The organism is Gluconobacter sp. Dm-74 (genome assembly GCF_018256135.1).
GTDB classification, from domain to species: domain Bacteria; phylum Pseudomonadota; class Alphaproteobacteria; order Acetobacterales; family Acetobacteraceae; genus Gluconobacter; species Gluconobacter cadivus.
This window is the reverse complement of record NZ_JAERLX010000008.1, coordinates 57,672-115,342: the sequence shown is the minus strand read 5'-3', so window position 1 is coordinate 115,342 and position 57,671 is coordinate 57,672. Positions and strand designations below refer to the sequence as shown.

Here is a 57,671-nt window from a genome sequence, read left to right as displayed (position 1 = left end):
GTTTCGCGATGCATTGGAGGGGTTAAGGGCGTCCGGATCTGAAGTCACGGAGGCTGCGGTCATCGGCGGCGGGTCGCGCAGTGCATTGTGGGTAGCGATCTTGGCCTCAGTGCTGGGAATTCCGCTGCATCGTTTGGCCAATGGCGAAACAGGCGGAGCATTTGGAGCCGCGCGACTGGCACGTCTGGCGGTCACAGGCGAGGACGTGGAAACCGTATGTCTGTCGCCTGAGCGCGCGGAGACGACTACCCCCAATGAAGCGCTGCGTCATGCGTATGAGGCTGCCTATGCGGGCTATCGCACGCTCTATCCGGGCCTTGCGACCGTGAGAACAGTGCTCGCGAAAAAAGAGAATGCGTGAAAAATCGTTGTATTCTTGTCTAGTGACCAAGAATAACAACGAAGGCAGTTAGAAAAAAACGCCTGATTACCAATGTTTCTGAACGAATAGAAATCGCAGGGACCATATTCCGGTTCCTGCGAACTCGCACCAATTCTGAACGCGCTCGAGAAGCACTTGCATACTGTGCAAAGACATCTCTCGTAATCAAAAAATCGCCTGTCTCGGCGCCAGGTACTGACGACCTGGTGGTCGCAGGCGTTCGGCTTCGTCCCGATTTGAAAAGATATATTTTGGTATAATTTGTAATAAATGCGTTTCTTTTCATTTCAAAATCACGCTGCTATCGATGTGCAAATGATAATGATTATCATATGAATTTCCGATTGGGACCTGCTGACGTGAACCTGCGCCCTGTAACGCGTTACGCCATAACCAGCCTTCTGGCCTCCACATTCCTGGCTACCGTGGCTCCTGCCGCGGTACAGGCCGAAGACATGCAAGAGAAACCCGCTGCTCTCGAAAAACGTGTCGATTCCAAAAAGAAAAAAGCGCCATTGAAGACGCATTCAGGAAAAGATCGGGATGTGGGGCCACCGGCAGCGCGTGACAAAACTGCTCCCACAGCTGAAAATATCATCGTCCGTTCCCAGAGATGGGATCGTGGAAGCTATACCGCCCCTTCCACCAGCGCATCCACGGGACTTCCTCTCAGTCTTCGCGAAACGCCCCAGACCGTAACGGTCATGACACGACAGGTCATGGACGATCAGCAGATCAACAGCCTGGATGACGTCCTGAACACCACACCTGGTGTCACATCCTACGCCAACGATAATGCCGGTCGTACGACTTATCGTGCACGTGGTTTCAACATCACCAACTACAAGATCGATGGCATGCAGATTGATGCCACTACAAGCTTCGGTGGTGTTGGGTCCTCCATGAATATGGACCTGTATGAGAATGTCCAGATCGTCCGTGGGGCCAATGGTCTTCTGGGCGGGACAGGTGATCCGTCCGCAACCATTTATCTGCAGCGCAAAACGCCAACCAAAGAGTTCTCAGCGAATGGCCTGCTTCGACTGGGCAACTGGAATGAGCATCGTGTCATGGCGGATATCAACACTCCGCTGAATCATTCCGGCACGATCCGCAGCCGATATGTCTTCACATGGGATGACACGGATACATTCCGTGTCCGGGAGCACGTCAATCGTTTGGGCGCGCTTGCCAATTTCGCTGCGGACCTCTCCGTGCGGGATACACTGAGTTTTGGCTTCCAGTATGAACGAACCCGTAATGACGGCGCCTCATGGGGAACCAACGTTCCGATCTGGTATGCTGACGGTACACGCACGCACCTGCCCCGCAGCACCAACCCGGCCGCGGACTGGAGCCAGGCTACCCGCGACCAGTACACGGCTTTCATCAACTACGATCATGATTTTTCAGCCGGCTGGCACCTCAAGGTCGGCTATATGCGGACGCAAGGCAGTTCCTACAGCAATCTTGGCGTTGCCAAAATCAACAATGCCGCCAAAAATGTCGGGGGCTATGCCGGTTTCTGGAATCAGGATGGCACAGGTGGCTACCTCAACGCGCTTCACGCAGAATATGCCGATGCGCGTGATAATGCAGATGTTCATATCTCGGGCCCGATCCATTTTCTTGGACACGAGCATCAGATCGTTTTCGGTTTCAACGGGTACAATGACGAACTGACACAATACACATTCAGCAAAGCGCTCGGAAATTGCAGCATCGCGGGCGTTACGCCCTATTCGGGCTGCCAGTATCGTGCGGCAGGATTGCCCATTGCCAACTGGCAGACCTGGGATGGTTCATATCCGGATTTTATGACGCATCGAACAAAAGCACGCGAAGTCGATGTGACGCGCAATTACGGGGCCTACACATCAGGCCGCTTCATTCTTGCCAAAGGCCTTTCGCTGATCCTTGGCGGCCGGGTAAGTACTTACGAAGCCTATAGCGGTACATATAATGTGCAGAATCAGTATTCAGGCGCGACAGGAACAGGACGCCAGAATGCCGTTCTGACGCCTTATGCAGGCATGGTGTATGATTTTACAAAGACGATGTCCGTTTATGGCAGTTACACCAATATCTTCACCCCCCAATCCAATCTGAGAGATGCCAACAATCAGCCTCTCAGCCCTGTGATGGGGAAAAGTTATGAAACGGGTTTGAAGGGGTCGTTCTTCAAACAACGCCTGAATACTTCTCTTGCTTTTTATCTGAACAGACAGAGCAATGTGGCGGAAGCGACGGGTGCCACCAACACAACGACGGGCGAGTCCATTTACCGATCCGTCAATGGCGTCAAAACCGAAGGCATTGATCTTGACGCTTCAGGCGAGCTTCTGCCGGGCTGGAATGTCTTCTTCGGTTATAGCTATCTTTACGAAAAAGGTCTGAGCTATCGGCAGGACCCACATCATCTCGTGCGCCTGACCACAAGCTATACATTTCCCGGTGTGCTGCATCGTCTGACCATAGGCGGCGGCATTTCCAGCCAGACGAGCACAGAATGGACCACCAATCCTGGCCGTCCGCTCGGCAACGGGAAATATGACAGTTCCAACCTGCGTGTGAGCGGGTACACCCTCATCAATCTTATGGCACGCTACCGTTTGGCCAAGTGGATCGACGTTGCTGGCAACATCACCAATCTGACGGACAAGACCTATGTCAGACAGGCCGGATTTTATGACGGGATGATCTTCGGAGAGCCCAGAACCTTCAGTTTCACAATCCGCGGTCATTATTGAAAATAGAACAGGATCTGTTTGTAAAACCACAAATCTACATTTTTGCTGATGGGACTGGCCTTCAAGAAGAGAAGGCCCAGCCTACCTTCTCACTCCAGATCAGAGGACGGGTAAAACCTGCGGGCAACCCGTTCCATGGTCAGTCCCTGCACGATAATGGTAAATACGACGACCCCATAACAGACTGGCAGCAGCAGATCGCGCAAGTTTCCGGGCGGGAGCCCAAGCGCCAGCGAAACCGAAATGCCGCCACGCAGACCGCCCCAGGTCAGGATCCCAAGAACACGGCCCCGCTCCCATTGCCTGAGGTGAACCGGAAGCGTTGAAAGCAGCACACTCAAAGCCCGTACGGCAATAGACAGCGGGATTATGGCAAGTGTCGCCAGTATCGCAAAGACATTCGGTGTAATTTCGAGAATTTCGAAACCGATGAGCATGAACAGAAGGACGTTCAGAACCTCGTCAATGAGTGTCCATGCGACGTCGAGTTCCTTTCGGGATGCCTCATCGAAAACGGAATGGCTATAGCTTGTTCCAAAGCACAGCCCCGCCACCACGACGGCAATCGCCCCCGACATGCCAAGCTGGTTGGCGATACTGAAGGTTCCAGTCGCCAAAGCCAATGACGTCAACAGGTCAATGTGCGGGTCGCGCTGTCCTTTAAGCACACGGAGTGCAACCCATCCGGTCAGCGCGCCCAGTAGGCCGCCACCAATCGCCTCGCGGCAAAAACTCAGAGCGATCTGGGAGGCAGTCACGCCCAGACTGTCCCCAGTCGCCAGTCCGATCGTGACGCCGAAAATCACCACGCCTACGCCGTCATTGAACAGGCTCTCCCCTGCGAAAACGGCCTGAATCGGCCCCGGCAATCCGAGACGTTTCAGCATGCCGACGACCGAAACCGGATCGGTTGGCGCGAGAATGGCCCCAAGGACGATGCACCACGCAAAAGGAATGGCATGACCCAACAGAGGGAAGACGTACCATACCGCGATCGCCAGAAAGGCAACCGCCAGAACGGTGCCGAGAACAGAGAGGGCAGCCACGGAGGCAAGCTTTGCGCGGAGATGCCCGACATTTACCTGCATGGCCCCGGCAAACAGAAGGAGAGACAATGCGCCATTCAGAAGAGCCGTCGGCAGATTGATGGCACCCAACACGGATCGTGGAAGAGCCTGAAGGTCATAAGCCGGAAGCAACGGATTCAGGATCATGATCAGCAGAGACGCCAGCAATGAAAAGACTAGCACGCCAATCGTCACAGGAACACGAAGCGTGTGATGATTGAGAATACTGAACGCTGCCGAGAGAGTCAGAAGCAGGGCGAGGAGGCTGATGGTGTCCATATCCTCATCGCTGGCTTCTCCCGCTTCCTGCGTCAAGAAAAACCGGAAGGGTCTGCTTTGCGAAACCGGTCATGGCTATTTTGACAATCAGGGAGAGCAGGACAGCAGACAGGTGACAATCGCATTCTTAGCCCCCATGCCCGAGGCGGTGGCCAAGTGGAAATCCGTGGAACCGGGCTTGCCAGACGATCAGGAACCCAGCGACTGCAAGCCCCATTACAGCCCAGGGAAACGATACAACTCCCCAGGTCTCAAGCAACACACCGCCCAGAATTCCACCTCCCGCGATGGCGCTATTCCAGGCGACGACATTCATCGACAATGCAACGTCCGCCCCTTCGCCAGCCGCATCGGCCAGTGCTGTCTGAAGTAACGTTGCAGCACCGCCGAATGTCAGGCCCCATATCGCGACCCCCATTATGATCACTACTGGCGACGCTGATCCGACTGCAAAAATAACCGCAACAACGGCGAATATTGCCAGACTGACCAGAACGGAAAGCCGCAGGGCGTGATCGACCGTGCGACTGGTCAGCCAGATGCCAGCCAACGCAGCAATACCAAAGAGCAGAAGAATACCATCTGCGTGCGGCGCCAACCCGGCAGGTGTGATGAACGGCACGATATAGGTGTAGAGCACATTATGCGCGAGCATCCAGGTTATCACAACGCCCAGCACAGACCGTACGCCCGGAGTTCGCAGAACATACCCGAACGGCTGACGTTCGTGGTGCGCAAGCCCCGGAAAATCAGGAACGCTCGTCAGAACCCAGAGGATCAGCAGCAGAGTTGATCCTGACATGATCGCGAAGGCCAGTCTCCAGCCCACAGCAACGCCCAGCCATGTTCCAGCCGGAACACCCAGAGAAAGCGCGATCGGTGTGCCTACCATGGCAATGGCCAGAGCGCGCCCCTGCTGAGAGCGCGTCACCATCTTGCGCGCATAACCCGCCAGCAGGGCCCAGGCGAGCCCTGCTGCTGCACCCGCGCCATAACGGGCAACAAGGGTCACTCCATAATGCTTTGAAAATGCCGTGACGGAATTAAAGACTACAAAACCAATGATCGCCAGCAGAAGAACCCGTCTTCGCCGCCATCGCTGGGTAGCAAGTGTCAGCGGGATCGCAGCACTCAGGGAACCCAAAGCATAGGCCGTCACCATCTGTCCTGCCAGCGCCGGGGCAATATGCAGGTCAGCTCCAATCTGGGGCAACAGGCCCGCCGGGAGAGTTTCGGTCATGATGCAGATAAAGCCTGTCATCGCCAGTGCGAGCAAACCAGCTACAGGCAGTCCGCCATCGAGTTCCTTGCGGGAATCTGTCGTATCGAGGGTCATATGGCTCTCATATATGGATCGTTCGATCTATATATGAGAGGTGCAAAATCTTGGCAATTATTTCTGGATCATTTAATATAAAAGTCTTTCAGAAGGAGTGGCAGCATGGCGCGGACCGGGCGTCCTCGTGAGTTTGACAGGGACAAGGCGATTGATGCGGCCACCACACTTTTCTGGGTACAAGGATATGAACCAACGTCCCTGACGCAGCTCAAGACCTGCATGGGCAATATTTCGCCAGCAAGCTTCTACGCTGCGTTCGGCTCAAAGGAAGCCCTCTTCCACGAAGTCGTGCAGCATTATCTGGCGACCTACGGACAGGTCATGGCGCCTTTATGGGACGAGAGTCTGTCACCACGCGATGCGATCGAGCGAACGTTACGCTGTTCAGCGCATATGCAGGCGGCTCGGACGCATCCTTGCGGATGCCTGATCGTTTCAGGTGCCAGTAATTGCTCGCCCGAGAACCAGTCTGTTCAGGCTCTTCTTAGTGAACAGCGGCAGCAGACGCGGGCTGGCCTCCGTGCGTGTGTAAAGCGCGCCGTTGCCAACGGCGAACTGCGGGATTGTCCCGTAACTAAGGCGCTGCCCAATATTCTCGTGACATTTTTCCATGGCATGACATGTGAAGCCCGGGATGGAGCAACATCAGAAGATCTGGATGCAGCAATCACCTCTCTCCTAATGTTGTGGGACGCCAATGCAGTGTCATCCGAAACAGAAATACGCTGACTACCGGCATTCACGCTGGGCAGGCAGGCTCTGCATCCTTGCCATGAAAGGCGGCCTGATCCGGTAGGGTCTGAGTATCTGAAAACCGGCCGGATGACAGGAATATCCTCGTCAAAAGTCTTTGAAGTTGCGACTATCTGGACGCCACCCCGCTTCCGGAAAAGAAAGGTCACAGCACTCCGTCGGTCAACATCTCACCATCGGCGCCAATACGAAAATCTGCGCTACCCTCCGTCACCAGCAGCCGGCTGTACTCACAGACACCTTCTCCGAGGCACGTCGTTACGCGCTTGATACGCATCAAAGCAGACTGCTCGGAAACACTGAGCCACTGAGCGACATCAGCCGAAGCTTTGGACAGGCCGATGGAAATATCTGCATGGGCAACCTGAAACTTGAAAATATCCCGAAGGATCGCTGTTGATGTCATGGAAGCAGCAAGGTCAGGTGACACAAGAGGGGCAAGCCGGGCGGGATAAAAAACTTCCGTCACTCCCAAAGGTCCTTCTTCGGACCGATAACCACGACGAATGAACAATGTCTCGTCATTTGATGATAAGGCCAGAGCAACTTCTTCAGGAGGACGGCGCATCTGGTAATCCAGCAACGCCATTTCTGGACTCAGACCTTTTCCGGCCAGAATTTCAAAAAACGAATGAATCGTTTTCTGCCGCCCTGGCCGATGCAGGGCCCCTACAAATGTCCCACGTCCATGTTGCCGGACGACGACATCCCGTTCAGCGAGATAGGACAACGCCTGACGGATGGTAATGCGACTAACACCATACATCAGACACAGCTCAGCCTCGGATGGGAGCCGCTCCATGAAACGGCTGTCCTTGCCAATCAACCCGGAAATATGATGCCCAACCTGAAGGTAAAGCGGCGTCGGGCCATTCGTATCGAGCGCTGACGAGAACATGGAGTTAGGCATAAAGAAAAAATTCCAGAAAACGTTTCACTTTTGGATTGAAGAGCACACCGAAACCCGGTACCAAGACGTCCTATAACAACCTAATACGTCTTTGCCGATTCAGTCACTGTTTTGTGCCAGCGTCGGGAGAGATTCGGGCCTTTCTGGCGTCTCCGCAGTGTTTGAGAGCTTCTTCCATGCGTGCTTCAACCTTCCTGAGTACCGCCGTTATCGGCAACATGTTCTGTATGGCAGCCTACGCTGCTCCTGTTGCGGATACAAAGCACGTCGGGGAGAAGCGCCACTCTTCCGCCACCGGCAAGAGCGTGAAGCCCTCCCCTTCCCGGCCAGAAGTCATCCGGGTGTCCGCAGAATCCGTGGCAGGCGGCCGCATGGCTCCCCAGAATGGCACGAAATCACGCAGCGAGATTACTCAGGCCTATATCGCCAAGCAGGCACCGACACCTAACGTCTTCAAGCTGCTCGGCAACCTTCCCGGCGCCAATGTCGCCAGTGCTGACCCCTTCGGGATGGTGAGCGGCAACATGACGATCCGTGGCATGAACAGCGATCAGATCGGCTTCACCGTCGAGGGTGCGCCTCTGAACGATATCGGTTCCTACATGGCTTTTCCAACCGAATGGGTAGATTCCGAGAACCTGCGTGAAGTGACGATGCAGCAGGGGTCCGCTAATCTGGACTCTCCCGTCATTGGGGCTTCAGGCGGAATTGTGTCGATGAACCTGCTTGATCCGTCTCACAAAATGGGCGCCACGATTGCAGGGTCTTTCGGGTCTTACAACACACACCGCGAATATGTTCGCCTTCAAAGCGGCGACATCGGTAACACCGGAATGCGGGCTTTCGTCGCATGGTCACATCTGGAAGAGCCGCATTTCCGTGGCGCTGGAGACGATCACAAGCAGCATATTGACGCAAAAATGGTCAAAGACTGGATGAACGGAAGCCGAAGCACCGTTGCACTGACCTTTGATGATTCCATGAAGGTAGCTTACCTGAACCCCTCCCTGTCTGCCTGGCAGGAATATGGTCGAGGCGCCAATTATAGTAGAGATTTTTCGCCGACAGACACCAAATACTGGAAACTGCACCAGAGTCCTTATCGCGTTCTGATCCTGAGCGCGCCGCAGAATATCGTCGTCAATGACAAACTCGGGTTTGATTTCACGCCGTATTTTTACTGGAATTCTGGCACGATCGCCTCGGCGTCTCTTCTGTCTGAAAACGCCATCTATTCCGGGACACAAAAATACAGCATCGACCTGAACGGTAATGGCACGACCACCGATAAGGTGATGATGTATACGCCGTTCGGTACACCTTACGTTTATCGCCCCGGTCTTGTCTCAAAGGTTCATTATACTATTGGCAAGCATACGCTGGTGTTTGGATATTGGTTCGACTGGTCCAGGCAGCGCATGGTCAATCCGTACAGCGCGATTGGAGAAAATGGCGGACCGGCAAATGTCTGGGGGTATCTGGGAAATGTAAAACTGGCTGATGGCACACGCCTTGCAAGTTATGACAACCTGACCATCACGCGCGTCAATACTCTGTTCTTCGGTGACACGTTCAACGCACTGCATAACCGTTTGCGAGTGGAAGCAGGAATCAAGGAGTCTATGGTAACCCGCATCGGTTACAACTACCTGCCTGGCGCACAATACCGCACCACCATGAATGCGGCCGTTGCGACGCCTAATCTGGGTGCACGTTATCGTATTGACAGTCATAGCCAGATCTTTGCAGACGTTGCGACCAATTTCCGCACACCAACGCTGAATGCGCTCTACAACACCTACAGCGCATCAACCGGAAAGGTGGCGACGCAGGCCAATACTGCCCAGAAAACTGAGTATTCGATCTCTGAAGAACTTGGTTACCGCTATCAGGGCGACATCCTGGACGGCTCCATCACATTCTTCAACTATAACTTCACGAACCGTCAGGTTTCTACACAGGTTACGATCAACAACGCGCAGATTACCCAGAACATCAATGCAGGCGGCCAGACGTCGCGCGGCGTAGACATCGAGATTGGTCTGCGCCCGTGGCATCATCTGCGCCCCTACATCTCGGCAGAATATCTGCACGCAACGATCGATAACAACTACAAGGTTGGAGCAGACTATCTTCCAACGGCTGGTAAAACTGCTGTGCGCAGCCCGAATGTGCAGGCATCCGTGGGGCTCGACTATGATGATGGAACATATTTCGCAGGATTTTCCGTCAAGTATGTCGGACGGCAGTTCTCAACTTTCATGAATGACCAGGCCATGCCAGGATATGTCAACGCGGATATGAACTTCGGTTATCGTGCACCCAAGATCTTCCACACACATCCCGAAATCAGGCTGAATCTTATGAATGTCGGCGATAACAAGTATCTCTCCGGTGTGGCTGGTGTCGCAGCGTCCTCACGCGCAGCACGCGGGATCTATGGCAGCACCATCGCATCCCAAGGGTCGCCGACATACTATGTTGCCGGAAGTTTCGCGGCTCTTGTTACAGCCAAAATTGACCTTTGATCGGATGTTTTACGCCCGTCTTGATCGTTTTTTCAACCTCACGGCCAGCGGAACAACCGCTGGCCGTGAGGTTATTGCTGGCCTGACAACCTTCGCCGCAATGGTCTACTGCGTTGCAGTCAATCCCATGATCATGGCGGAAGCCGGCATGGACCGCGCAAGCGTCCTGAGCGCCACATGCATGATTGCAATTTTCAGCACAACCCTGATGGGGCTTCTGGCAAACCTTCCCCTTGGCGTCGCGCCGGCCATGGGATCGAATGTGGTCTTTGCGATCATTCTGGTCAAACAGATGGGCGTTCCCTGGCAGGCAGCTCTTGCATTGGTCTGCCTGACGGGGCTGATTTTCATGCTCATGAGCCTGACACGCATTCGCGAGCGCATTGCCCAGGAGATCCCTGATACACTCCGGATCGGTATTCAGGTTGCGGTCGGTCTGGTCATCATGTTCATCGGAATGCGCAATTCCGGCTTTGTTGTCCCCAGTCCCTCTACCTTTGTGTCCATGGGGCCCATTACCAATTCCAGAGTGCTCATGACACTGGCTGGCTTTATCCTCACACCAGTTCTTGTCGCCAGACGGGTCCCAGGTGCCCTGATCATTTCCATTATTGCTCTAACCTTTGTCGGGCTTTTTCTTCCCGACGGCAAAGGTGGAAGCATCACGCCCTGGCCCACACATATCTTTGCGCTTCCCCGCATGCCCCATGAAACGGCTTTCCAGCTCGAACCACTCTATCTCGTGCATCACATCTTCTACGTCCTGCCGATGTTGTTCTTTTTCCTCTGCACTGAACTGTTCGGCACGCTCGCAAACCTGCTGGGCGTTGTAACCGCGACAGGAATGGTGTCGGAAAATGGTCGCATTCCTAGAGCCCGAGAAGCCTTCATAACAGATGCTGCCGGAAGTATTCTGGCCCCAGTATTGGGAACCTCGATTGTAACGGTCTATTCTGAATCCATCACAGGGGTTCATGCTGGCGGTCGAACCGGCCTGACGGCTCTGGTCATAGCAGGAGGGTTCGTTACAGCACTTTTCCTGTGGCCTTTGTTCATGATCATTCCACCTCAGGCAACAGCGCCTTCTCTCCTCATGGTGGGAATGATGATGTTTCAGGGAGTCCGCCATCTGGATCTGTCCGACCTCAAGGAAAGTGCTCCTGCCGCACTGACATTCATTATCGCTCTTCTGACCGGCAATCTCATCAACGGCATGGCCATCGGAACATTCTCATACGCAACCATGGCTCTCGCAACCGGCCGCGGGCGGGCAGTATCGCCAGTCGTGTGGGGTCTATGCGTGATTTTCATTATGTTTTTTGCTGTTTCAGCCCAGATGCATGGCCGTCACGGCTGAGGGGATTTTTCCATGTTTTCCAGACTTCGCCTTTCAGTTCTTCTGCTCGGCTTTTCTTCTCTGACTTTCGCTCAGGCCCAGACAACGCCGACACGCAATTATGTCATCATCGACAACGATTTCGCGGGTCCGGGCGGAACGAACATCCAATCCGTCATTCCCTTGCTGGGGCAACCAGACAAAGCAACCCTCCTTGGCTTTACAGTCGTGGTTGGAGATGGCTGGGAAAACGAAGCGGTTGCCCACCTGTCACGCTTTCTGGAAATAGCCTCTGCGCCGGCGAAATTGCCTGTCGTGCCAGGTGCAACGCAGCCATTGGTCAACTCACGCCCACGTCTTCTAGCCTGGGAAAAATCCAATGGTAAGATGCCATGGAAGGGCGCATGGCGTGGAGATGCTCCTGACCTTCAGCCTCAGATCAAAACACTCAAAGAAGGAATGCCAAACCGCCCTGTCTCTCCGGAGAAGGCCGCATTGTTTCTTATCCGCCAGGTCCATGAACATCCTCATGAGGTCACTCTTCTCGCAGCCGGCCCCATGACGAACGTCGCTCTTGCCATCAAGCTGGATCCAGAATTCGCCTCACTCTGTCGCAGGCTCGTTTTTATGGGGGCTATCGTTGATGGCAACCTTTCCCAAGTTACGGATAGTGCGGATTATTATACCGATTTCAACTTCATGTTTGACCCGGAAGCCGCTGCCATTGCGTTGGAAGCGCCATTTCCAGAAGTGATTTCGATCGGGGCAGTCGCCAATCCCATTCGCATGACACCTGAAATCCGCGACCAAGCCACACTCCATCCTGGGCCTGTGTCAGATTATCTGAAGCGCTATTTCCGCCCACAACCCATGTGGGATGAACTGGCCGCGGCTATCGCCCTAGATCCGACTTTGATGACACATAGCGTAACGGCATACATGACAGTCGACCTGACGCATGGTCCGAATTACGGATACGCTCATGTATGGCCTGATAGCACCCGCCCCCACATTGGTGAGCGCCCCGTCCGAATTGTCACAGCAGTCGATACGCCTCGTTTCATCCAGACGTTTGTAGACGCAGCCAATCGGATCAGTACGCATGATTGATGTCAGCTCTTCTCTGACCTCGCCTGAACTGCGCACACGCGCCGTGGATGCAGCAACCGGGCGGGCGCCTTTCGATATTCTGCTTGTGAATGGAAAGATTGCTGACGTTGCGACGGGAGAACTGCGTAACGCTGATGTCGGGTTGATTGGGCCGCTGATTGCCAGCACACACCCAACGGGTCAGCGTCAGGATGCCCTCAAGATTTTCGATCTCGCAGGTGCAGTGATCGCGCCAGGACTTATTGACTCTCATATGCATATCGAGAGTTCCATGATTACCCCCCGGATCTACGCAAAAACCGTCGTACCGCAAGGAACGACGACCGTATGCTGGGACCCGCACGAAATCGGAAATGCCAGCGGTCTGGATGGCGTGAAATGGGCCATTGAAGCCACCAAAGGCCTTCCTCTCCGCATTCTGGTCGAAGCCCCGTCCTGTGTACCGTCCGCACCGGGGCTGGAACGCTCTGGTGCCGTCTTTGACGAAACGGCCATGGCAGAGATGCTATCCTGGCCTGAAGTGATCGGTGTTGCTGAAGTGATGGATATGCGAGGCGTCATCACGGGCTCACCTCGCATGAAGAGTATTGTCAACGCCGGCCTTACAAGCGGAAAACTGATATGTGGCCATGCACGAAACCTCAAAGGCAGAGACCTTCAGGCGTTTATGGCTGCTGGCATAGAGTCAGACCATGAGCTGACGTCTAAAGCTGATATTCTGGAAAAACTCCGATCCGGTATGACCTTGGAGTTGCGAGTTTCCCATGAAAATATCCTGCCTGAAGCGATTGCGGCCTTTGAAGAATTGGGCTGCGTTCCACAAACCGTCACGCTCTGTACGGATGATGTTTTTCCAGATGATCTGTTGCGCCGTGGGGGAATGATTCATCATCTCAGATGCCTCGTTTCTTTAGGAATGCAGCCTCTGGATGCCCTACGTTGCGCAACGTTGAATGCAGCGATGCGCCTTGAACGGCGAGATCTTGGCCTTGTTGCAGCTGGCCGCCGGGCGGATCTGGTAGTTTTCAACAACCTTTCAGATTTTACGCCTCTGGAGGTTTTCACATCCGGCATCCATGCTGCGTCACACGGAACGCTTCTGATTGGCCTCCCGACTGAGCTGCCAAGACTTCCGCTCAAAACCATAAACCACGCGCCTGTCACCCCTGAAGATTTTCAGATTGCGGTGGCCGATGCCACGAAAGTCCGTGTTCGAACTGTCCGTACACCCCGCACCACTCAGTGGGGAGAACGGGAAATGAGCGTTGAAGCGGGCCATCTCGTCCTGCCACCTGACGCTGCGCTCATGGCTGTTTTCAACCGCTATGGGGAAAACGGGCCACCCGGGCTCGGCATACTTGAAGGATGGGGAGACTGGTCAGCCACGATCGGCACAACGATCCTTCATGATAGCCATAATCTTGCGATTTTCGGTCAAAATCCGGAAGATATGGCGTTTGTAGCCAACACTCTTATTGCGAGTGATGGGGGCATGGCAGTCGCACGGAACGGTAAAATTATTGCTCATGTTCCACTTCCTGTGTGCGGGCTGCTTTCTCCGGAAAATCTGGAAATTGTCAGTCATCAGTTTACAGCCGTTCGGGATGCCGCAGCAGCGGCGACAACATGGGACGGTCCGACCGCCATGATCAAGCTGGTGACGGGCGCCTCTCTCGCCTGCAATCCCGGGCCACACGTTACAGATCTGGGGATTACGGATGGTATGACAGGTGAAATCATCACCAGCATGGTCATGGAGACTGCCTGATGACGTTTCCCCACGACGTAACGGCCATGCGGCGCGATCTCCACAGTTTTCCCGAAACAGCCTTTCTTGAATACCGAACGGCATCACTTGTCGCTCAACGCCTGACAGAATTGGGTTATTCTGTCAGGGTTGGGCCGGAGATCATGTCCATGAACGATGTTCGTGGATTGCCTACAGAAGAAGATATTCAGGCTGCCCAAAAAGATGCCCTCGCAAATGGAGCAGACCCTTTTTGGCTGACAAGAATGCCCGGTGGCCAGACGGCTGTTTGCGGAGAAATTCGGCGTGGTGAAGGCCCGGTTGTTGCTCTTCGCTTTGATATGGACGCCCTCCCCGTCCACGAAAGTTCATCATCACATCATTCTCCGGCTCTGGGCAATTTCAGGTCTCGACACGAAGGGCGGATGCATGCGTGCGGCCATGATGGTCATACGGCTATAGGGCTGGCTGTCGCAGAAAAACTGTCGCGTCCAGAAGCAGAATGGAAGGGAACACTCCGGTTTATTTTCCAGCCTGCGGAAGAAGGAGGGCGCGGAGCCCAGCCGATCGTTTCGAGTGGACTTCTAGATGATGTCGACCGTTTTCTGGCCACTCATCTTGGCTGCCAGCTTCCAAGCGGGCAGATTGCCCTGACGGCTGATGGTTTTCTTTGGGCGGAAAAGTGGAATGTGACCTTCACGGGCAAAGCGGCTCATGCGGCGATGTGCCCTGAGGAAGGCCGGAACGCCCTGCTCGCTGCGGCTATCGCCGTTCCTGGTCTTTATGCGCTACCTCGCGATGGACAGTCTGATACGAGGATTAACGTGGGTCTGTTACAAGCCGGCCGTGCCCGGAACGTCATTGCAGATCAGGCCTATCTCGAACTTGAACTGCGTGCTTCAACCCGCGAAGGCCTCAGTCGCCTGACAGACGGCGCAACGCGCACCCTGCAAGGCGCGGCTCTGACTCAGGGCATTGAAGTCAAAATCGACATTTACGGAACGGCTATCAGCGCTCAGTCCGACCCGGAGATTATGGAGCGTTTGAGAGATGCGATTCTTGGCACAGAAAGTGCCGCCGTTATTCAGAGCTGGCCGATAGGTGGAGGTGATGACGCAACCTTCATGATGCAGCGCGTCCAGGAGCGCGGGGGCAAAGCTGGTTATTGCCTGTTCGGGGCAGATATTACTGCCCCTCATCATGCCAGCCTGTTTGATTTTGACGAGACTGTATTGCACAGAGCCGTATCGGTTCTTTCAAAATTTGTGGAACTGCCAGCATGAGCACACTTCCTTTCTGGCAGGTTTTCGCACCGGATGTTGCACTGAGCAGCCCCTATACCGATCGTTACAGGGTTCGTGCAGGAAATCGGAATCTTGACCTCCCTCTGCGTACTCTACCGAATGGAAAGCAGGCGGTCTCATCCCTTCTGGTCAATCAGACATCCTTTGAAGTGATGGATGTGTTGTGTGCAGAATTGGTCAATCTGGCCCACTCACTGAAGCCGGATCTGGTAGTCGGTATGCCGACTTTGGGTCTAGGACTGGCTGCGGCTGTCGCCCGTGGGTGTGGACTGCCACGATATGTGCCACTGAGCACATCGCGAAAATTCTGGTATAAAGACACGCTTTCTGCGAACCTTTCGTCCATTACCAGTCCAGACAATACTAAAAACCTCTACCTTGACCCCAACTTGCTTCCGTTGCTCCACGCAGCCAAGAAAATCATCATCGTTGATGACGTAGTCAGTACGGGGCAATCATTGGCTGCCGGTGTCAATATTCTTGCGGCAGCAGGCGTCTCACCCATCGGAGGCCTTTGTGTCATGACGCAAAGTGATCGTTGGAAGAACCGCTTTTCTTTTCCTGTTCTAAGCTGCTTCTCCTCCCCCCTTTTTGAGCACACGACAGAGGGCTGGATTGAACAAAAATACCCCCCTCAAACAGAGAGCTCTGATTGATACGCTTCTGCCGTCTAAGCGCGGACGTTGGGCTGAACAGGACCTGTGAGGTGCCCTAATGGCTCTGCCGCTATAGAACCCCAACGCCATGCTGGCCGACCGGAGCGATAACAAATAATCGTTTCCGCCAATATCTGCTGATGCACGAGATCCTGCCGGTCATTCCATCACGCAAAAGCTGCGGTGGTCCATAGAAAACAGACTGGCGGCGTTACAGACCATAGCCGCATTTTGCGATCCGTTCCGACGAGAGTGCCTTGCCCTGAGAAGTTTCCTCCCCCTCGCCGCCGTAAGGCTTTGGGTCAGGTCTTTTGTGAACGTAATCTGGACTGTCACTCCCAAGACATGCGTGCTTATACCGGAATGTCCCGTAACAATCCTTTCAAGTTCTATAAAAATATCAATCCATAGTGGGATATTGCCAAAAGACGTTAATAACCATTATATAATGTTATTTTTTATAAAACATTACGTTCGCGTGTATTTTTTTATCTCTCGCTATGATAGTTGGATAAAGATATAAAATCTTAAATCCGAGATAGAATAGTGAAATACTCACATCGTTCTTTGCCTCTCCTCACTCTACGGCAAATTCCATATGCGAAATGCATCGTTCCCCTGATGGTCATCGCAGGTCTGGGATTAACCACGGGGCAGGCAGATGCGTCAGAATTTGCATCTTCTCGGATAAAGAAAAAGCAGGAAAAACCACAAAATACAGGTCCTTCAACAACGCTTTCAGGTGGTGAAGAACAAATTACTGTCACTGTCCGTCGTCGGAGCGAGCCTCTGCAGAAAGTCCCGGTTGCCACGTCTGTTTTTACTGCAAAAGATGCTGCACGGAACAATGTTCATGATCTTCAGGGCATTTTCCAGTTCATCCCGTCAGCCAATTTCCGAACAAGCGCTTCCTCAAAAGATAGAACAGTTTTTGTGCGTGGAATAGGCACCATTTCCACCTCTCCAGGCGTAGAACCCTCTGTCTCCACCGTTCTGGACGGCGTTGTCCTGGCCCGCTCGGGTCAGGCCACTGCGGATCTTCTCGATCTTGAGCATATTGAAGTATTAAGGGGGCCCCAAGGCACTTTGTTTGGTAAAAATGCTTCGGCAGGCGCGGTGAATATCGTCACTGCAGCGCCCACAGAAGCCTTTCATGCCCATGCTGATGCGTCCTATTTTTCGGGCGACGAATATCGTCTGAGTGCTGGAGCTTCGGGCACACTTATTCCCTCAAAACTGACTGCCAATGGATCTTTTCTGGTAGGCGGCTATACTGGAAATGTTCGTAATGTGTACAACAGCGAAACCGTTAATGGATATCAGCATCGAGGGGCGAGAACGAAGCTGGCATGGACGCCAGACGACCAGACACGGGTTACCCTTGGACTGGATTATATGTATTCCAACGATGCCGTTCCCAATGGAGTCTTTTCATCGACCTCACATGTTGCCTACCCTACAGGAACAGTGACGAACAATGCCGCTCTGGCGCAGGCTCTAAGTGCCGAAGGCATTAATCCTTCATCGAACAATACACGCGTCAGCAACAATACCCTGAGCAAATCCATTGATCACAATGGGGGGGCTTCAATCACGCTTGATCGGAAGTTTGGCGCTTATACTCTGACTTCCATTTCCGCCTACCGGCGCTGGCAGAACACACAGGATCAAGATTACGATCAACTGTCTCAGCCGTACCCTTCCCTGCCGCAACTCGCTGATCATGGGTGGCTGGACTTCTGGCAGGCGTCACAAGAGGTACGTATTGCCTCCCCGAAAGGCCATTTTTTCGATTACGTCGGTGGTCTGTATTATCTTCATACCTCTGATTCAGAGACATATGATCGGTCTTTACAGCCTTATGGAGGAACATCCACTTCCGGACATGCAAATTTCGGAACCACCGGAAACAATTACGCGGTCTTTGCAGAAGGCAATCTGAACTTCACAAAGAATTTCAGGGCCATTCTGGGGCTTCGACTTTTGAGAGACGATCTGGATTACCGCTTCAACCGCACATCGACATCCGCCGCGGCGGTAACGGGCATCCGTCCAGACTATTCTTCCAATGGCTCAACAGCTCACAACGGATATGTAGACCGGATCGGCCTGCAATACGACATCAGCCACGATATCCATACCTATTTCACTTACTCCCATGGCTATAAGGGACCAGCTTATAACGTGTTCTTCAATATGCAGAACACCGATGCAAAATCTCTACGGCCAGAACAAAATAACAGCTTTGAAATTGGCCTGAAATCACAGTTCCTGCATCGTAGGATTACAGCGAATTTCGCAGCTTTCATTGAAGATTTTTCAAACTATCAGGCCAATTTTCTGGATACCGTTGCGGGTGCGACCGTTACGCGCCTTATCAATGCAGGAACAGTTTCCAGCAAAGGCGTAGAGGGGGACATTACCGCACGCCCCTTCCGCTATCTGACCGTTGGAGGCAATTTTGCCTATACCTATGCCACGGTCGATCATTTCAATTGCCCTGCTGGTGCGCCTCTCTCCTGCAATGTAAACGGCCAGCCGCTACCTTTTGCACCGCGCTGGAAACTTGTCCTGAATGCAGACTACACGCGACCACTGAATGATCGTTTCACGCTCTCTCTCGACAGCGATTACACATGGCAAAGCCGTACCCAGTATTCGCTGACGGAAACGCCCGACACCATCCAGAAAGCTTATGGAATTTGGAACATGAGCACGACGATCGAGGACAAGAAGCATCGGTTGCGTCTTACGCTCATCATGCGTAACGCCATCAATACACATTACGCCTCTTATATGGGCTATGGGAGTTTGGGAGGTGTCGTAAACTGGCTTCCGCGCGATTACGGCCGTTATGGTGGCTTTACCCTGCACAAGGACTTCTGAGCCAATGATCAGACGGCTCTTCAGTCCATCACAGGAATCAGAAACAGCACAACCGGACACAACAGAAAGACTGTCCGTCCTAATGCCCTCTCTGCTGTTTCTGATTGGTATCATCGCCTACGCAGACCGACAGATTCTCGCTTTGCTCAAGCCTGAACTGGACCGTATTTTCGGCTGGACTGCTGCAGACTACGCGTCAATTTCCTCATGGTCACAAGCGACCATCGCTGTCAGTCTGCTAGTCAGCGGGTGGGTTGTCGATCGTCTGGGAATAAAAAAGACGTTGGGTTTTGGTCTGACAGGATGGAGCCTTGCGACTATCCTGCATGCTGCGGTGCGGAGTGTCAGCGGCTTTTTGGCCGTCCGGATCGCTCTAGGACTGTTTGAGGGTGTGGGCACACCCGCCAGCATGAAGGCCATCAGAACGACATTCCCCCGTGATGCTCAGGGTCGCATGATCGGCCTGCTCAATGCAGCCCCAAATCTGGCCGCAATGAGCACACCTCTGATTGTGGCTCTTTTGTTCCCCATACTGGGATGGCGCGGCACAATTATCGCGGTTGGGGCTTCAGGACTGCTTTGCGCATTGCTCTGGTTCCGTTTCGCCCGCGTGAACGACAGCGAAACACAGACCTCGGCAATGGGTCATGCGGAGCCCAGCGCCCTTCCCGCGTGGCGCTGTGTCACAGGCTTTGCATTAGGAAAATTTCTTACAGACCCGGTGTGGTGGTTCCTGCTGTTCTGGCTACCCGACCTGCTCCATCGGCGCTTTGCGCTTGAGCCCTCTTCCATGGGTTTTCCTCTGGCCGTAGCGTATGGCATGGCAGGGATTGGCTCCATTTTGGGAGGGTACGCGCCTTTTTTCCTGACTCGGGCCGGGTACAGACATGAAACAGCACGACGCGCCATTATGGCTTTCGCCGCCTTGTGCGCCCTGCCGCTCCCTCTTCTGCTCACAACGTCCAGCCTGACTCTTGGCATTGCAGTCTGCGGGCTGACTCTGGCTGCTCATCAGGCTTTTGCTACCAATCTGTTCGGGTTCATTACCGAGTGGGTTCCTACACGAATGACTGGGCGTGCAACGGGTGTGGGCGCTTTTGCGGGAAATATCGGCGGCGCGCTCATGCTGCACCTTCTGGGGCAGTTTGCGGCTCCAGGTCAGTCAATGAAGCCCATTTTCGCTTACTGTGCTGTCGCCTATATTCTGGGGTGGCTCGCACTGGCGCTTTTTGCGCCCGTGCGGAAACTTCTCGCCCGGTCCGCCAGTCCTGACCTTAACCGTCCAGTTCCGACAGTCTGACCATCCGTTTTTCCCGGGCACTGATCTCGGCTGCCGTCCCGATTTTTACGGCCAGAAGACCGTCTGCGGCCGTTACCTGAACAGGTGCGCGCCCAGCGGCAGCATCCAGAAACGCCAGGAGCTGGAAGTAAGTCGCCCCATGATGATGTCCGGCAGCAAGCACGTCATCGCGGACTTCAATCGTCTCCCGCACAACGGCTTTGGGCTCACCTACAGGAACGCGGGGGGAGAAAACCTTGATCCCGGACGGGATACCCACCTCAAGCTTTGCGCGATCCCCAATCGCCACAAGCTGCTCCTGTTCGTCCGCCCCTTCTGCGAACATGCACAGATCCAGCATGGCGCGTACGCCGTTGTCGAAATCGACAATGGTATAACTGTTATCGATGATATCAGGCGTCTGACCGTCATAACGCTCATCAAGATGATTGACGTCCGCCGCTCCCGAACAGAAAACGCTGACAGGATTGGCACATACGATACAGGTCATAAGATCGAAAAAGTGACAGCATTTTTCGACCATCGTACCGCCCGTATTGCGGTTGAAGCGGTTCCAGTCTCCAACCTTGGCCAGAAACGGAAAGCGGTGCTCATGGAGAGCCAGCCGCTTCAAAACACCGATCCTGCCCTCGTGCACATCAGCAATGAAGCGTGAGACAGGGGGCATAAACCGGTATTCCATCCCGACCCAGAAAATACCCTTGCGTCCATCTGTCCGCGCGACAATGTCAGCGGCGTCCGCCACTGTTGTGCAAAGCGGCTTTTCGCAAAGAATATGAAGATCCGTATCGAGCAGGGGTAAAAGCACATCGTGATGCGTGTAATTCGGCGAGGCAACAATCACCGCATCAGCCTCAGTCACCGCAAGCATGGATAAAACGTCGGCATAAGCCGGGATATCTGCGGCATCCTCACCGAAGCTGGTTCGCAGACTCTCTTTTGCCCATACGATGGAAGAGAGTTCGGGATCGACAAGTGCAACGACGCGTGTTCCGGGCACAAGCGCCAGATTACGGATATGTTCCTGAGCCATAAGGCCGGTACCAACGAGAATGAAACGCATTGTCCGCCACGTGTTGTTGTTAATATCGTGAAGCGCGCTATACATCAATTCATCAAAGTGGTAAATAAGTATTAAACATTATTATTTAGTGATTAGGTCTTCAGATGCCAGTTCCCTCCGCCTCAACTCCATCCTGTGAAGTCAGTTGGTTCTCTGCGCTGTGTGATGATGACTACGAATTTCTCGGTGTCCCGGACAAGGCACTCCAGTCGTCTTGGGAGCATTGCAGAAATATCGTTCTGGGCGCGGAAAAAGGAGGTTTTGACCGTATCCTTTTACCTTCAGGATACAATCTGGGACTGGATACAATCGCTTTTGCCGGTGGGATGGCTCCCCTGCTGCGTCGCCTGAAACTGCTGACAGCCATTCGTTGCGGAGAGGTCTGGCCCCCTCAGCAAGCAAGACAGATTGCCACGCTCGACCAGATGACCGAAGGTCGGCTCGACATCAACATCATCTCGTCAGATCTTCCGGGCGAAACGCTGGAAAGTGCCCCGCGCTACAGGCGTACCCTGGAATACATGCATATCCTGCGAGCCCTCCTGAACGGTCAGCCTGTCGAAACCCAGGGAGAGTTTTACAAGCTGTCCATCGCCCCGCCTCGCTTGCAGGGTTACGGTGGCAAGTCTCCTCTGTTTTATTTTGGCGGTCTTTCCGAAGCCGCCCGTGAAACGGCAGCGGCAGCGGCCGATGTCTATCTGATGTGGCCCGATACCCTCGAAGGCGTTCGGGATGTCGTCACTGACATGCGGGCCCGTGCTGTCCGACACGGCCGCACCCTGAAATTCGGCTATCGCGTGCATGTCATTGTTCGGGATACCGAGGCAGAGGCGCGCGCCGCCGCCGCCCGACTTGTTTCCAAATTGGACGCCTCTACCGGCGCCAGCATTCGCAACCGTTCGCTTGATGCTGTGACTGCCGGAGTGCTCCGGCAAGGTGAACTCAGGGATCGCGCCGATAGCGAGGGTTATGTCGAAGACATTCTGTGGACCGGCATTGGCCGGGCAAGGTCTGGCTGTGGTGCTGCCCTGGTCGGCACTCCCGACCAGATTTTGGCCAAGCTGCGCACCTATCAGGAACTCGGGATGGAAGCCTTCATTCTGTCAGGCTACCCTCATCAGAGCGAATGCGACCTGTTCGCCCGGCACGTCTTGCCACATCTGAACCATGCTTCACTCTCCCGGTTTGACTGAAGCCAGCATCACGATACGTACAAAAAGGAAAGCCGCATGACCTGGACACCAAACCCCTCCCGTTATGAAACAGCGACCTTTCGTCGCTGTGGCCGCTCCGGCCTTGACCTGCCGCCCATTTCTCTTGGCTTGTGGCACAATTTCGGAGGCACTGACGTATTCGAGACAGGTCGTGCCGTCATCAGGCGCGCCTTTGATCGTGGCGTAACGCACTTCGATCTGGCCAATAACTATGGACCGCCCTACGGCTCTGCCGAAGAGAATTTCGGCACGATCCTCAAAAAGGATTTTGCGGCCCACCGCGACGAAATGATTATTTCTTCAAAAGCCGGATGGGATATGTGGCCCGGCCCTTATGGTAACGGCGGGTCCCGCAAATACCTTCTCGCCTCTCTCGACCAAAGCCTCCAGAGAATGGGGCTCGATTACGTCGATATTTTTTACTCACATCGCCCAACGCCGGATGTCCCACTTGAAGAGACAATGAGCGCTCTGGTGCAGATGCACCGCCAGGGCAAAGCACTCTATGTCGGTATTTCTTCCTATGGTCCGGAGCGAACAAAACAGGCCGCTGCTATCCTGAAGGCTGAAGGCGTACCGCTCCTCATCCATCAGCCGTCCTATTCGATGCTCAATCGCTGGGTTGAGGTGGAACTGCTCGATACGCTCGAAAACCTTGGCGTTGGATGTATCGCTTTTTCTCCGCTGGCTCAGGGACTTCTGACCAACAAATATCTCAACGGCGTTCCGGAAAACTCGCGCGCGGCCATTGGGGACTCATTTGTCCAGGCGATGCTCTCAGAGGACAATATCGCACATGTCCGGGCTCTGAATGACATTGCACGAAAACGCGGACAGTCCCTCGCACAGATGGCTATTGCCTGGATCCTGCGCGATCCCCGGGTCACCTCCGCCCTTATTGGCGCACGCAACGTTCAGCAGCTTGACGACTCACTGGATGCCCTGAAAAATCAGTCTTTCAACACGGATGAACTGAAGTTGATCGACCAGTATGCCCGCGAAGGACATATCGATCTCTGGCGCAACCTCTCCGAATAAAGAGATACTTACCATCTCAAGCAGGTTCGTCGGATCATCCCGACGAACCAAATTATAGCTCATCAAGAAATACAATCAGATCTCAATTTCTATAATCTTCTGATATATTATCGTTCCATAATATATATAATTCTTTTCAAGATACACACTGTCTGCATTTATAATTTCCCATAACAACCGGTTGAGCATTTATTGCTCTCAACAAAAGCAGATTTGATATTACCAAAACCGCAAACTGCCTCCGTTCGCAAGAACAAGCTTCTGAGGCCGAAAAATCACATCTTACAGGAGGAGAGAAAAATATCTCATACCCTTATGGACACCCATACCGTTATATGTAACATAATTAGAGATAGTTATTGCGGTCATAGTGTGACATTCAATCACAAAATAGATCGTATGAAACCTTGGGCATGGCTACCTCGTCATGCCCACTCTCTGCTTCATAGGGTCTGGGTGTCGTTTATGGATCTGGTTCTTGGAATTGATGTCGGAACAGGGAGCGCCCGGGCAGGCCTCTTCACCCTCGAGGGGCAGAAGAAAGCGTCTTTCGTCCAGAAGATCCAGACATGGACACCACGCGCAGGCTACGCGCAGCAATCTTCCGCTGATATCTGGTCCGCCATCTGCCAGGCGACCCGTAACGCGCTGGCAATGCTTGAGGGGCCTTATCGCATTACCGGAATTGGTTTCGACGCAACCTGCTCTCTTGTCGTCCTTGATAAGGACGGCCATGCCCTGTCGATAGATCCGGACGGAGCACCAGAGCAGAACATCATCCTCTGGGCGGATCACCGTGCCCTTGAGGAAGCGCAGGACATCAATCGTGGGGGTCATGATGTGCTTCGCTATGTCGGCGGTACGATTTCTCTTGAGATGGAAACGCCAAAGCTGCTCTGGCTGAAGCGGCACCTTCCCCATATCTACGATCAGGCAGCCCATTTCTTTGATCTGCCAGACTTTCTGACATGGCGCGCAACAGGGTCCCTCTCCCGCTCTGCCTGTTCGACAGCCTGCAAATGGACCTATCTCGCCCACGAAAACCGTTGGGACGAAGGATATTTTCAGTCTGTCGGTCTGGGAGATCTTGCGTCTGACAATTTCAGCCGGATCGGAAATGATGTGCGTCCGTTGGGCGGCACTCTGGATTCTGGCTTGAGCGCTCAAGCTGCTTCTGAAATGGGACTGACACCCGGCATCCCCGTGGGCGTCTCTGCCATTGATGCCCATGCTGGTGGCATCGGTCTGTTCGGACTCAATACGGAAGGGTCTTTATCAGATGAGCAACTTGAGCGCTCAATCTCCCTGATCTGCGGGACTTCGAGCTGCCATATGGCGGTCTCTAAAGAAGCACGTTTCGTATCTGGTGTCTGGGGGCCTTACTGGAACGCCATGATCCCCGAAATGTGGCTCAATGAGGCGGGTCAGTCATCTACAGGCTCGTTGATCGACTTCGTTATTTCCAGTCATCGCCTTGGCGCTTCCCTCAAGCAAGAAGCAGAAAAAGCCGGAACAAGCGTATATGCGCTGCTGAACGCGCGGATTGAGACGCTTGAAGCCGAGGCACTGCCGGGAACAATCACGTCCGACCTGCATGTTTTTCCGGATTTTCACGGAAACCGCTCGCCCCATGCCGATCCGGCTTTGAGGGGCATGATCAGCGGTCTGACGCTCTCTGATACGCTCGATGATCTGGCGCGGCTCTATCTCGCCACAGTGCAGGGCCTCGCTTACGGCACGAAAGATATCATCGACGCCCTGAACGCCAAGGGCTACCGGATCGACACAATCCTTGCGACCGGCGGCAGCACCAAGAACCCCGTTTTCCTGCGCGAACACGCCAATGCAACCGGGTGCCGTATTCTGCTCCCCGCAGAGCCTGATTCTGTTCTTTTGGGAGCCGCTATTCTTGGGGCCGTCGCAAGCGGGGCCTACCCTGATCTGCGGCAGGCCATGGCACGAATGAGCCATGCAGGAGACGAGATCGTCCCGGACGACTGCACCGCCACATATCACGCCGCCAAACGCAGCATCGCGCACGACATGCTCATGAACCAGATCACTTGGCGTCAGCAAATGCGCGACGTTTTGGAAAAGGAGGCCGCCGCCTGAGAACAGGCCCTGCCTTTTTTCTTCAGTCCCTTGTTCGCAATCTGCCAGAACCCCTTTTCCAGAGGTCAACGCCCATGCTTCGTCTGAAATCCACCCGCACAGTCCTCTGCGCCCTTGGCGCCCTGCTCGCCGGCTCTGTCCTCTCCAGTGCACAAGCCGCTGGAACGCTCACGATTGCCACCGTGAACAACGGCGACATGATCGTCATGCGTCAGCTTTCGACGGAATTCGAAAAAGCCCATCCAGACATTCACCTGAACTGGGTCACGCTTGAAGAAAACGTCCTGCGCCAGCGCGTCACGACCGACATCGCCATGAAAACCGGCCAGTTCGATGTCGTGACCATCGGCAATTACGAGGTGCCGATCTGGGCCAAACAGGGCTGGCTCACGGAAATCAAGCCCGATGACGCCTATGACATGAACGACATCCTGCCGTCCGTACGCGAAAGCCTCAGCGCGGAGGGCAAGCTCTACGCCCTGCCGTTCTATGCTGAGAGCGTCATAACCTATTACCGCAAGGATCTGTTCCAGAAAGCGGGTCTGACAATGCCTGAACAGCCCACTTACGACCAGATCCGCCAGTTTGCGGACAAGATCACGGACAAGCCCAATCAGGTCTATGGCATCTGTCTGCGTGGCAAGCCCGGCTGGGGCGAAAACATGGCGTATATTTCCTCGCTCGCCAATACGTTCGGGGCGCAGTGGTTCGATATGTCGTGGAAGCCAACCCTGACATCCGACGCCTGGAAAGCAACCTTGAACTGGTATGTCTCCGCCCTCAAGGCGGATGGTCCTCCGGGTGCCACGTCCAATGGCTTCAACGAAAATCTTGCCCTGTTCGCCAGCGGTCATTGTGGAATCTGGATTGATTCCACGGTCGCGGGCGGTCTGCTGTTCGACCCCAAACAATCACAGGTTGCAAACACGGTCGGCTTCGCTCCTGCCCCCAAAGGCCCCTATGGCAAAGGCCCGACATGGCTGTGGAGCTGGAGCCTTGCTGTGCCCGTCAGTTCTCATCAGAGCGCAGACGCACAAGCCTTCATCGCATGGGCCACATCCAAGGATTATGTGAAGCTGGTGGCTGAACGGAAAGGCTGGGTTGCAGCCCCTCCGGGAACACGCGCCTCAACCTATGCTGCCCCCGAATATCTCAAGGCCGCTCCCTTTGCGTCTTTCGTCCTGAACGCCATCAAGACTGCTGATCCCAACGGCCCGACCGCACAGCCCCGCCCCTATACGGGTGCCCAGTTCGTCGCGATCCCCGAGTTCCAGTCCATCGGCACTCAGGTCGGTCAGACGGTCGCAGCAACCCTGTCCGACCAGATGACGGTCGATCAGGCACTGACATCTGCTCAGGCTTCGATCACCCGCGCACTCCGTCAGTCCGGCCGCGCGCGATAACGCCGCCCGATCAAGGTTAAGATACCATGCAGGCCGTTCTCGAACACATCCCGCCCGCAGGGGCGACAGTACAGACCGCGAAGAGGACAGGATTCCTGCTCCTCTCCCCGTCCGTTCTGATCCTTCTGGTCTGGTCGATCGTCCCACTCGTCATGACGCTGTGGTACTCGCTACAGAACTATAACCTCGTCGACCCCACGCTGCATGGCTTCGCGGGCATCGACAATTACTGGTACCTGCTGACCGACCCCGATTTCCTGCACGCTTTGCTGAACACACTCGTCCTCGTCGCGGGTGTTCTGGTGATCAGCATCGGCGGCGGAACGCTGTTGGCCGTTCTGTACGATCAGGAGTTCTTCGGCCGGGGCATTGCCCGGATCATGGTCATTTCGCCATTCTTCATCATGCCCACGGTCTCCGCATTGTTGTGGAAAAACCTGATGCTGCATCCGATCTACGGCGTCTATTCCGCCATGATGCGGGCCGTGGGCCTCACCCCGATCGACTGGCTGGCGCGGTTTCCGCTCATGACGGTCATGATGATCGTCGCCTGGGAATGGCTGCCATTCGCGGTTCTCATCCTGTTGACGGCCGTACAGTCGCTGGACGGTGAGCAGCGTGAAGCCGCCCGCATGGATGGCGCGGGGCCGATCGCGCGTTTCCGCTACATCATTCTGCCGCATCTGGGCCGCGCCATCAGCGTCGTGGTCATGATCGAGACGATCTATCTGCTGACGATCTTCGCCGAAATCTCCGTCACCACAGCGGGCGGACCCGGCGTGGCCTCTACCAATCTTGCCTACCTGATCTATTCCCGCGCCCTGCTTCAGTTCGATGTGGGCGGTGCTTCAGCGGGCGGCGTGGTCGCAATCGTCATCGCCAATATCGTTGCAATCTTTCTGGTGCGCGCCGTAGCCCGCAATCTGGAGGCCTGACATGGCGCTCAAGACAAAAACCAGCACCCGGATCGGCGTGACCATTCTTGGATGGGGGATAGCACTCTGGCTGTTCTTTCCGATCTTCTGGATGATCCTCACGAGCTTCAAGAGCGAGGTTCAGGCGATTTCCACGCCGCCGAAGCTGTTCTTCATGCCCACACTGAGCAGCTATGCCGAGGTGTTTGAACGCGCCAATTACTGGCACTTCGCGCTGAATACCGTGATCGTCTCGGTCGGAGCGACAGCCATCGCCATCGCGCTGGCTGTTCCCGCTGCCTATTCAATGGCATTCATGCCTTCAAAGCGCACCCGCGGCACCCTGCTCTGGATGCTCTCGACCCGGATGCTGCCCCCCGTGGGCGTTCTGGTGCCGATCTATATTCTGGCGCGTAACACGCATCTGCTCGACACCTGCACCGGCCTTGCGATCTTAGACATGCTCACGAACCTGCCGATCATCGTGTGGATGCTCTACACGTTCTTCCGCGAGGTTCCTGCGCCTATTCTCGAAGCGGGCCGGATGGACGGCGCCACACGCTGGCAGGAAATGACGATGGTGCTGCTGCCGCTTGCCCTGCCCGGCATTGCGTCTACAGCACTCCTGTCGTTCATCCTGTGCTGGAACGAGGCATTCTGGTCCCTGAACCTGACGTCCTCGCACGCCGCTCCGCTGACAGCCTTCATCGCGTCGTTCTCGTCTCCCGAAGGACTGTTCTTCGGAAAACTGTCCGCAGCCTCCACTCTTGCCGTCGCCCCGATCCTCGTTTTCGGCTGGATCAGCCAGAAACAGCTCGTCCGCGGCCTGACCTTCGGAGCCGTCAAATGACTCTGATCCCGGCTCACTCCCTTCACTTTTTCTGCACGAACGGGGCCTGACCCATGGCGACTGTCGAACTCAAAAACCTCCGCAAGACGTATCTTACGGAAGAAATTATCAAGGGCATTTCCCTGTCGATTGAAGAACGCGAATTCGTGGTCTTCGTCGGCCCGTCGGGCTGCGGAAAATCCACACTCCTGCGCATGATCGCAGGACTGGAAGACATTACATCGGGCGATCTGCTCATTGACGGCCAGCGCGTCAACGACGTGGAGCCCGGCAAGCGCGGTCTGGCGATGGTTTTTCAGTCCTATGCTCTCTACCCGCATATGAACGTCTACAAGAACATGGAATTCGGCCTGAAGCTGTCCGGTATGCCGGAAGCCGAGCGCCGTGCAAAAATCGAGCATGTCGCCCGTACGCTTCAGCTTGAACCCTATCTGAACCACAAGCCGGGGCAGCTTTCCGGCGGTCAGCGCCAGCGCGTTGCCATCGGACGCGCCATTGTGCGCAATCCGAAAGTCTTTCTCTTCGACGAGCCGCTCTCCAATCTCGACGCCGCCCTGCGCGGTCAGATGCGCGTCGAACTTTCCGCCCTGCACCGCAAGCTCGGCGCCACCACGATCTATGTGACGCATGATCAGGTCGAAGCCATGACCATGGCCGACAAGATCGTCGTCCTGCAGAAAGGGGTGGTCGAACAGATCGGCTCCCCGCTCGAACTGTACCATCACCCGCGTAACCTGTTCGTGGCCCGCTTCATCGGTTCTCCGCCCATGAACTTCTTCTCGGCCATTTTCCAGGGTGGCGACGCTGCTGGATCAAGCGTGCAACTCCGGGATGGGTCGAGCCTCTACGTTCCCGTCACGTCCCCCGGCCTTCTGCCCGGAACAAAGGTGACGGTCGGCATTCGCCCCGAACACGTCGAACTGGCGTCTTCAGGCCCCAATAGCGGCGTCGTGGAGGTGATTGAACGCCTCGGCGCCATCACCCTCGTTCATGTCCGCATGCCAGACGGCGAAATCATCGTCGTCCAGACGGATGGCGCCGTCCTCACGGATGTGGACACCCGCGTCAGCCTGACGCTGCCGCCACGAAACTGTCACCTTTTTGCTCCCGACGGTGTGGCTTTCGAAGCCTGTCACCGCCATCCCCTCGCAGCCTGATTTTCTGGATCATCCACAATGTACATGGAAAAATTCCGCCTCGATAACCGCGTCGCCATCGTCACCGGCGGTGCACAGAACATCGGTCTGGCCTGCGTCACGGCCCTTGCAGAAGCAGGCGCCCGTGTCGTCATCGCAGATCTCGACGAAACCCTTGCAGCGCAGGCCGTCCAGGATCTTCGCGATCAGGGCTATGATGTCAGCAGCGTTGCAATGGACGTCACAAAAACGGAAAGCGTGCAGAACGCCGTCAGCAGCGTGCATGAAAAAGAAGGGCGTCTGGACATTCTGGTCGCCTGCGCGGGGATCTGCATTTCCGAGGTCAAGGCCGAGGACATGACGGATGGGCAGTGGCTCAAACAGGTCGACATCAACCTCAACGGCATGTTTCGCTCCTGTCAGGCCGCTGGCCGCATCATGCTTGAACAGAAAAAAGGTGTGATCGTCGCCATCGGCTCCATGTCCGGCCTGATCGTGAACCGCCCGCAGCAGCAGGCTGCTTACAACGCATCCAAGGCCGGTGTTCACCAGTACATCCGCTCGCTGGCTGCCGAATGGGCACCTCATGGCATCCGCGCCAATGCCGTCGCCCCCACCTATATTGAAACCACCCTTACGCGCTTCGGTATGGAAAAGCCGGAACTTTACGACGCCTGGATTGCCGGAACCCCGATGGGACGTGTCGGCCAGCCCGATGAAGTCGCCTCGGTCGTGCAGTTCCTTGCCTCTGATGCCGCAAGCCTCATGACGGGCGCAATCGTGAACGTGGATGCAGGATTTACCGTCTGGTGAATCCGCTGGTCCGGGCGGCAGAAAACTGCCCGGATTTCCCTTCCACGCAAGAACCGTAACACTTCGTTTCCATGATAAAATCTTTCAGAGCCTTATTTTAAATCCTTCTACTTGCAACTAACTCGCAATAACGATACCAGCCTCTGATCACGCACCAGCATGAACAGTCATTTGAGGTCGGGTATGCACCGCAACAGGATTTTTTACGCGATACCCCTCTCCCTCGTCATGAGTGGAGAAGTCTTCGCAGCCGACCAGAATGTCACGCCTGAACAGTCCCAGCGTTCCGGAACGAGAAAAACCGATACCGCCGGAACACAAGCCAAAACGGTTGAAACGCTCAAAGTCCGCGCCCGCCGCGCCTCGACGATCGCGTCTTCCGCAACCAAATCGGACACACCGCTCGTCGAAACGGCCCAGTCGGTCACGGTTATCACCCGCAACGAAATGGATATTCGCAACGTCCTGAACCTCAATCAGGCCGTCCGCTACACCGCAGGCATTACAGCGGACCTTCGCGGCGGAGGCGTCGGGACGCGCTATGACCAGTTCGCTCTGCGCGGGTTTTCGGCCCCGACGTTCCTTGATGGCCTGAAACTTCAGGACAGCCCGACCGGTTACGCTACCGCCCAGACCGACACGTCACGTCTGGATCGCATTGAAATTCTCAAAGGCCCGGCCTCTGCTCTTTACGGCCAGTCCAGCCCGGGTGGTCTCGTCGCGCTCTCCAGCAAACTGCCCACGGACCAGCGCTCCTATGGCAGTGTCAACGCAACCGGCGGCATGTTTGATCTGTATCGCGTGGATGCCGATGTCGGTGGTTTCGTAACGAAGAACGGTTTTGTCCGCTACCGCCTCGACGGCACCATCAATGGCCAGCACAGTCAGCTTGCCCGGACCGGCAGCCGGCGTTTCTCGATCAGCCCGTCCTTTACCTTTGGCGGCGATGGCCCGACCACGCTGACGATCCTCGGCAATTATCAGTACGACCCTGAAAACGGCACCTATGGCGGCGTTCCGCTGGTCGGCTCGCTTAAACGCGCGCCTTTCGGCTATCTGCCGCGCAATTTCTATGACGGCGATACATCGTTCGAAAAATACAACCGCCGCCACGGCGCCATCACCTATATCTTCAATCATCGTTTCAACGATGACTGGAGCTTCAGCACCCGCGGTCGTTACGACGATATCAAAACCCAGTATCGCAGCGTCTATGACAGCGGCTATTATGTTACGGGGCAGGACGACATGCTGGCCCGCTCAGCCATTGCCACAAACGAACACACGCATAATCTGACTTTTGACAGCGCGTTCAAAGGCAAGGTCCGGACCGGGCCGTTGCGCCACACGATGATGTTCGGCTTCGACTATATGCAGCAGAGCGCTTCCGAAGTCGGCTTCTATGGTGACGCTCCGTCCATGAATGTTTTCCATCCGAACTATCAGGTGGCCATCGCTCCCCTGAACCCCTGGGTGAACTACAACACCGACTCCCATCAGGCCGGTATTTATGGTCAGGACGAAATCCACTGGAAACGCCTGATCCTGACCGGGAGCCTGCGTAACGACTGGTACCGTTCCCACCAGACCGACAACATGTCCCACACCACCACCAACCAGAGCCCTAGCCAGATCACATGGCGCGCGTCTGGCCTGTATCACTTCGATTTCGGCCTCTCGCCTTACATCAGCTACTCGACATCCTTTCAGCCCCAGTCCGGGAATGTATCAACGGATGGTGGAAAGACCGTACATCAGGCCAGTCCGTCTGTCGGCAAGCAGCTTGAAGGCGGTCTGAAATACCAGCTTCCGGGCACATCGCTGCTTCTTACCGCCGCAGGTTTCCATATTGAACAGACAAATGTTCTCGTCGGGATCGGTAGCACGGGCTACAGCGCTCAAAGTGGACTGGTCCATTCGGATGGTTTCGAGTTCGAAGCTCATGCCGAACCGTTCCACAACCTCGTGCTGACCGCGGCTGTCAGCATCCAGAAAGTCCACGACGACTCAACCGGCAAACCCCTGATCCAGTCCGGAAAAGGCAATGCTTCGCTGTTCGCTTTCTATACGATGCCATCCGGTCCGGCGAAGGGTCTCGGCTTCGGCGGCGGCATGCGCTATTCCAACAAATCCTATGGCGGCGAAGCATCTTACGGGAGTGTCTGGGTGCCACAATATGCGGTATTCGATGCGTCAGTGCGCTATGACCTCTCCAACCTGTCGCACAGCCTTCATGGCTGGAATGTCGGCGCGAGCGTTCGCAACCTCTTTGACAAGAACTTCATCGCTAATTGCCTGAGCTATGCCTCTTACGGTCAGGAATTCTGCTATTACGGAGAGCGCCGCAACGCGCAGGCCAATATTGGCTTTAGCTGGTAAACCGCTGAGCGGGCACACCTGGCGCTACGATACGATCCTGCGTTTTGTCGTAGCGCTTCCGGGCGGATACATCCTATCCGCGCTGGGAGGCGTGTGCATTGCATTCTGGCTACCGCTTTCCAGAGCGGATAACGCCATGGCCGGGATCCTGCTTGGCCTGTTGTTATGGCCAGTCGTCTTCATCGCATCCTTTGGTGTGGCAAATATTAGACGGCTGGCAGCAATCGCAGGTGTTCTGACCTTCGTCTTGGCCGCTTTCGTTTTCAGCCACGGCTGGTATCCATGAAAAACACCTTCCGTGCCTCCATGGCCCTCGTCCACACCACACTGGGCCTCGTGACCGGATGGGTCCTGTTCGCCATTGCCCTGTCCGGTGCCCTGAGCGTGTTCCGACAGGATATCAATCTCTGGGCCAGACCGGAGTTACCGGTTACTGCCTCTGATCCGATGATGGTGAACGCACATGCGCTGGACTGGCTGAGTCATAACGCCCCTACCGCCAGCGCATGGTACGTTACCAGCGCGACCGCGCTTCAGCCTTTTGCAACGGCCCTATGGCCAGATGCGAAAGGAAACTACATCCAGCGCGTCCTTGACCCTATTACCGGCAGCCCGGACGGTATCAGGGATACGCTCGGCGGGGAATTCTTCTACCGCTTTCATTTCGAACTCCACCTTCCTTATCCTCTGGGCCGACTGATCGCCACACTCGCGGCCCTTACGCTGGTTGTCGGGCTGATGACCGGCGTCATCATCCACCGGCGCATTTTCGCAGATTTCTTCACTTTCCGACCTTCACGCGGGCAGAGAAGCTGGCTGGACATGCACAATTTGCTCGGTGTCGCAGCCCTACCCTTTCACCTGATGATTTCCTTCACCGGTGCCGTCACGCTCGGAACGCTGCTGCTCCCATGGAGCACACAGGCGCTCTACCGCAATGATCTGACGGCGTCTTATACCGAGCTTAACCCGGCTCTCTATTCTCGTCCCGCTACAGGCCATCCCGCCCATCTCGCACCTTTTCTGCCAATGTTGCGGGAGGCCGAAAGTAAATTCGGCGGCGCGGGATTGGAACAGATCTATGTGTTCAATCCATCCGATCAGGCCTCTCTCGTGACCATGATCGCCGGTAACGATCATACCGTCAGCACGTCCTCACAAATCATCACTTTCGATGGGCCTTCGGGTCGCGTTATCAAACAACACATCGAACACCGCCCCGTCCTCAAAGCCTACACCTTCCTGTACGGGCTGCATGTCGCCCGCTTTGCCCCCGGCCTCACACGCTGGCTCTACTTCCTGTCCGGCCTTGCGCTTGCAGCCCTGATCGGCAGCGGCATGCACCTGTGGACGATCAAACGCCTGCGTCGTCCCCATCATCGCGGACACCGGATCGTTGCCCGACTGAACGTGGGTGTGCTGGCCGGTACGCCTCTCGCTTTCGCATCCTTTTTCATCGCGAACCGCCTTATCGGCCCCATGACGCCGCATCGGTCCGGGTATGAAGTGACAACTCTTTTCGCCGTCTGGGGCCTTACCCTGCTTTACGCACTGGCCCGCCGCCCAGAACGGACATGGCCAGAGCTTCTGGGTGGCAGCGCCGTTGCGTGTCTTGTGGTCTCGCTTCTCAGCCTGCCATGGCACACATCCGTTCTGGCTGGCGTCAGTGTAACGGCCGCACTCCTGTCTGCGTCATTCGCGTTTGCCGCCTTTCGCACGCTGCAAACAACGGCCTTCCCAGCATGAACTGGATCATGTCGCTACTATTCGGACAGGGCGCGATGCTAGTGCTCGTTACGGCATCAGTGCGCGGAAATCGCGTCCTGTGTCGCAACAGCCTGACAGACCTTCAACGGAATATTCTGAAATCCTGCGCCGCTGCCGGTCTGACCGCCAGCCTCGTTCTTCAGGCCACGTCCAGCGATTTTATCATCCTGAATATCATTGAATGGATCCTGTTCACAGGTCCGGAAATCATGGTCGCAACACTGTTCTGCTCTTGGCGAGAACAGCGTTCACGACCATGACGCTCAAAAACGCTTAGCTGGAAAACGCCGCAGCAGGATCGGTGATCGTGGGCTGCCCTGTTTCCATCCGACCGCCCAGAACTTGCCTGAAATCGGCGTCATCCGGAGAGGTCAGCGTCACGTCATACCATTGATGCGTGGCTGACAGATCCAGCCTGATGTCCTTATGCCCCCCGGATTTCAGAATAACCTTTTGCAACGGCGCAGCATCTCCCGCCCGATACTGGATCGTCACCGGAACCTTACCACCATTACTGAGCGAGAGAAGAAGTGCTGCCCCCTTCCCCTTCACGCCGCTTTCATAGCGACATGCCGAGCGCAGCAGAACACGATCCACATGCCCCCGATAGGCCCGGTAGAAGCCATTGGGCGCATGAACCGCCACATCATACAGCCCGTCTACGGCGGGAAGTATCACGTCCATGTCGTCACCGGCCGCAACAGCATAGGTTCCTACCTGCATGTCCCGACCATCATTGCGATAATCATAGACATTGAACGGCGCCCCCGCTGAGCGTTCCCCATGAACGCCTCGGCCTGCGCGGAGCTTCAGGCCGGCACGCCGTTCTCCTGCCACCACGCCGCCATCGCAATAGAGTTCATACGGCAGCGCACAGGCTGGACGTGTTCCTGATTCCTGCCGGACAGTTTCCCGTAACAGATCCGGCTGTGTTCTCAGCGTTGCTGTCTCGGAAGCCGACAGAGAGAGAAAGCCACCTGGCAAAGGACGATTTTTCGCGTCTTCAATCGCTTGCAGATGTGTGTTCCGGTCCAGATAGTTCAGGGATGGAGCATCCGCTTCGGAGGACTGAAAGCAGGACGTAAGATCACCGCAGATCGCACGGCGCCAGGGAGAAATATTTGTCTCCCGAACAGGCTTTCCGAATTTCCGTTCAACAAAATGTTCGAGAAACTGCAATGTCGAACTGTGGTCAAACAACTGCGAATTGACGCGGCCACCACGGCTCCACGGAGAGGCAACAACCATCGGCACCCGGAACCCCAGTCCGATCGGGCCACTACGGGCCAGTCGCTCGGGAACGCCAAGACGCATTTCATCATCCGCCGTCGTATATTCCAGCCCGTCCGGCCCAATCGCCTCGGAAGAGCGTCCCGTTTCCGGGCGCTGGGGATCTGGAGCAGCGTAAGAGCAGCAGTGGTCGAAATACCCGTCATTTTCATCATAGGTCAGAATGAAAATGGTCTTTTTCCAGACATCGGGATTTTCGGTCAGAATGTTCATGACTTCCGACACATACCAAGCCCCGTACCAGGCCGATGTCGGGTGGTCCGAAAAATGCTCCGGTGCGGCAAGCCACGAAATGGCGGGAAGATTGCCTGTCCGCGTATCCGTGCGGAACTGATGCAACACATCGCCCTTTGGCGCCTTCATCCCTTTTGAATCGGGATCATCCGCAAAAGCCAGAGTCTCCAAGGAGTGATAGTTCGGATCAGCCTTGTTCGTCACAAACGCCTTGGTGAAAAGCGCGCGTTCCGCAGGTGTCAGAGCCTCATATCCCTTGGCGGATTGCTGACGCCGACGCAGAACTTCCATCAGCGCCTTAGCTTCGACAAGCTGCTCGCCACGCTCACCCGAAACCAGCATCTCGAGTTTTTCAAGCCGATTGATATGATCGGAACATTCCTGAATCCGCTCGTCAATCCAGTCTCCAAACCCCGCATTGGAGCTGACATTGAAGTTATCGAAGCACTCCAGAACATTACATCCGAAATTTGACAGCCAGGAGCGCTCTGCCGGGGACATCCCTCCCGTCTGACTAAGTTCGTTCTGATAGAATTTCCAGGAAACACCAATCTTTTCCAGTCGCTCCGGAAAGGTCGTCCAGGTCATGCCGCCTTCAAGGATTTCCGGGTTCCGCATATACACATTCGACGTTGTGTTCTGCTGGTCCCTCACAGTTCCCGTCCAGAAAATCAGACGATTGGGGGTCGTGCTCGTCATCGCCCCACAGTAATTCTGATCACACACCGTAAAAGCATCGGCCAACGCATAATAAAACGGCAGATCCTCACGGGTATAGTAACCCATCGTCAGAGGGTATTGTTTATAGTCCTTTTTGTAGGGACGTTTGGCATCAATCCAGTCATCATGATGCCCCCCATTCCACGCATCGACCTGACTGTCCCGGGAATGCGGGATTGAGCCCATCCATGTAACTTTGGTGTCATGAATATTGAGGCGCCAGGGCGCATAAGTCTCGCCACCCTTCCCCGATTGCACGAAAACGGAATTGCCGTTTTTCTGCCGGATAGCCCGCCTGTCATTGAACCCGCGAACCCCAGCGAGCGTGCCAAACATATGATCGAAAGAGCGGTTTTCCTGCATGAGGATCACCACATGCTCGGCATTCAGATATGTCGTTCCCGGATCAGGCGCGATGGCGTAAGCGCGGCGGATAGCGGCCGGCAGCCCTTCGGTCGCTGCGGCCGCCCCACCGAACAGGGCATATTTGAGAAAGGTTCTGCGAGAGGACATATAGATCTTTGCCTGAAACCAGAAGGCGTTTGCGCGCCATAAATAAGGTATATCAGGCCAGTCCTAAACATTTCGCAAAATCAGTTCACCCCCTGCTTTTATAATTTAATAAAGGTTCCACCACCCGGCGGTGTTGTGAAGATCAGTTGCCCAGTGAGCGATCAACAGAGCGCCCTGCCCGCTCGATCGGTCCCTTGGGCGGATCAACGGTATCACGTACCTTCTCTCCAAACGTCCGATGATGTTCGCAGGCCGTCAGCGTGACGCAGGAGACTGAAAGAGCCAGAAGAAGCAGGATGGATTTTCGCATGTGAGCGTCCCTTCGGAAATACGTTTCGGCATAGAAAACGTCGAAGCTCTCGCATGGTTTCTTTCGGATATCCGAAACGATTTCTTATTCAGCATTCAATTTTATTTAATATATTCCACCCTTAACCAGGAAATAAAAACAAAATCCTTACAAAATAAAATTCAAAATCAATAACAGTCATGAAGAATTTTGATTTACCCAGACTGTCGCAAAACAGTCATGTTTCAATGGTCGCATCTTCATAGGGCGTGCAATAGATTGCAAAAAGGTAAACAACCCATGGATTGGTGATGTCTGAAACGGCGATAGGTTCCCGCGCGGAAATCCAGTCTTCTTCGCGCCCCAACATGAGTGGAGGGAACAAGCCTCTGCATGTTGTCCTCTTTTTTGCGGTGCTGATAGGGGCGTTAGGCTTTGCCGCATTCAGTATTCTCAGAGATATGCATTCGGTCGGCGAAGGAGCCGTGGCAACCGTCATCTACACCCGAAGCCTGCCCCCTCTCGTGGCCGTCATCTGGTCCGGCTTCTGGAATTTTCTCGGTGTTGCACTCTCCACCGGAGCAGTCGCCTACAGCATCGTCACACTTCTTCCGGTGGAGTTGATCCTTCAGGCCGGAAGCGGTGCGGGCTATGCCATGATTTTCGCCCTGCTGATCGCTGCTATCGTCTGGAATCTCGTGACATGGGCATTCGGCATCCCCAATAGTTCGTCCCATGCCCTCGTGGGGTCAATCATGGGCGTCGGCCTAGCCAACCAACTGATGTCGCCGACCGGGGCGGCGACGCAGGGTGTCGACTGGGGCCAGGTTGAAAAAGTTTTCTCCGCCCTGCTGTTCAGCCCCATCTGCGGGTTCGTCATGGCCGGACTTCTGTTGCTCGTCATGAAACTGCTAATCCGCAACAAGGCCCTGTATCAGGCTCCTAAAGGCGATACTCCGCCACCTCTGTGGATCCGCGCGCTCCTGATCTTTACCTGCACAGGTGTCTCATTTTCGCATGGCGGCAATGACGGGCAGAAAGGCATGGGTTTGATCATGCTGATCCTGATTGGCGCAGCACCCACCGCCTATGCCCTGAACCGGGCTATGCCGGAAAGTGCCATGCCTGCGTTCTTTCAGTCTTCCGCAGAAGCCGAAAAAATCTTCCTGAGCCACTCCCCATCCCCGTCCACCACGCTCACAGCAGCAAATGCCCGTGAGATCGTAGGCGCTGGCCTGCGCGCCAAGTCCGTTGCCTCTCCACAGACCTATGACGCGCTGGCCGTTCTCAGCAACGACATCTCCACCTCGGTCAAAACTTATGGCTCCATGAAAGCCGTCCCTGCCGCGGCCGTGCCGAACGTCCGTACGGACATGTATCTGGTCGCAGACGCCATCCGCGTCATGGGAGACGCAAAGGATTTTACGCCAACGGAAAAGAATGCGCTGAAATCCTTCCAGTCCGAACTCTATCACGGCACGCGCTTTATTCCGCTCTGGGTCAAGATTTCCGTCGCCATTGCGCTGGGTCTTGGAACGATGGTCGGATGGAAGCGGATTGTGGTGACTGTCGGCGAAAAGATTGGCAAAACCCATATGACCTATGCCGAGGGAGCTTCGGCTGAACTCGTGGCAATGACAACTATCGGTCTGGCTGAAAGATACGGCCTCCCCGTCTCGACGACGCATATTCTGTCGAGCGGCGTGGCTGGAACAATGGCCGCCAACGGTTCAGGCATTCAGGTCGCCACCCTGCGGTCCATGGCTCTGGCACGGGTCACCACCCTACCGGCCGCAATGGCGATTGCAGGCATCCTCTATGTTCTGTTCCGTCAGATTTTCTGATCAAATCGTAGTGCCTTGTGCGGATTATATGTCCGCACAAGGCAGCCGATCTCTTCCTTACTGTCGAGCCATGTCCAGAGGCTTCAAAAGCTGGCGCGAAGCAAGCACGTTTGAAAAATTCTGCCCGAAAGACAGGGCATTAAAAAGCCATTGTCTATTCATATTCTCCCATTTTACAGAAACGATGTTGAGCATCCTACGGTCGAAATTAAATTCTAATTTTTCATAAATTATTTTTCCCTATTCTGAAATCTTGCAGAGGAGTGATATTTTATTCCAAAACAAAAATCATAATTTCGTAGAAATAAATCTGCAAAAATGCTCCATTTAATATTTAACGACGTTACAAATTAAATTTCTTCAAAAAGTTTTTTCTCTTGCATTTTTGAAAAATATGGCGCCTATCTCAATACAGCAGGTGCTCTTGAGTGAGTTTTTCGGCGCGTGTTGCGCCATTCTTTCTCCTTAAGTGTTATGATTTCGTGTGTATCTTGTACACGACTGCTATTGTTAAAAAGGAGCCTCGTTATGGCAACAGGCACCGTAAAATGGTTTAACTCCACCAAGGGCTTTGGCTTCATCCAGCCTGACAACGGTGGACAGGACGCGTTCGTTCATATCTCTGAACTCGAGCGCGCCGGAATGCACACCCTTAACGAAGGTCAGCACGTCTCTTACGAACTCGAAGCTGGTCGTAACGGCAAGACCTCAGCAGTGAGCATCAAAGCAATCTGATTGCCCAGATGGACATTCTGATGTGCAGAAAGCCGCCTTTACGGGCGGCTTTCTGCATGTCTGCACACCCCGCGAAACTGCGATAAATTCGCTCATACCAAGCAGGGCCGTGGCAGCCGGGCTCTGATAACGCTCCTTGTGACGCAGACCATAGAAAAAACGACTTTCAGGGACCTGAAGTACGGCATGCAACGTGCCTGCGCGCAACGCCGGACCAACAACCAGAGACGATAATGCGCCGATCCCGGCCCCCGCTTCTATGGCCGTCTGCACACCCTCATTTGAAGGCAGAACAAGACTGATATTCAGATCTTCGATGTCAATATCATATCTTCCCAGATAGAGCTCCAGCGCTGCACGTGTTCCGGAGCCCGCCTCTCGCATGACCCAATTTTGTTGATGCAACCAAGCGTCGTCGATCCGGGGTGGAATCAGGGAACTTGCCTGCACGAGAATCATATGGTCCTCACCGACCGGCCATTGCGCCAGTGCAGGATCAGCGACAACGGCTTCCACAATCCCGACCTCGGCCTCACCCTCCCGAACCATTCGGGATGCTTCTTCCGAATTGCTGATCGCCAGTTCGATCTTGATGTCTGGATATCTCTTCCGGAAGGCGACAAGGATTGGGGGCAGCCAGTACGCAGCAATGGTCTGGCTGGCGACAACCTTCAACGTACCCCGTCTCAGACCGCTGATATCCTTCAGGATATTCTCAGCAGCCGAGGCCTGCGCGACAACTGCCCGTGCCTCTGGCAGAAACAAACGTCCTGCATCCGTCAGAGCAATCCCCCGCCCAACCCGATGGAAAAGCTTGACCCCATACCGCGCTTCCAGCGCCGCAATGGCAGCCGAAACGGCGGACTGGGTCACGTTCATCGCCTGACTTGCGGCTGTGACGTGCTCGCGTTCTGCGACAGCGATGAAAAGACGAAGCTGATCGAGTGTCATGCCGTCTTTCTAACAGAAATCATCTGATTTTCCGATTGGAATCAGAAAAGTTATTCGTTGGAATGATATATTAGCCTCAGCCTAGATGTCTCCGGCAAAGGAGATCATCATGCACATATCCTGTTTCAGAAACCGGCCCGCTTTCAGGTTGCCCGAAATTTTGGTCACTAGATTTCCCGGCATTGCTCTTTGTGCGGTCACGGCCCTGCTGGCTTTTGAAGCAGAAAAAATCGAACGCGCATTCCTTCAGAAATCATGGCTTGAAATGCTCAATCTGGCCCTTGTCATCGGGGTCTGCCTCCGACTGGTCTCCAGTCGAAGCCGCGTTTTCGATCCAGGGATCAGGTTCTGTTCAAAATCCCTTCTTGATGTGGCAATCGTTCTTCTTGGAACCGGATTCAGCCTAAGGGGAATTGTCTCGGCAGGTCCCCGAATTCTTGTCTGTGTTTTCGGAATGGTCGCTTTCAGCCTTTCCCTGACAATCCTGATCGGACGCCTCACCGGCCTGCCCCGTTCAAAGACCCTCCTCGTGGCCTGCGGCAATTCGATCTGCGGAAACTCCGCCATCATGGCCGTCGCACCCGTCATTCATGCTCGTGACGAAGATATTGGCGCCACTCTTGCCTTCACCGCCACAGGCGGTCTTGCCATCGTTCTGGGCCTGCCACTTTTTCTGCCATTCCTGCATCTGTCCGATATCGCGGAAGGCAGCGTTGCCGGACTGACCGTCTATGCCGTCCCCCAGGTCATGGCGGCAGCGTCACCATTCGGGGCCGCAGCCCTACATACCGGAACACTGGTCAAGCTCATGCGTGTCCTGACGCTGGGACCCGTGTGCATTGTCCTGTCGCTTCTGTACGCCCGCAAAAACCGTCAGACAGGAACGCATCAAACGTCCCGTCGGCTTGTCCCATGGTACATCACGGGGTTTCTGCTGATGATAACCTGCCGGTCTTTCAATATAATCCCTGAAGCGCTTCTTCCCGTCCTCAACACCCTCGCCACGACCCTGACCGTCATGGCGATGGCAGCATTGGGACTGAGCATTGATGTCCGCTCCGTCTTCAAGGCCAGCGGACCATTAATGCTCACGGTCGCCCTGTCTCTGGCCGGCCTCGTCAGCGCCAGTCTGGCGCTGATGAAGATCCTGACCTGACACTCTTACTGATAAATTTTCCCGTACCGGTTGGTCAGATAATCAGACAGCGGAATATCCTCCTGTCGGACAAAGCCCCGCGTCGGAATTTTCCCTTCTGCCAGCAGGTCCAGAACGGCACAGATAGACCCGGCTGTCGTAAGCTGGATTGCCGTACGGAACCCTCCCATGAAATCCTGCGCCTCAATGGAACGGGCAACGGTTTCCTGCTGAAGCTTACCATCCTTGAGGCCGGTCACGATAACGGAGAGAACGACCAGATCCTGCGTCGTTCCCGGAATGGCATGCGTGAAAATATCCTGAAGAATATGCCGCCGCTCCGACAGACGCAGATCCGACAGCAGAACCTTCATGATATCCCGATGGCCCGGATAGCGCATGGTGCGATAATTGAGTTCCCGAACCTTGCCTTCATAGGTCTCGCACAGAGACCCGAGCCCACCTGACGTATTGAAGGCTTCATAGGTCACGCCATCAACACCCAGCGTCTCGACCCCGTCCAGAGCAGGAACCAAAACCCGTCGCCCGTCTACGATCGCCTCGCACGGCTCGATATATTCGTTGATCAGACCTTCCGTGCTCCAAGTCAGGTTATAACCCAGCGCGTTGGACGGAAAGCGCGGCAGCGCCCCGACCCGAAGCCGGATTGTCTCGACCTCATCGAAATGCTGCGCCAGATCATGTGCAGCAATGGAAACAAAGCCCGGCGCCAGACCACATTGCGGGATAAATGCACTCGATGCCCCTTCGGCCAGCGCCCTCACATCTTTGGTGGAGGCGACGTCTTCCGTCAGGTCGAGATAATGCGTTCCTGCCGTAGCGGCTGCTTTCGCGATATTCCGCGTCAGATGAAAGGGAAGTGCCGACAGTACGGCGAACTGCCCATTTAGCAGTTCGGCATCTAGCCCTTTCGCAATATCCACCGTCCTGCGTTTGATGCCTTCCGGCAGGACGAGCGCCTGAAGATGATCCGTATGACAGTCCAGCAGCGTAACGCCATAGCCTCCATGATGGAGTAGCTCCGCAATGGCTGAACCGATCTTTCCCGCGCCTGCAACCGTAACCTGCTTCATGATCATATCCTGTTCCGGAAGTGTTATGACAGCATCACGATCAGGGCAGACGGATCTCAAGCGGCATGCCGACGATGAAATACAGTTTCCATCGGCAGATTGCCGGTTATAACTGGCAGAATGACGGATTCACTAGATCAGACCCTGCTCGACATCCTGCGACGCAATGCGCGCACACCGACAGCTGCGCTGGCGCGCAGGCTGGGGATTTCACGCACAACCCTTCAGGGACGTATGGAACGTCTGGAGCGACAGGGCCATATTCGCGGCTACACACTTGTGGAAAATACTGACGACGACCTGCTGCGAGCACATGTCTCGATCGTCATCACGCCCCGTCACAGCCAGAAAGTGGAGCGCGATCTGAAAACGCTACCCGAACTCCGCGAATTACACGCAGTCAGCGGCGCCTCGGATCTGATCGCCCTGCTCGGCGCCGCAACGACGGAGGGCATCAACCGTGCCATTGACGACATCGGCCAGATGGAAGGTGTAGAGAGAACGGTGTCCGCCATCATTCTCTCCACACGCTTCCGTAAAGGAAACTGATCTCTCAGAGAGCAGCGTTGAAAACCAACCCCAGAACTGCAGCATCCTTGTAGCGGGTCGTTCCCCCAAGACGGTTGAAATACTGGAAATCCGGCTGCAACGTCAGACCCGTCATGATGTGATAGCTGTAGAAAAACTCGTAGATGTTCTCATGGGACTGAATGCCATGCGGGACACCGAAATTGGTGGACTGGAACGGCAGGCCATTATCAAACGACGCTTCCTGCTGAAGGGTCGCAGCCCGGCTGAAGTTCATCCACTGATACGCAATACCCCACGTATCCAGAGGCCGCCCCCACAGCTTTCCGGTATCAAGCAGAGAGCCGACCAGATGATGGTTCATCGCCGAGGTCTGGCCTGAAGCATAGGAATAATACCCCGCCAGCATGAGGCCGTTCATCGGGCCATCGCCATGCCGGATCAGCATCTGATCCATCAGCACCCAGACAGACGTCTGACCGCTTTGATAGCGCGGACTACGTCCGCTCAGCACCCATGCCTGTCCGGATCCGTCATCATACAGATCGTGATAGCGCGAATTGTCGTACATGGCGCCGACCTTGTAATGGCCGATCAGCTTGTCCTTGCCAAACTCCGGAATCCAGCCCAGTTCAACCTCGGTGGAGAGCTTTCCAAGCCCGCTCTGTGCCCAGGACCAACCGGAAATACCGCCATTATAGGAATGGGGAGATACGGCAAACAGACCGCCCATCAGATAGAGATGCGGGTTCGGCATCAGACGCAGAACCGTGCCCATATTGCCCGACGGCCAGTCACGTCCGCCGTTGAGGTACTTGGTCGGCGTGACATTGCCGCACATGGAGACGTTCGCGAAGCTGCAAAGCCAGGGGGAATTATTGAAGAACGTGCCCGTCGGGATCCAGCCCGCTGCCAGATCCACCTTCCGGTTGAACCACGCTTTTTCTCCGTATGCCCAGACGAGATGCGCCACGACATTGCCACGCGCACCATAGATCTGCTGAGCCTGCGTGACGTTATCGCCGATATCACCGCTCAGATTCCGGCCATGCCCGTTCACCATGAGCGTATGCAGCCACAGATCCTTCGACCAGTCGCCACCCAGAATCTGATGCCAGTCCAGATCAACCGTCACGCCGACCTGCCCGGCATTGGTCTCGGTCTGGTGACGGCCGCCCGTCACATTGCCCATAAGACTTTCATACACATCCACCGCAACATAGATGCCATGCTTCTGAAGCCAGGGCTGCACCCCTCCCCAGGTCCCGAACATATGGGTCGTGCCGTAAGGCGCACCAAAGGACGGCGGTCCGTATGGAGACTGGAGGAAACCCGGAATGGTCGTGGACAGCGGAGGAACCGGCTGCGTCTCCGACCCCATGGGGGCAGGATTCGTCAGATCTTCCGAACTGGCCTTGCTCTTGCTGCTCTGCGCCTCGGCAGTACCGGCTCCCATCGTGAGCACCCCCAACCCGCAGGCAAAAGCGAACGACAGAGCGGAACCGGACCGACGATAAGCCGTACCAGCAGAAACCAACGTCAGGAATTTACTCACATGCCTCAAACCGACATCCCCTTACAGAGCCAAAAAAAATGCGAAAGACAGGGATGCCATGATCGGCACCCTTAAGTAAAATTCACTTTACAGAAAGAGCTTTGTTGCAGGAAGGCACAAAACAGTGAGACAATTGAAACAATAAGACTTTATTTTCTGAAATAAGATCACGTTTGTTTTCGTTACCCCTCCCATCCCGGAATCCTCATGCAGCCTCCCTTCCCCGCTCCAGATGCCATTACCGTCAAAAACCTGCGGAAAACCTATACAGTCCGCGAAGGTGGAAGCTGGCGAGGGAAGACGCGCGAGATCGTGGCGTTGGACGGAATTTCCTTTTCCGTCCCCAAGGGCCAGATCGCCGGTTTCATCGGCCCGAACGGCGCAGGAAAATCGACAGCCATCAAAATCCTATCCGGAATCCTGCGTCCCACCTCGGGAGAGGTGCAGGTCAACGGGTTGGTGCCATGGACAAACCGTGTGGCCCATGTCGCGCGGATCGGGGTCGTTTTTGGCCAACGCACCCAGCTCTGGTGGGATCTGTCGGTCGGTGAAGGCCTTGCCCTCCTGCGCGACATTTATGGCGTCGAGCCCGAACGTTTTGCTCGCAACCGCGCCCGGCTGGCCGAGGCGCTCGATCTGGGAGCGATCATGGACCAGTCCGTCCGTCAGCTTTCGCTCGGGCAAAGAATGCGTGCCGAAATCGCTGCCTCCCTGATCCATGACCCCGACATTCTGATCCTCGACGAACCCACCATCGGTCTGGACGCACCGTCAAAACTCGCCGTCCGGGCATTTGTCCATGAACTCTGCCGGGACCGGGGCACGACCGTCCTGCTCACCACCCACGATATGCATGATATTGAAGCGCTGGCCGAACGCGTGATCGTCATCGGGCATGGGCGCATCCTCGCAGACAGCCCGTTCGAGGACCTACGCATGACAACCCTGTCCGAACGCATTCTCGAACTGGATTTCCACGGCACACCGCCCGAACTGGCGCTCCCGGCAGGCGCAGTCGAAACCGCCCGCGCGCCACACAGCCTCACCATCACGTTCGATCCGCGCCAGATCCCGGCCCCTGCCCTCGTCGCCCATGTCGGACATCTGTCCGGGCTGGACGATCTGAGGATCAGCCGCCCCTCGATCGACGAGATCATCACACGCTTTTATGCGGACCACGCCGCATGACGCTCCGCCCCTATCTCACGGCCTTCGGGCTGCAGTGGAAGATCGGTCTGCGATACCGTATCGCAGTCGTAGCCGGACTGATGGCGCAGATGTGGTTCGGCGCCGTGACATTAATGGCCTATGCCTCTGTCTATCACGCCGCCCCGGACGTTCAGGCCCCGCTCTCGCTGCGACAGGCCATGACCTACACCTGGATCCAGCAGTCTCTTTTCACCCTTCTGCCACTCGGCTGCCTGCCCGCCATCGGAGACGCCGCCAAAACAGGCGCGATCGTTTATGATCTGCTGCGTCCGGTCGATATGTGGAACTGGTGGCTGTCGGCCAGTCTCGCGCGTCTGCTGGGCAATGCTGTTCCCCGTGCAGTCCTGCTGGCCTGCGTAGCGGGTCCGCTGGCCATGCTGGTGGGCCTCGGCGCATGGAGCCTCGCGCCACCAGCGGGTATGGCTGCGGCCGCTCTGTCGCTGATCTCCATCACGCTCGGTGCACTGCTCTCGGCCACCATTGTCATGTGGTGGAATATCCTGACGGCCCGCACGCTCTCACCGCTCGGGAGCTACGCAGTCGGCACACCGCTGGCTGTCTTACTTTCTGGAATGCTCCTGCCGCTGCCGCTCTATCCCGACTGGATACGCTCCTTCCTGCTCGCACAGCCGTTTGCCGGAATTACCGACATTCCCATCCGCATCTATCTGGGCACGCCCATTCCAGGCGGCGTAGCAACCGGGCTGGGTCTTCAGCTTTTCTGGCTGACAACACTCACCCTTCTCGGACGCTTATGGATGCGCCAGACGGTCAACCGGCTGGAAGTTCAGGGGGCCTGACATGACACATACCCCTGCCCGCACGCTCAGCGCCCTTGGTCTCTACCGCCGCATGGCGGGCGCTTCGATCATCGCGCAACTCCGCTACCCCGGCACGTTTGCCATTCAGGCCATCGGGAATTTCATCACGACCCTGCTCGGCTTCTTCGGCATCTGGAGCCTGTTCAAACGCTTTGGCAGCATTGCGGGATGGGATATCGGCACGGTTGCCGTTCTTTATGGTCTGGTGAATGTGGCATTTGCCGTGGCCGAAACACTGGGGCGCGGCTTCGAGGTTTTTGGCGGCGAATATGTCCGCACCGGCAGCTTTGATCGCCTGCTCCTGCGGCCACGCTCAACCCTGATTCTGCTTCTGGGCCATGAACTGCGCCTGCGCCCCATAGGACGTTTCCTTCAGGGCGCGTTCGTTCTCATCGCCGGATTATGGCTTGCCCCGCACGTCCAGTGGAGCGCGGTTCTGGTTCTGCCGCTCGCCATCGCAGGGGGAGCGGCCATGTTCCTTGGTGTCCTGATCGGACAGGCCGCACTGTGCTTCATCACGGTCGAGGGATTGGAAGTCGTGAACGTCCTGACCTATGGCGGCGTCGAGGCCGGACAGTACCCGCTGACCATGTTCGGACGCTGGCTCCGGCGGTTTATCACCTTCGTCCTGCCGCTCGCTGCCGTCTGCTACTATCCCGCCCTGTTCAGCCTCAACCATCCCGACCCGCTGGGGGTGCCGACATGGATCGGCGCCTTGTCTCCGATTGCAGGCTTTGCCTTTCTGGGCGTCATGGTCCTGATCTGGCACCGGGCGGTTGCAGGATATGTTTCCAGCGGAAGCTGACGGCCGGGTTTAAGACCCAGTCCCCATCAGCGACACATGCGCGGCAATGATCTTCCATCCATCGGGCGTACGGAACCAGGTCTGGCTCTGACGCCCGATCTTCTCAGCCCCGATGCGCCGGAACTCCAGATCGACCGTCGCCACATCCTGCCCTACAGCCGTAATGACACGCCGCAGGACCTCCCGCGGCGGTGATCCTCCCGTCCGCGCCCGGCGGAAGGCCTGAACTTCCTCAAACCCGTAGAGGTTCTCGCCCACACCGTAACGAACTGTTTCTGCGCCGTCGTAAAAAAGCGCGTCCAGTTCGTGCAGGATATTCTCGCCCAGCGCCTTTTCATAGCGGTCGGACATCGCAGTCACGTCCGCAAGAACCTGAGGATCATTCAGCGCAGGAAAAGGATTCAGCGTCATCATTCGGTCTCCGACAGGACTTTCAGCAAGGTCTTCCATCACGAAAAAGACATAGCATTCCTTGAAAAAATCACCATCTCGTGAGTTTTCGAAACGTAACGAGATCTGTACCGTCTTTCGTAAATACTGATTCCTCTCTTCAAATCATAAAAAAATTTTAATGGATTTTGAAAAGTAAAAAAAACTCCATAAACCACGATTTAAAAGACGTTGTATTTCATCCCACCTATTGTCCCGGTTTCCCTTCCTTGCTCAAAATCTGTTGGGAACCGAGCTGAATGAATGCCATCGTCGTCACCGCGCTAAGGCGACCGCTCACCTTTGTCGTCCTGTCGATCATGATCGTGCTGCTTGGCGTGATGTCGATCTTCAAGACGCCGACCGATGTTTTTCCAAACATCAAGGTTCCGGTAGTCGCGGCAATCTGGACCTATCCGGGGCTTCTGCCTCAGGAATTTGCAGGCCGTATCACCTATAACTTCGAACTGGCCGTTACCACGACCGTTCAGAACATCGAGCACATGGAGTCCAGCTCCTATTACGGCCGCTCGATCGTCAATATCTATTTCCAGCCCGGAACATCGGTCGGTACCGCCGAAGCCGAAGTGTCGGCCATCGCACAGACCGTGCTGCTCGGGCTCCCGCCCAAAGTGCCGGCACCGATGATCGTGGCCTTGAATCCATCTCAGGTTCCGGTCATTGCGCTTCAGATGACGTCTGACAAACAGACACCGTCCGATCTCTTCAAGCTCGGTGTCATTCGCGTTCGTCCGCTTCTTGCTACGGTTCCCGGCGCCATCGTCGCCCATCCTTACGGCGGTATGGACAGCTTCGTCATGGTCTCCCTGGACCAGAAGCAGCTTCAGGCTCACCACCTCTCCGCCGCAGACGTTCAGGCTGCCCTGACCGCCCAGAATATTGTTCTGCCGGCAGGTGACCAGAAGATCGATGCAACCGACTGGATGGTCCAGACCAACGCCGCCCCGGAATCCATGGACGATATCGCCAATATTCCGGTCAAACGCGTTGGCAATGCGGTCATCTATGTGCGCGATGTGGCGTCGGTCTATCGCGGCGGACATCCCCAGACGAACCTCGTGCTGGTCAAAGGCCGCCAGGGCGTCGAGATGATCACGCAGAAGGGTGGCACGGCCTCCACACTCGATGTGGTCGCGGCGACCAAGGCCCTGCTTCCGCGCCTGAAAGCGATCCTGCCTCCTGACGTCCATATCTCCATCCTGTCCGACGCCTCCATCATGGTGAAGGATCAGATCAAGGATGTAGTTCAGGAAATGATCACTGCGTCGTTCCTGACCGGGATCGTGGTTCTGCTCTTCCTCGGCTCCTGGCGCTCGACAGTCATCATCGCGACTTCAATTCCGCTGGCCATTCTATGCTCGATCATCGCCCTTGGATGGGCCGGTCAGTCGATCAACGTCATGACGCTCGGCGGTCTGGCCCTCGCCGTCGGTATTCTCGTCGATGATGCTACGGTGATGATCGAGAACATCGACGTTCACCTTGAAATGGGCAAGGACCTCGAAACCGCCATTATTGATGCGGCAAACCAGATCGTCATCGCGACCTTCGTCTCCACGACCTGCATCTGCATCGTCTGGCTGCCGCTGTTCGAGCTGGATGGCGTCGCAGGCTATCTCTTCATGCCAATGGCGCTTGCCATCATGTTCGCGATGATCGCGTCCTTCATCCTATCGCGAACCCTCGTTCCGACCATGGCGAAGTACCTTCTCGCAGGCCATGTGCATCACCCCGTCGGCGCACCCGGCCCGGATGAAGACCCGCATGGTATTCATGACTCTGCGATCGACATCCCGAACCCGCACGCAACCCAGCGTCCGCCATCCGGCTTCTTCAGCCGCTTCCAGAAGGGCTTCGAGGCGCGCTTCACCAGCTTCCGTGAAGGATACAACACGATCCTCACACGCTGCGTGGAACGCCGTGGCGCCTTTGTCGGCATCTTCATGGTGCTCTCCATCGCATCCATGGGGCTGTATTTCGTCGCAGGCCGGGACTTCTTCCCCGAAGTGAAATCCGATGCCCTTCAGATGCACATGCGCGCACCGCTCGGAACGCGTATTGAAGTCGCAGGCCGCATCGCCGCCCTCGTAGACGATCGCATCAACCAGCTTCTGCCGGGCAAGGTCGAGAACATCATCTCGAACTGCGGCCTTCCTGAAGGACCGCATAACCAGGCCTTCATCCCGACCCCGTCCATCGGGACGCAGGATTGCGATCTGACGATCGCCCTGAAGAACGCTGAATCCCCAGTCTGGGATTACCGTGCCCTCCTGCGCAAGGATCTCTCCAAGCGCTTCCCGGGAACGGTCTTCACCTTCCAGCCTGCGGATCTGACGAACAAGATCCTGAACTTCGGCTCCGCCGCCCCCATCGACATCCAGCTTTCCGGCCCGGATGCCATGGAAAACTACAACTACGCCAAGCACCTGATCGGGCTGATCCGCCAGATTCCAGGCACGGCAGACGTGAACATCCAGCAGACGATGTCCACACCAACGCTGATGGTGAATGGCAACCGAACCTTCAGTCAGGCAACTGGCGTGACGGAAGCCGATCTTGCAACCAACGAACTGCTGACGCTTGCCGGTTCCGGCGTCGTCGATCCGCAGTTCTGGCTTGATCCGGTCGACAATGTCACCTTCCCGCTCAACGTCTACACGTCACAGGATCAGCTCACCCATCTCAATGACCTGTTGACCATCCCGGTCGACAAGGGAGACGGCGATCCCAACGACAAGACCCAGCTTCTGGGCGCCCTTGCCAATGTCGTGGCAGCCGGCACCCCGGGCGAAGTCTCGCACTACAACTCGATGTCCGAAATCGACATCTATGTGAACATCGAAGGCACCGATATGGGCTCCGTGCTGGACAAGGTGCGTCAGGTCGTCGCCCACGACGATCATAACAAGCCGACCTCCGCCGAAGTCGATATCCACGGTCAGGCCACAACGATGGCAAGCGCCTACAAGCAGCTCATCATCGGTCTCGCGATCTCGATCGTCCTGATCTATCTGCTGATCGTGGTGAACTTCCAGTCCTGGCTGGATCCGTTCATCATCATCACAGCCCTTCCGGGCGCACTCGGCGGCATCGCCTGGGCGCTGTTCCTCACGCAGACACGCCTGTCCGTCCCGGCCCTGACGGGTGCCATCATGTGCATGGGAACCGCAACTGCGAACTCCATCCTCGTGGTGTCCTTTGCCCGTGAACGCCTCGAAATCCACGGCGATGCGCTTAAAGCCGCTATCGAAGCCGGTTATGGCCGCATCCGCCCGGTCATCATGACCGCGCTGGCCATGGTCGTGGGCATGATCCCGATGGCGACATCGAACTCGACCAATGCGCCCCTCGGCCGCGCCGTGATCGGCGGCCTGATCGTCGCAACGATCTCGACCCTCCTCTTTGTTCCCTGCGTCTACGCAATCCTCCACAACCGCACATCGCGTCAGAAGGAAATCGCCTGATGGCTACCTCCCCCAAACTCATCGCCGCTGCGGGAGGGTGCCTCCTCGCGCTCTATGTCGGCTATATCGTCGTTGACCGTATCCATGTCTCTGCGGCCCTTGCAGCAGAGACGAAGGAAAACGCTCTGCCCGACGTTGCCGTCGTCAAGCCGATCCAGTCCCCCAAGAAGGTCGCCCTGACGCTGCCCGGCAACATCGATGCCTGGTATCAGGCGCCGATCTATCCGCAGGTCTCGGGCTATGTGAAGATGTGGTACAAGGACTACGGTGCCCGCGTGAAGCAGGGTGACGTTCTGGCCGAGATCAACGCCCCGGCACTGGACGCACAATATGCACAGGCGAAAGCCGATCTCGCGTCGATCATGGCAAAGTACAACCTGTCCAATGTCACGCTCCAGCGCTGGCAGGCCATGGGCCGTTCACAGTCCGTCTCGGGACAGTCCGTCTCCGTCGCGCAGGCCGACCAGCAGTCCGCCAAGGCGCAGGTCGAAGCTGCCGAACGCAATGTCGCACATTTTGAGGCGCTCGAACGCTTCAAAACGATCGTTGCCCCCTTCGATGGTATCGTGACCTCGCGTGACATCAATGTCGGCGACTACGTCCATGACGGTGGTGGCAACCTCAACGCCGCAGGCGCGGCCTCCGAGCTTTTCACCGTGGCTGACGTCCACAAGCTGCGTCTGTTCGTCTCCGTGCCGGAAGTCTTTCAGTATGTCCTTCAGCCGGACATCACAGCCGAAGTCACCGTCCCGCAGTTCAAAGACCGCAAATTCACGGCGAACTTCCTGACGACCGCGCGCGGCTATGATCCGAACACCCGCACCTCCACCACGGAGTTCGAGATGGACAATCCGAACGAAGTCCTGTGGCCGGGGACCTTCGCTTCGGTAGAGCTTAAGGCGAACAACGAAAACTCGCATCTCTACGAAGTTCCCACGAGTGCTCTGGTCTTTCAGGAAAAGGGCATGCAGCTCGCCGTGGTCCGCGACGACAACACGGTCCATTTCCAGAACGTGACGGTCGGACGCATGGCCGATACGGCAACGGAAATTCAGGCTGGCATCGGCCCCAACGACCGTGTGATCGCCAATCCGCCCGCAGATGTGCTCGAAGGCGACAAGGTCAACGTGACCGTGCCACAGCGCGGCTACAACCAGTCCGGCTTTGGAAAAGAGAACGAGTAAGATGATCCCATCCTTCTCCCGCCTCCGCCGCACCGGTCTGGTCTGCGGCACCGCCCTGTCGCTGCTCGGTCTGTCCGCGTGCGATCTGGCGCCCACCTACAAGGCTCCGAACCTTGTCGTCCCTGCCTCATGGCAGGGGCAGGCACCGTTTGCCGTGGCCACACCAGCTGATACAGCACTGCCCACCAACTGGTGGACCATGTTTCAGGACCCGCTGCTGAACGATCTTGAAGCCCGCGCCACCTCGGATAACGGCGACATCCAGGCCGCTGCCGAACGCTTCATTCAGGCGCGTGCCCTCGTCGTGGCCGCGCGTTCGGAACTGCTGCCGCATGTCAGCCTCGAAGCTGGTGCGTCGGACAACAAACAGTCCGCTGATCGCCTGTTCCGCAACGGTGCAACCCTGACCCAGACCGAAGAGGAATATGGCGGTCTGGCATCGTGGGAACCTGACTTCTGGTCATCCATCCGCAACCGCGTCCGCGAACAGAAACAGTTCGCCCAGCAGCGTGCGGCGGACTTCGCCATGGCACGCCTGAGCACGCAGGCCGAGCTTGCCCGCGACTACATCCAGCTCCGCGGCTATGACGCGCAGGATGCGATCTATGCGCAGTCCATCGGCTATTATGAGCGGGCCGTTCATATCACTGAAAATCAGGTCCAGAACCAGGCTGCTCCCCGCCTCGATCTGGCACGGGCACAGGCGCAGCTCTACACCACACAGGCGGCGCGTCTGGACATTCAGGCCGCAAGGCAGGTTACGGAACATGCCATCGCGGTGCTGACGAACAGTTCACCGTCGAGCTTCCACATCCCGGCCAGCCCGCAGTTCCATTTCGTCCAGCCGACGATCCCCACGGACGTGCCCTCCACCCTGCTCCAGCGTCGTCCGGACATCGCCTCCTCCGAGCGCGAGATGGCACAGGCCAATCGTGAAATCGGCATTGCGCGTGCGGCTTTCTATCCGCATATCGCCCTGCGCCTGAATGGTGGTTTCTCCGCCAATGGCTTCGATCTGGCCAATCTGGCCAACTCCTTGTGGACCTATGGCGCGACGCTCGACATGCCGCTCTTCGATGGTGGACTGCGCCGGGCGGAACTTCAGAGAACATGGTCGGCCTATCGGGAAACGCGCGACGACTATCGCATGAAAGTTCTGTCGGCCTTCCGCGAGGTGGAAGACGGGCTGTCCCTGACCGAACGTCTGACCAAGGAAAATGCAGCGCTGGAACAGGCTGTCAAAGCCAATCTCGCCACGCAGAACATGACCATGACGCTCTATCAGGGCGGCGTCGGAACCTATCTTGAGGCCATTTTCAGTCAGGAAAACACGCTGGAAAGCCGCATCCATCAGGTCGAGATCGCAACCCGCCTGTACCACGCGGACGTGGACCTGATCCGCAGCCTCGGCGGCGGCTGGACTGTCCGTGACCTGCCCACAATGGACCAGACCCTGTCCATTACGCCGTTGCAGTATGATAATCTGCATCACCCGAAACCCGTCGGGGACGTCACGACGTCCCAGCATCCAGAGCAGTTCGAAAACCTGACGACTGGTCTGCCAGCAACACGCTAAATAAATATTTGGTCCTGACCGATGTCATTCCGATCAGGACCAAACAGGGCATTGACCTTTTCGCAAGGAGCGATCCAATAAGCACTCAGGTTCTACCGGGCCTATGCTTTATCCCGTTCCCTGCCACGAGTAGGCTCTGCTTCATGCGTTACGTTCTTCTTTCCAGCGTTCTTCTGCTTGCATCCTGTTCTTCTGCTCCGTGGGTTACAGGCCATACTGACAGCAAATGCATCCGGGAGCAGATGGTGAGCGGGGCCAACGGCAATGCCCGCCCCTTCGCCGCTGCCGCAGAATTCTGTGCTGCTACCATTCGCAAAGAAAACAAGGGACATAGCCGGCCGCTGGACGTGCGTGACGACATGACCCTTCAGGCGATGGCGGAGAACCCGGATTACAATACGACCGGGCTTTCATTCGTCCCGCGCGATTCCAAAACGCGCATTCCTGGCGGAATCCGTAACATCAATATCGACTGATCCTGCGGACAGGCAGTTTCGTCTTGCCGCACCCCTTCACCGAGGAAAGTCTTTTCATGTTCAGCCACATCATGCTGGGTAGCAACGACATCGCCCGTTCCAAAGCATTCTATGATGCAACACTTGGCGTCATCGGCTGTACACCCGCCGAACCCGATGCAAAGGGTCGGCTTGTCTATGTCCATTCCGGCGGTCGTCTGATCATCACGAAGCCGCTGAACGGTGAACCGGCCACAGGCGCGAATGGCGGGACGGTTGGGTTTGCCATGAGCAGCCCCGAACAGGTGGACGCCTGGCACAAAGCTGGCGTCGAAAACGGTGGCGAGGCCATCGAAAAGCCGCCCGGCATTCGCCACACCGCGACCGGCGACCTCTACCTTGCCTATCTGCGCGATCCAGATGGCAACAAGCTCTGCGCCGTGCATCGGGTCGGCTGAGAAACCAATCCCGGCAGCGAGGTTGTCTGCCGGGCTGGCCTGCGGCATGAAAGGGGCCAACATGTCCCTTTCTTCCTGTCGGCAGGTTCCCAAGATGTCTCACCATACCCCCATTGGTCTCGAAAACGGCACAGAGCCTGTCACGGCACTGACCCATTCTGGCAATTTTCATGTCGACGAGACCATGGGTTATGTCATCCTGCATTACGCCCTTGCGCCGCAGGGAGATCTCCGTGCGCGTGTTCTCGAAGAAAAATCCGCCGATCGCCTGACCTTCATCCGGACGCGCAATCCGGACGTTATCAAATCAGCCGATATCGTTTTCGACGTCGGTGGCCTCTATGATCCGCCCCATGGCCGTTACGACCACCACATGAAGGACAAGCCCCTTCGTGAAGACGGCACGCCCTATAGCGCGGCTGGCCTCCTGTGGAAGGATTATGGTCGCCCGGCCATTCGCAATATCCTGAACACTCCGGCCGATGACGCCGCCGTGGACCTGATCTGGCAGAGCCTCGACAAATCCCTGATCCTGCCGATCGATCAGGATGACAATGGTGTGGTCAAGATGGGCAAGCTCTCGCTGGCGGACATCGTCTCGGCGTGCAGCCCGCCTTGGGATACGGCGGAGCTTTACGGCAAGCAAGAAGCCCGCGCACGGGAGTCCCTCGGTTTCGCCAATGCCGCCACAGCCGTCGCCTCGCATCTGGTCAATATCGTGGACCGCATCCGTGCCAGCCTCAAAGCGACAAACCGCGTGATTGCGGCTTATGAAAGCGCTGAAGACAAGCGCATTCTTGTTATGGAAACGGGCATGCCGACGGAAAAGGTCATTTTCGAGCGTGACCTGCCGGTTGTGTATGTCGTCTCTCCGGCAGGACCGGAGCAGTGGAACGTCAAGGCCGTTCCGCCCGTCCGTGGCGATTTCGGCCAGCGCGTTTCCCTGCCGGAAGCCTGGGGCGGTCTGGAGCGGGACAAGCTGGCCGCGGTTTCCGGTGTTTCTGACGCCGTCTTTGCCCATCCTGCCCGCTTCATTTGCGGCGCAACGAGCCGCGAGGGGGCCATCCGTATGGCCCAACTGGCTCTGCAGATCGCCGGGTTCTGAGACGAAACGTCTGAGTTCAGGGCCTTGATCTTCAAATAAATTTCTTCATCGGAAGTCGGTGTTGCCGCTAGGAAAGCTCCGAATTCCGGATTTTTCAGCGGCGGACCACTCTTTGATGACGAACCTCCCTTTGCGTCTTTCTGTTGTGGCGATTGGTCTATGCCTGACATGGCCTCTCGCCGCTCACGCAGCCGACACGGTCCCTCCGACCAGAACTCCA

Annotated in this window: 47 protein-coding genes (2 of these 47 cut by a window edge); 37 read left to right on the top strand and 10 right to left on the bottom strand. The window is 56.0% G+C overall.

All coding sequences use genetic code 11. From position 1 onward, the window contains the following. Positions 1-361 carry the 3' end of a xylulokinase gene (gene xylB, locus JK208_RS11800; protein ID WP_211576347.1) on the top strand. The gene continues 1,121 nt to the left of window position 1, outside the view, so only the last 361 of its 1,482 coding nucleotides appear in the window; its start codon lies beyond the left edge, outside the window; its stop codon occupies positions 359-361. A gap of 380 nt (positions 362-741) precedes the next feature. Then, positions 742-3,132 (top strand): TonB-dependent siderophore receptor, encoded by a 2,391-nt coding sequence (locus JK208_RS11795; RefSeq protein WP_349291988.1) that lies wholly within the window; start codon positions 742-744, stop codon positions 3,130-3,132. An 89-nt stretch (positions 3,133-3,221) separates the two neighbouring features. Here JK208_RS11795 and JK208_RS11790 read toward each other — a convergent pair whose 3' ends face one another. Continuing rightward, positions 3,222-4,478 carry a sodium:proton antiporter gene (locus JK208_RS11790; RefSeq protein WP_211576377.1) on the bottom strand — a complete coding sequence of 419 codons (1,257 nt, stop codon included), beginning with the start codon at positions 4,476-4,478 and terminating at the stop codon, positions 3,222-3,224. A gap of 127 nt (positions 4,479-4,605) precedes the next feature. After that, on the bottom strand, positions 4,606-5,814 hold the full coding sequence (locus JK208_RS11785; protein ID WP_211576346.1) for an MFS transporter: 1,209 nt from the start codon (positions 5,812-5,814) through the stop codon (positions 4,606-4,608). Between the two features lie 105 nt (positions 5,815-5,919). Here JK208_RS11785 and JK208_RS11780 point away from each other — a divergent pair, with 105 nt between their 5' ends. Further along, positions 5,920-6,546: a TetR/AcrR family transcriptional regulator gene (locus JK208_RS11780; RefSeq protein ID WP_211576345.1), complete on the top strand. Its 627-nt coding sequence runs from the start codon at positions 5,920-5,922 to the stop codon at positions 6,544-6,546. Between the two features lie 169 nt (positions 6,547-6,715). Here the strand turns inward: JK208_RS11780 and JK208_RS11775 are convergent, their stop codons facing one another. Continuing rightward, on the bottom strand, positions 6,716-7,468 hold the full coding sequence (locus JK208_RS11775) for a GntR family transcriptional regulator (protein WP_283092430.1): 753 nt from the start codon (positions 7,466-7,468) through the stop codon (positions 6,716-6,718). 188 nt (positions 7,469-7,656) lie between these two features. On the opposite strand from JK208_RS11775, the gene JK208_RS11770 reads away from it, so the two are divergent. From JK208_RS11770 to JK208_RS11735, 8 genes are all read left to right on the top strand, one after another. Then, complete coding sequence (locus JK208_RS11770; protein WP_194268753.1) at positions 7,657-10,008, top strand: TonB-dependent receptor; 2,352 nt, start codon at positions 7,657-7,659, stop codon at positions 10,006-10,008. A 4-nt stretch (positions 10,009-10,012) separates the two neighbouring features. Beyond that, a complete protein-coding gene (locus JK208_RS11765; RefSeq protein WP_211576343.1) occupies positions 10,013-11,365 on the top strand; it encodes an NCS2 family permease in 1,353 nt (450 codons plus the stop codon). A 12-nt stretch (positions 11,366-11,377) separates the two neighbouring features. After that, positions 11,378-12,454: a nucleoside hydrolase gene (locus JK208_RS11760; RefSeq protein WP_211576342.1), complete on the top strand. Its 1,077-nt coding sequence runs from the start codon at positions 11,378-11,380 to the stop codon at positions 12,452-12,454. After that, the gene (locus JK208_RS11755) at positions 12,447-14,222 is read left to right on the top strand and encodes an adenine deaminase (protein WP_211576341.1); all 1,776 of its coding nucleotides are present in this window, start codon (positions 12,447-12,449) and stop codon (positions 14,220-14,222) included. The genes JK208_RS11760 and JK208_RS11755 overlap by 8 nt, the downstream gene beginning before the upstream one ends. After that, on the top strand, positions 14,222-15,484 hold the full coding sequence (locus JK208_RS11750) for an amidohydrolase (protein ID WP_211576340.1): 1,263 nt from the start codon (positions 14,222-14,224) through the stop codon (positions 15,482-15,484). Before JK208_RS11755 ends, JK208_RS11750 begins: the two co-directional genes overlap by 1 nt. Beyond that, a complete protein-coding gene (locus JK208_RS11745; protein WP_211576339.1) occupies positions 15,481-16,161 on the top strand; it encodes a phosphoribosyltransferase in 681 nt (226 codons plus the stop codon). The genes JK208_RS11750 and JK208_RS11745 overlap by 4 nt, the downstream gene beginning before the upstream one ends. Before the next feature lie 621 nt (positions 16,162-16,782). Then, positions 16,783-19,047 carry a TonB-dependent receptor gene (locus tag JK208_RS11740; RefSeq protein ID WP_211576338.1) on the top strand — a complete coding sequence of 755 codons (2,265 nt, stop codon included), beginning with the start codon at positions 16,783-16,785 and terminating at the stop codon, positions 19,045-19,047. An 82-nt stretch (positions 19,048-19,129) separates the two neighbouring features. Then, the gene (locus tag JK208_RS11735; RefSeq protein ID WP_249202125.1) at positions 19,130-20,347 is read left to right on the top strand and encodes an MFS transporter; all 1,218 of its coding nucleotides are present in this window, start codon (positions 19,130-19,132) and stop codon (positions 20,345-20,347) included. Here the strand turns inward: JK208_RS11735 and JK208_RS11730 are convergent. Beyond that, positions 20,322-21,410 (bottom strand): Gfo/Idh/MocA family protein, encoded by a 1,089-nt coding sequence (locus JK208_RS11730; RefSeq protein WP_211576336.1) that lies wholly within the window; start codon positions 21,408-21,410, stop codon positions 20,322-20,324. The two genes, JK208_RS11735 and JK208_RS11730, sit on opposite strands and share 26 nt — an antisense overlap. Before the next feature lie 104 nt (positions 21,411-21,514). Between JK208_RS11730 and JK208_RS11725 the strand changes: the two genes are divergently transcribed. From JK208_RS11725 to JK208_RS11670, 12 genes are all read left to right on the top strand, one after another. Next, on the top strand, positions 21,515-22,603 hold the full coding sequence (locus JK208_RS11725) for an LLM class flavin-dependent oxidoreductase (protein ID WP_211576335.1): 1,089 nt from the start codon (positions 21,515-21,517) through the stop codon (positions 22,601-22,603). A gap of 36 nt (positions 22,604-22,639) precedes the next feature. Beyond that, a complete protein-coding gene (gene mgrA / locus JK208_RS11720) occupies positions 22,640-23,662 on the top strand; it encodes an L-glyceraldehyde 3-phosphate reductase (protein WP_211576334.1) in 1,023 nt (340 codons plus the stop codon). Positions 23,663-24,127: 465 nt separating this feature from the next. Further along, a complete protein-coding gene (locus tag JK208_RS11715; protein WP_211576333.1) occupies positions 24,128-25,774 on the top strand; it encodes an FGGY-family carbohydrate kinase in 1,647 nt (548 codons plus the stop codon). Positions 25,775-25,848: 74 nt separating this feature from the next. Further along, positions 25,849-27,177 (top strand): sugar ABC transporter substrate-binding protein, encoded by a 1,329-nt coding sequence (locus tag JK208_RS11710; RefSeq protein ID WP_194262863.1) that lies wholly within the window; start codon positions 25,849-25,851, stop codon positions 27,175-27,177. Positions 27,178-27,203: 26 nt separating this feature from the next. After that, positions 27,204-28,112: a carbohydrate ABC transporter permease gene (locus tag JK208_RS11705; RefSeq protein WP_211576332.1), complete on the top strand. Its 909-nt coding sequence runs from the start codon at positions 27,204-27,206 to the stop codon at positions 28,110-28,112. Position 28,113: 1 nt separating this feature from the next. Next, positions 28,114-28,941 carry a carbohydrate ABC transporter permease gene (locus JK208_RS11700; RefSeq protein WP_211576331.1) on the top strand — a complete coding sequence of 276 codons (828 nt, stop codon included), beginning with the start codon at positions 28,114-28,116 and terminating at the stop codon, positions 28,939-28,941. A 53-nt stretch (positions 28,942-28,994) separates the two neighbouring features. Further along, positions 28,995-30,098 carry an ABC transporter ATP-binding protein gene (locus tag JK208_RS11695; protein WP_211576330.1) on the top strand — a complete coding sequence of 368 codons (1,104 nt, stop codon included), beginning with the start codon at positions 28,995-28,997 and terminating at the stop codon, positions 30,096-30,098. 18 nt (positions 30,099-30,116) lie between these two features. Continuing rightward, positions 30,117-30,890 (top strand): SDR family NAD(P)-dependent oxidoreductase, encoded by a 774-nt coding sequence (locus tag JK208_RS11690; protein ID WP_211576329.1) that lies wholly within the window; start codon positions 30,117-30,119, stop codon positions 30,888-30,890. A gap of 183 nt (positions 30,891-31,073) precedes the next feature. Further along, positions 31,074-33,269: a TonB-dependent siderophore receptor gene (locus JK208_RS11685; protein WP_211576328.1), complete on the top strand. Its 2,196-nt coding sequence runs from the start codon at positions 31,074-31,076 to the stop codon at positions 33,267-33,269. Continuing rightward, entirely contained in the window at positions 33,253-33,555 is a 303-nt protein-coding gene (locus JK208_RS11680; protein ID WP_211576327.1) for a hypothetical protein, read from the top strand. Before JK208_RS11685 ends, JK208_RS11680 begins: the two co-directional genes overlap by 17 nt. Then, positions 33,552-35,015, top strand: a complete 1,464-nt coding sequence (locus JK208_RS11675) for a PepSY domain-containing protein (protein ID WP_211576326.1) — start codon at positions 33,552-33,554, stop codon at positions 35,013-35,015. Before JK208_RS11680 ends, JK208_RS11675 begins: the two co-directional genes overlap by 4 nt. Before the next feature lie 8 nt (positions 35,016-35,023). Then, positions 35,024-35,296, top strand: a complete 273-nt coding sequence (locus JK208_RS11670) for a hypothetical protein (protein ID WP_211576325.1) — start codon at positions 35,024-35,026, stop codon at positions 35,294-35,296. 13 nt (positions 35,297-35,309) lie between these two features. Here the strand turns inward: JK208_RS11670 and JK208_RS11665 are convergent, their stop codons facing one another. Continuing rightward, complete coding sequence (locus JK208_RS11665; RefSeq protein WP_211576324.1) at positions 35,310-37,793, bottom strand: phosphocholine-specific phospholipase C; 2,484 nt, start codon at positions 37,791-37,793, stop codon at positions 35,310-35,312. Positions 37,794-37,935: 142 nt separating this feature from the next. Next, a complete protein-coding gene (locus JK208_RS11660) occupies positions 37,936-38,103 on the bottom strand; it encodes a hypothetical protein (protein ID WP_167386170.1) in 168 nt (55 codons plus the stop codon). A 290-nt stretch (positions 38,104-38,393) separates the two neighbouring features. Between JK208_RS11660 and JK208_RS11655 the strand changes: the two genes are divergently transcribed. Both JK208_RS11655 and JK208_RS11650 read left to right on the top strand, forming a co-directional pair. Beyond that, positions 38,394-39,926 carry an inorganic phosphate transporter gene (locus JK208_RS11655; protein ID WP_211576323.1) on the top strand — a complete coding sequence of 511 codons (1,533 nt, stop codon included), beginning with the start codon at positions 38,394-38,396 and terminating at the stop codon, positions 39,924-39,926. Between the two features lie 528 nt (positions 39,927-40,454). Then, positions 40,455-40,661, top strand: a complete 207-nt coding sequence (locus JK208_RS11650) for a cold-shock protein (protein ID WP_062027513.1) — start codon at positions 40,455-40,457, stop codon at positions 40,659-40,661. Here JK208_RS11650 and JK208_RS11645 read toward each other — a convergent pair. Beyond that, positions 40,635-41,612: a LysR family transcriptional regulator gene (locus JK208_RS11645; protein ID WP_211576322.1), complete on the bottom strand. Its 978-nt coding sequence runs from the start codon at positions 41,610-41,612 to the stop codon at positions 40,635-40,637. The two genes, JK208_RS11650 and JK208_RS11645, sit on opposite strands and share 27 nt — an antisense overlap. Positions 41,613-41,772: 160 nt before the next feature. Here JK208_RS11645 and JK208_RS11640 point away from each other — a divergent pair, with 160 nt between their 5' ends. Continuing rightward, positions 41,773-42,768, top strand: coding sequence for a YeiH family protein (locus JK208_RS11640; RefSeq protein WP_249202124.1), 996 nt, complete (start codon positions 41,773-41,775; stop codon positions 42,766-42,768). Between the two features lie 5 nt (positions 42,769-42,773). Here JK208_RS11640 and JK208_RS11635 read toward each other — a convergent pair whose 3' ends face one another. Then, a complete protein-coding gene (locus JK208_RS11635) occupies positions 42,774-43,841 on the bottom strand; it encodes a saccharopine dehydrogenase family protein (RefSeq protein WP_211576320.1) in 1,068 nt (355 codons plus the stop codon). Positions 43,842-43,961: 120 nt separating this feature from the next. Here JK208_RS11635 and JK208_RS11630 point away from each other — a divergent pair, with 120 nt between their 5' ends. Continuing rightward, on the top strand, positions 43,962-44,390 hold the full coding sequence (locus JK208_RS11630; RefSeq protein WP_211576319.1) for an Lrp/AsnC family transcriptional regulator: 429 nt from the start codon (positions 43,962-43,964) through the stop codon (positions 44,388-44,390). 4 nt (positions 44,391-44,394) lie between these two features. Here the strand turns inward: JK208_RS11630 and JK208_RS11625 are convergent, their stop codons facing one another. Then, the gene (locus tag JK208_RS11625) at positions 44,395-45,924 is read right to left on the bottom strand and encodes a carbohydrate porin (RefSeq protein WP_244901476.1); all 1,530 of its coding nucleotides are present in this window, start codon (positions 45,922-45,924) and stop codon (positions 44,395-44,397) included. A 207-nt stretch (positions 45,925-46,131) separates the two neighbouring features. On the opposite strand from JK208_RS11625, the gene JK208_RS11620 reads away from it, so the two are divergent. Genes JK208_RS11620 through JK208_RS11610 form a run of 3 tightly spaced genes read left to right on the top strand, consistent with a single transcriptional unit; the run spans position 46,132 to position 48,759 of the window. Continuing rightward, positions 46,132-47,112: an ATP-binding cassette domain-containing protein gene (locus JK208_RS11620; RefSeq protein WP_211576318.1), complete on the top strand. Its 981-nt coding sequence runs from the start codon at positions 46,132-46,134 to the stop codon at positions 47,110-47,112. Next, on the top strand, positions 47,109-47,933 hold the full coding sequence (locus JK208_RS11615) for an ABC transporter permease (protein ID WP_211576317.1): 825 nt from the start codon (positions 47,109-47,111) through the stop codon (positions 47,931-47,933). The genes JK208_RS11620 and JK208_RS11615 overlap by 4 nt, the downstream gene beginning before the upstream one ends. Position 47,934: 1 nt before the next feature. Next, on the top strand, positions 47,935-48,759 hold the full coding sequence (locus JK208_RS11610; protein WP_211576316.1) for an ABC transporter permease: 825 nt from the start codon (positions 47,935-47,937) through the stop codon (positions 48,757-48,759). A 9-nt stretch (positions 48,760-48,768) separates the two neighbouring features. Here the strand turns inward: JK208_RS11610 and hpxZ are convergent, their stop codons facing one another. Then, positions 48,769-49,170: an oxalurate catabolism protein HpxZ gene (gene hpxZ, locus JK208_RS11605; protein WP_211576376.1), complete on the bottom strand. Its 402-nt coding sequence runs from the start codon at positions 49,168-49,170 to the stop codon at positions 48,769-48,771. Between the two features lie 278 nt (positions 49,171-49,448). On the opposite strand from hpxZ, the gene JK208_RS11600 reads away from it, so the two are divergent. The 7 genes from JK208_RS11600 to JK208_RS11570 form a co-directional block, all read left to right on the top strand. Next, on the top strand, positions 49,449-52,673 hold the full coding sequence (locus tag JK208_RS11600) for an efflux RND transporter permease subunit (RefSeq protein ID WP_211576315.1): 3,225 nt from the start codon (positions 49,449-49,451) through the stop codon (positions 52,671-52,673). Then, positions 52,673-53,857: an efflux RND transporter periplasmic adaptor subunit gene (locus JK208_RS11595; RefSeq protein WP_194262881.1), complete on the top strand. Its 1,185-nt coding sequence runs from the start codon at positions 52,673-52,675 to the stop codon at positions 53,855-53,857. Before JK208_RS11600 ends, JK208_RS11595 begins: the two co-directional genes overlap by 1 nt. 1 nt (position 53,858) lies before the next feature. Further along, complete coding sequence (locus tag JK208_RS11590) at positions 53,859-55,433, top strand: efflux transporter outer membrane subunit (protein WP_194268783.1); 1,575 nt, start codon at positions 53,859-53,861, stop codon at positions 55,431-55,433. A 143-nt stretch (positions 55,434-55,576) separates the two neighbouring features. Further along, a complete protein-coding gene (locus tag JK208_RS11585) occupies positions 55,577-55,909 on the top strand; it encodes a hypothetical protein (RefSeq protein ID WP_211576314.1) in 333 nt (110 codons plus the stop codon). A 56-nt stretch (positions 55,910-55,965) separates the two neighbouring features. Then, positions 55,966-56,346, top strand: a complete 381-nt coding sequence (locus JK208_RS11580; protein ID WP_211576313.1) for a VOC family protein — start codon at positions 55,966-55,968, stop codon at positions 56,344-56,346. A gap of 94 nt (positions 56,347-56,440) precedes the next feature. Beyond that, positions 56,441-57,451 (top strand): MYG1 family protein, encoded by a 1,011-nt coding sequence (locus tag JK208_RS11575; RefSeq protein WP_211576375.1) that lies wholly within the window; start codon positions 56,441-56,443, stop codon positions 57,449-57,451. 115 nt (positions 57,452-57,566) lie between these two features. Then, positions 57,567-57,671 carry the 5' end (the start) of a phospholipase C gene (locus tag JK208_RS11570; RefSeq protein ID WP_211576312.1) on the top strand. The gene runs 1,539 nt beyond the window's last position, so the window shows 105 of its 1,644 coding nt (coding positions 1-105); its start codon is at positions 57,567-57,569; its stop codon lies off the right edge, out of view.

What these genes read in the sequence shown, in the direction of transcription:
- JK208_RS11630 (WP_211576319.1), top strand. Translation starts at nt 43,962, where the DNA reads ATGACGGATTCACTAGATCAGACCCTGCTCGACATCCTGCGACGCAAT.
- JK208_RS11600 (WP_211576315.1), top strand. Translation starts at nt 49,449, where the DNA reads ATGAATGCCATCGTCGTCACCGCGCTAAGGCGACCGCTCACCTTTGTC.
- mgrA (WP_211576334.1), top strand. Translation starts at nt 22,640, where the DNA reads ATGACCTGGACACCAAACCCCTCCCGTTATGAAACAGCGACCTTTCGT.
- JK208_RS11670 (WP_211576325.1), top strand. Translation starts at nt 35,024, where the DNA reads ATGTCGCTACTATTCGGACAGGGCGCGATGCTAGTGCTCGTTACGGCA.
- JK208_RS11745 (WP_211576339.1), top strand. Translation starts at nt 15,481, where the DNA reads ATGAGCACACTTCCTTTCTGGCAGGTTTTCGCACCGGATGTTGCACTG.
- JK208_RS11760 (WP_211576342.1), top strand. Translation starts at nt 11,378, where the DNA reads ATGTTTTCCAGACTTCGCCTTTCAGTTCTTCTGCTCGGCTTTTCTTCT.
- JK208_RS11780 (WP_211576345.1), top strand. Translation starts at nt 5,920, where the DNA reads ATGGCGCGGACCGGGCGTCCTCGTGAGTTTGACAGGGACAAGGCGATT.
- JK208_RS11575 (WP_211576375.1), top strand. Translation starts at nt 56,441, where the DNA reads ATGTCTCACCATACCCCCATTGGTCTCGAAAACGGCACAGAGCCTGTC.
- JK208_RS11655 (WP_211576323.1), top strand. Translation starts at nt 38,394, where the DNA reads ATGTCTGAAACGGCGATAGGTTCCCGCGCGGAAATCCAGTCTTCTTCG.
- JK208_RS11785 (WP_211576346.1), bottom strand. Translation starts at nt 5,814, where the DNA reads ATGACCCTCGATACGACAGATTCCCGCAAGGAACTCGATGGCGGACTG.
- JK208_RS11590 (WP_194268783.1), top strand. Translation starts at nt 53,859, where the DNA reads ATGATCCCATCCTTCTCCCGCCTCCGCCGCACCGGTCTGGTCTGCGGC.
- JK208_RS11645 (WP_211576322.1), bottom strand. Translation starts at nt 41,612, where the DNA reads ATGACACTCGATCAGCTTCGTCTTTTCATCGCTGTCGCAGAACGCGAG.
- JK208_RS11710 (WP_194262863.1), top strand. Translation starts at nt 25,849, where the DNA reads ATGCTTCGTCTGAAATCCACCCGCACAGTCCTCTGCGCCCTTGGCGCC.
- JK208_RS11675 (WP_211576326.1), top strand. Translation starts at nt 33,552, where the DNA reads ATGAAAAACACCTTCCGTGCCTCCATGGCCCTCGTCCACACCACACTG.
- JK208_RS11690 (WP_211576329.1), top strand. Translation starts at nt 30,117, where the DNA reads ATGTACATGGAAAAATTCCGCCTCGATAACCGCGTCGCCATCGTCACC.
- JK208_RS11705 (WP_211576332.1), top strand. Translation starts at nt 27,204, where the DNA reads ATGCAGGCCGTTCTCGAACACATCCCGCCCGCAGGGGCGACAGTACAG.
- JK208_RS11790 (WP_211576377.1), bottom strand. Translation starts at nt 4,478, where the DNA reads ATGGACACCATCAGCCTCCTCGCCCTGCTTCTGACTCTCTCGGCAGCG.
- JK208_RS11665 (WP_211576324.1), bottom strand. Translation starts at nt 37,793, where the DNA reads ATGTCCTCTCGCAGAACCTTTCTCAAATATGCCCTGTTCGGTGGGGCG.
- JK208_RS11635 (WP_211576320.1), bottom strand. Translation starts at nt 43,841, where the DNA reads ATGAAGCAGGTTACGGTTGCAGGCGCGGGAAAGATCGGTTCAGCCATT.
- JK208_RS11770 (WP_194268753.1), top strand. Translation starts at nt 7,657, where the DNA reads ATGCGTGCTTCAACCTTCCTGAGTACCGCCGTTATCGGCAACATGTTC.
- JK208_RS11750 (WP_211576340.1), top strand. Translation starts at nt 14,222, where the DNA reads ATGACGTTTCCCCACGACGTAACGGCCATGCGGCGCGATCTCCACAGT.
- JK208_RS11700 (WP_211576331.1), top strand. Translation starts at nt 28,114, where the DNA reads ATGGCGCTCAAGACAAAAACCAGCACCCGGATCGGCGTGACCATTCTT.
- JK208_RS11730 (WP_211576336.1), bottom strand. Translation starts at nt 21,410, where the DNA reads ATGCGTTTCATTCTCGTTGGTACCGGCCTTATGGCTCAGGAACATATC.
- JK208_RS11695 (WP_211576330.1), top strand. Translation starts at nt 28,995, where the DNA reads ATGGCGACTGTCGAACTCAAAAACCTCCGCAAGACGTATCTTACGGAA.
- JK208_RS11755 (WP_211576341.1), top strand. Translation starts at nt 12,447, where the DNA reads ATGATTGATGTCAGCTCTTCTCTGACCTCGCCTGAACTGCGCACACGC.
- JK208_RS11740 (WP_211576338.1), top strand. Translation starts at nt 16,783, where the DNA reads ATGGTCATCGCAGGTCTGGGATTAACCACGGGGCAGGCAGATGCGTCA.
- JK208_RS11725 (WP_211576335.1), top strand. Translation starts at nt 21,515, where the DNA reads ATGCCAGTTCCCTCCGCCTCAACTCCATCCTGTGAAGTCAGTTGGTTC.
- JK208_RS11580 (WP_211576313.1), top strand. Translation starts at nt 55,966, where the DNA reads ATGTTCAGCCACATCATGCTGGGTAGCAACGACATCGCCCGTTCCAAA.
- JK208_RS11735 (WP_249202125.1), top strand. Translation starts at nt 19,130, where the DNA reads ATGCCCTCTCTGCTGTTTCTGATTGGTATCATCGCCTACGCAGACCGA.
- JK208_RS11610 (WP_211576316.1), top strand. Translation starts at nt 47,935, where the DNA reads ATGACACATACCCCTGCCCGCACGCTCAGCGCCCTTGGTCTCTACCGC.
- hpxZ (WP_211576376.1), bottom strand. Translation starts at nt 49,170, where the DNA reads ATGACGCTGAATCCTTTTCCTGCGCTGAATGATCCTCAGGTTCTTGCG.
- JK208_RS11765 (WP_211576343.1), top strand. Translation starts at nt 10,013, where the DNA reads ATGTTTTACGCCCGTCTTGATCGTTTTTTCAACCTCACGGCCAGCGGA.
- JK208_RS11715 (WP_211576333.1), top strand. Translation starts at nt 24,128, where the DNA reads ATGGATCTGGTTCTTGGAATTGATGTCGGAACAGGGAGCGCCCGGGCA.
- JK208_RS11650 (WP_062027513.1), top strand. Translation starts at nt 40,455, where the DNA reads ATGGCAACAGGCACCGTAAAATGGTTTAACTCCACCAAGGGCTTTGGC.
- JK208_RS11585 (WP_211576314.1), top strand. Translation starts at nt 55,577, where the DNA reads ATGCGTTACGTTCTTCTTTCCAGCGTTCTTCTGCTTGCATCCTGTTCT.
- JK208_RS11775 (WP_283092430.1), bottom strand. Translation starts at nt 7,468, where the DNA reads ATGTTCTCGTCAGCGCTCGATACGAATGGCCCGACGCCGCTTTACCTT.
- JK208_RS11685 (WP_211576328.1), top strand. Translation starts at nt 31,074, where the DNA reads ATGCACCGCAACAGGATTTTTTACGCGATACCCCTCTCCCTCGTCATG.
- JK208_RS11660 (WP_167386170.1), bottom strand. Translation starts at nt 38,103, where the DNA reads ATGCGAAAATCCATCCTGCTTCTTCTGGCTCTTTCAGTCTCCTGCGTC.
- JK208_RS11615 (WP_211576317.1), top strand. Translation starts at nt 47,109, where the DNA reads ATGACGCTCCGCCCCTATCTCACGGCCTTCGGGCTGCAGTGGAAGATC.
- JK208_RS11620 (WP_211576318.1), top strand. Translation starts at nt 46,132, where the DNA reads ATGCAGCCTCCCTTCCCCGCTCCAGATGCCATTACCGTCAAAAACCTG.
- JK208_RS11595 (WP_194262881.1), top strand. Translation starts at nt 52,673, where the DNA reads ATGGCTACCTCCCCCAAACTCATCGCCGCTGCGGGAGGGTGCCTCCTC.